The following is a 57,671-nucleotide window of genomic DNA, read 5'->3' on the forward strand; positions in this document are numbered from 1 at the left end:
CTGTGCTCGCCGTTGAACACGTTCCGGAACCAGGTCCGTTCGACGTCAGCCATGTGCCGGACGAGGCCGAGCAGCGACAAGCCCGAGGGCCGCACGGCCCTTTCCCTGAGCTGCTCGGCTGTGAGCCCCGCACATGCCATGGCCAGCGTGTCACGCTGGCGCTGCAGGAAGCCGGTCAGCGTGGCGAGCTCATCGGCCACCCTCGGAGGTTCGGTCCTCTCCCGGTTGTCCACCGGACCATCATGACAGCGAGGGGCGCACGGCAGTCGGATCTCTGTGGCCGGCCTGCGCCGCCGATGACCGGCTGCCGCTCAGCGGTTCGGCTGGAGCCTTCGGAGTGTGGGGGTCTGCCTTGGCATGCGTCCGGTGGTGGCGCCGTGACCGGCCCCTGTTCCCCGCAGCTTCCCCTCGGATCGGGCGCGGCTGGGGCGACGCCGTTCCTGCGGCACCTTCACTGACGGCGACGTTCAGCGAATCGGCGGTGGCCACGAGTTCGAGGGTGTATCGGTCGCCGCCGCGGCGCAGGGCGTTGGTGGTGAGCTCGGCGACCACGAGGGCAAGGGTCTGGGCCGCCCCCGCGGCCGGAGCCGGTTCGAGACCCTCGGCGAAGGCGCTGGCGACGTCACGAGCATGAGCGAATCCGGCGGGGCTGTCACCCTCACCAACCACAGGTGCCCGGGTGGCCTGCGTGCGCGCCGTCTGCGTGTCGGTCACGCGCTGCCACCGCGCCCTGGATCGGCTGTGTCGCCGGGTGCAGCGTGTGCCCGCCGAGCAGGGATTCACCCAGGTACATCACTCTTTCAGGTGTACTTACGGCAGAATTGCATGCATCACCTCTGAGTAAAATCTCTTGCGGTCACAGTAGACATTGCCTCGTCCCAGGGTTACTGTTTCTGTTGTACTCAAGAGGTCGACGAGGCACGGCAGACATGAACTGCCGGGCATGCAGGCCAAGCAGGACGCGGCCCTCAGCAGCCGCGAGCAGTACCCGCGGTATCCAGCAGTACAACCGAGTAACCGAAGGTAAGGAGCAGGACGCCATCAGGATCGCCCGGGCGAGGAAGAAGTCCGCCCGGGTACCGCAGGCCCCGGATTGGAAGGTGGTCCCCGGTCACGCATACGCGATCCCCGCAGCCCCGCCCCAGGCGGAAGCTGCGGACAAGGAGGGCCGGCACGGTGTGCCGGTAGATGGTGTTGAAAGCTCGGGGCCCGGGTGCCGGTACGGCACCCGGGCCCCCCGACGCGTCCCCTGGAAGAAGAGGTTTATGCCCCCTGCCAGTCCCCGTCCCGTCGACAATCTCGACGATGACGACTATCCCGCCTACACCATGGGCCGGGCCGCCGAGATGCTCGGCACCACCCCCGCCTTCCTGCGCGCCCTCGGCGAACACCGCCTGATCACCCCCCTGCGCTCCGAAGGCGGCCACCGCCGCTACTCCCGCTATCAGCTGCGCATCGCCGCCCGCGCCCGCGAACTCGTCGACCAGGGCACCCCCATCGAGTCCGCCTGCCGCATCGTCATCCTCGAAGACCAACTGGAAGAAGCCAAGCGGATCAACGAGCAACTGCGCACCCAGGGCAGCGAGTCACAGTCGAAGACCTCAGCCTGAAGCAGGCCGCCGGCCCCGGGCCGCCTGCTCAAGTCGCTGCCGGACATCGGCAACGTCCGCGCCGGCCAGCTGCTCAGCCCGAGGCTGGACCGTCACACCTTGAGACGGTCCGGCCCGAAGCCAGCCTCGCCCGGCGCCTGCCAGTGACGCCCAAGCAGCGAGCACCAAGAAGCCCGCCACCAAGCGCCACGGCCGGGGCGTGACCGTAGGCTGCGGCCATGACCGAGATCAAGACCCCCACTCCCACCGAAGTCTTCGACGTGCTGCTGGCCGGCAACCAGCGCTTCGTCACCGGCGCCCCCGCGATCACCCCAACCAGGACGCCACCCGCCGCGCCGAGATCGCACCGTCCCAGCAGCCCTTCGCCGTGATGTTCGGCTGCTCCGGCTCCCGGCTGGCCGCCGAGATCATCTTCGACCGCGGCCTGGGCGACCTGTTCGTGGTCCGCACCGCCGGACACGTCATGGGCCCGGGGGTGCTGGGCAGCATCGAGTACGGCGTGGACGTCCTGGGCTGCCCGCTGGTCGTGGTCCTCGGCCACGATTCCTGCGGCGCGGTCGGCGCAGACTGCACCGCCCTGGAGAACGGCATGACGCCGGCCGGATACGTCCGGGACGTCGTCGAACGGGTGACCCCCAGCGTGCTGGCAGCGTAGGCCGCCGGAAAAGTCGAGCCCGAGGAGATCCTCGCCGAGCACATAAGGCCCACCGGTCGACCTGCTGCTGGACCGCTCCCGGGTACTCGCCGAGAAGGTCGCCGCCGGCCAGGCCGCCGTGGTGGGCCTGTGCTACTGCCTGGCCGACGGCAGTGCGCGGCTCGTCGCCTCCCGCGGCCTCGACGCGGCCGTCCCCGCCGCATCCTGACCGGTCCGGCCGGGGCCGCTCAGGATGACGTGCCGCGGTCGGAGAAGCAAAAGGCGGGGCGCGTGCCGGAGGGCCCGGTGCTGGTGGCGGCCGCCTCCCACGGCCGCGGGAGGCGCTCGCGGCTGACGGCGGCGTGTCCCGCCCGGCGCGGTGACGTTGAAGGAAGCGGCACAGCACTCGCGTGTCAGCGGCCCCTGACTGTGCACCGGCGTCGGCTCGGGGGCCGCGAAATGGCGAAAGCCGCTGGTTCGAAGCAAAAGATGACACCCACCGTGACCCGCCATCGCGTCGCGGACACGAATCAACGTCACCAGCGGGCAGAATGCACTCGTGCAGCCGCTGCCGGTCCCCTGCCCCGCTCACCTCACCCCGGACACCACCGGCACCAACGCCTTCCACGACGCCTACCGCACGGCCATGGCGCACAACGCCGTGTTCATCGCCATCGAAACCGACGCACGCCAGCAGTGGACCGTGAAGGCGGACACCCTCACCGCCCGCTCCGACCACACGGTCACCGATGCCGTCAACGATGCCATTCGTGCGGCGATCCTTCGCCTGGTCGATGACCACGAGGCCGATTTCGGCGCCTACACCGGACCCGTCTATTTCATGATGCACGGCGTGCGCAGCGATGAACGAGCCCGCGAACTCGCCGCCGCACTCCACGCTGCCCTCTACGGAGACCTGGAACCCCTGGCCCGCGCCGTCCCTCCTGCGCCCTGACACTCACGCAGCTACCCAAGACCGGCCTCTCCGGAAGAACTCGGCCGGGCCGTGCGCACGATCTTCGAGTGCGGCTATCTCGCCAGCCCCGACCTGCGCGCCGGGAGGTCCACGGCGGGCTCCAGGTCGTGGAGAACTGCAGCAGTGCGAACACCGTCCTGCACTATGGCAAGGACGGCGCCCTCACCGGCCCGGACAAGGAGCACGCCGAGACCTCGATGCTCGCGCTGCACCTGCTCCAGTCCGCCCTGGTGCACGTCAACACGCTGCTGCTCCAGCAGGTCATGGCCGAGCCGAAGTGGGCCAAGAGGCTCACCGCTGAGGACCGGCGCGGGCTGACCGCGCTGTTCTGGTCCAACATCAAACCCTTAGGGCACGTTCCGCTTCGACATGGACAAGCGGCTCGATCTCCTGCCCGTCCATGTACCCGGCCCGGGTCGAGCAGTGATCAGCGCGTCGGACGGTAGGTCGCGATGATCACTCCGCTGCTGGTCGGCTGAGCGCTGACCAGCTCCAGCTTCTTCAGGGTGGCGTCGTCGGCGAACAGCTTCTTGCGGCCCTCGCCGGCCACCACCGGGTGGATCAGCAGTACCAGTTCGTCCAGCAGGTCCTGCTCCAGAAGCGAACGCACCAGCGTGGGGCTGCCCGCGACGGTGATGTCCTTGCCCTCTCCCGCCTTGAGCTCTTCGATCGCGGCCGTCAGATCGCCGTTGATGAGCGTGCTGTTCGCCCAGTCGTCCACGCTGTCGAGCGTGGAGGAGACGACGTACTTGGACGAGTCATTGATCCATTTGGCGAAGCCGGCGTCCTCGCCGTCGGTCACCGTCGGCCAGTACCCGGCCCACTCGGTGAAGGTCACGCGGCCCAGCAGAATCGTGTCGGCCGTCTCCAGCGTCTGTCCCAGCGCCGCGCCCATCTCCTCGTCGAAAGCGAACTGCCACTCGTTCGGCGACTGGGCGACACCGTCGAGCGAGACGAACAGACCCGAAACGACCTTGCGCATGATTCCTCCGTGATGAGTTCGGGGTCCTCTACCCAGTCCCGGCCGAATAGCGCCCCGGCCCAGGCGGGCCGACCCCGTCGGCTACGTCAGGAAGACTATGCGGGCACCGGGGAAGAGGGCTTGTACAGAAGCGACAGCGGCTCCGCCCTGTCCGGAGCACTCAGCTGAGTGGCGGTTCGGCCGATGAACCGTGTCAAGGACCGCGCCAGGTGCGGCTGGTCGAAATAGCCCAGCCGGTGCACGACGTCCTGCGCCGGCGCCCCTTCCTGGATCAGTACCGCCGCCTCGCGGACACGGTGGATCTGCCGGATGGCCCCCCGCGTGAGGCCCGTTGCCGCGACGAAACGCCGCTGGAGGGTTCGCTCGGAGACATCGGGGGCCGCGCCGCCAAGCACCGCGGGCACGATCGGGTCGCAGTCCACGATGCCCTCACGCACCATGCGCCGTACGAACGCCTCCGCATTGTCGTAATCGGGCACGTGCCAGGCGGAACCCTTCAGCCACACGGAGCGCCGAGTCACGTCGGGTATCTCCGCGCTACCACCCACAAGCCGGCTGATCGGCACGTGAGGCATCGAGGTGCCGAGAGCGAAGCTGATACCGAAGAACCTGGCGTCCTTGGGAACGGGAGCCAGACAGGCCTTGGGCTCCGGGCCCAGCACGACCGCCTGCACCTGGCCGTCGTGCTCCCAGAAGACAAGCTCCCAGTGCGACGCCGCGATCGACGTCATCCGGTCAACCTCGATACTGCGGCTGCGCCATACCCTCTCGATGTACGGCAACTCCGACGGCCGACTCTCGATCTCCAGACCCAACCGGATCGCCCCCGTTCACCGCCGCCTGAGCCGCCAGTGTGTCACGTCGCGCGGACGGCCGAAGCTTCGTGCGAGATGCGCGGGAAGATCCGCGCGGCCCAGCACGAACGCGCCCTGCGGCCTGATGCCCCAGGGCGCATGTGGAAGCCCAACTACATCGAGCCCAGCCTTGTTCACCACCAGATCCGAGTCGGCCCCGCGGCAAGCCGCAGCGCGGGCGACGCGGGCTCCGGACAGCGGGATGACGTCATACCAGTCGCCGCCCACGCCAGCCTGGGCCTCTGCGGGCAGGTAGCGGTAGGCGACCTCCACGGCCGACTGCTCTGCGGTGTGCTGCGGGAACAGGCTGCGTTGCAGCTCACCGGGCAGTACCCGGTCGCGGATCCTGTCCGACTGCCTCGTCTACGCAGCCGACGGCAGCCCGCTGGACCTCCTGCCCCTTCGGGACGGCAAGCCGCTGCCCGGCGGCTTCAAGCTCGGCATCAACCCCGGCCTGGTCAAGCGGTCAGCCGTTCCTCGACCATCGTCCAGAACTCCTGGCGGGAGCGGTCGCCGAGGAACTCCCCGTAGGCCTCGTCCACCGGCCGTCCGTCCGCGGCGCAGGTCTCCTCGAAGGAACGCTGGAGCAGCGCTGCAGGCCAGTAACGTGCTCCGTTCGCGGCGTAGTCCAGCATCTGGCCCACCACCTGGCGTCGGATACGCTCCGGTGGGCAACGGGATGCGCGACAGGGCCCGCAGCGCCGTGTGCGGGGGACAGGCCCACCGTGAGTGCTGTCAGCAACCGTGCTCCCGGCCCGGCCCGCCAACTCCTCGACCACAGCGTTGACTTGCCTGGACGGGTGGGGCATATGGCGCTGGTCCCGGCCCCAGAACCCCGGGTACCTGCTCGCGGAAGGTGTGCCGGCAACCGCGCGTGAGACACGCCAGATACCGCACCCGCACGCGGACCCCCTGGCGCCCGCCTACCGGCGCGTCGGCCACCGACCGCAGGTGGCTGCCGTGCATGCGGCCTGACGATGTGTCCGCACACCGGGCAGACCGCGGTGCCCTGCCCAGTCCGTGCCCGCACCGCGATCCGCTCACCCTCCTCGGCCACCTCCTCGATGGCCAGCGGGGACTGCCGTGAAAACGCCGTCTGCGCCAGCTAGTTGACATCCTTACACGCATGCAAACGAGTCCTCACGGCGCTGGTCTGCACCGACAGTGAGGCAGGGCCGTTCGTTTGACGGGCCCCCGAGGGCCGGCCGCCGCCGGCACCGATGTTCGGCAACGGCCGCCATCGCGGCAGCCGCCGCCTGGTGTCCCAAGCGGCCCGCTGCATGGATGGCGTGGCCGGCGATGCGGTGACGGCTGGCGCCGGGGTTGTTCTGGGGGTTCTTGCCGTCGTGGGGCAGGACGTCCCGGCGGGTGGTGCGGTCGTCGTCCCTGAGTGGGCCGGATGGCGAACGTGTCGCGGGCGTAGCCGTCCCTCGAGTGCGGCGGGCCGGAGCGGCCGGCTCGCTGCGGGCCGTCGCCGTCGACGGCGGGGTCGGCGGATCGCCGGGCGCGAGGGCGGTTGACCGGGCTTGATCCGCCGCACGCCGCCAGGGCCGCGGACGCCCTCGAACCTGCCGTGAGTGCCGGCTGCACGCACAGATCGGGTGCGAGCCGGTCCGGCCGTGGCGCAGGCGGCGTCGTGTGGGGCGGTGGTGGCGCCGGAAACGTCGTGGAAATGGGGGGTTGACGCGGTGGGATGCCCGTCCTAGCGTTCGTTCCGCCAGTTTCTTAAGTGACTAAAGAAAGAACGCGAATGAACAGGTTGGCGGGTGAGGACCTCTCCAGTACGGCTGTGCTGGCCCTGCTGGGCCGGGCCGGGCCTATGTCGCGGGCCGCGCTGGCCCGCGAGCTGGGGATGAGTCCGGCGACGCTGACCCAGGTGACCCGGCGTCTGCTGGCGCAAGGAGTGATCGAGGAGCTCGACCGTCAAGAGCCCTCCCGCGGGGGCCGGCGCGCTCGGCTGGTCGGCTTGGTCGGCGATGCCGGCCGGGCCCTGGGCGTCAAGGTGGCCGCCGACCACGTCGCGCTGGTCGACATGCGCTTGGACGGGCAGGTCACCGACACCGTGACGATCCCCTTCGACGCCACGGCGCTCGAGGCGGTGCCCGCGATCGTGGAGTTGCTGCGCCCGTTCACCAAGCCCCGCGAGGATCTGCCTGCCCTGCTGGGGATCGGGGTGGGGGTCCCCGGCAGCGTCGACCGTCCGGACAGCGGCGTCGTGGACGCCGCGATGCTGAACTGGCGGCATGTGCCGCTGGGCACCATGCTCGGCGCGGCTTTGGGGCTCGCCGTTTTGGTGGAGAACGATGTCAACGCGTTGGGCAGCGGGGAGCGCCTGTACGGGCGGGGCCGTACCCTGAATGACTTTTTGGTGGTCACCATCGGCCGTGGCGTCGGCTTGGCCATCGTCGCCGGTGGCCATGTCTACCGCGGCGCCCACGGAGGCGCCGGGGAGTTCGGTCACGTTCCGGTCGCCTCGGACGGTCCGCTGTGCACGTGCGGGAAACACGGGTGCCTGGAAGCCCTGATCGGTGATGCCGCCCTGGTGCGCACCGCCCGCACGGCCGGCCTGGTCGGCGAGGACGCCACACCGGATGATCTCGCCGACCTTGCGGACGCAGCCGGTGACCGAGCCGAGCGGGCACGCGCCATCCTGCGGGAGGCGGGGGAGATCCTGGGCCGCCAGCTGGCCGGCCTGACCACCGTGCTGGACCCGGAGGAGATCGTGGTCATGGGGGAGGGGACCCGCTCCTGGCGCTGGTGGGAGCCGGGCGTGAGAGCAGCCCTGCAACGCCACGGACGCCGCCGGGATCAGGAGCCGGCGATCACTGTCGAGCCGTATACGGACACCATCTGGGCGCAGGGAGCTGCTGCCCTGGTCCTCGCCGCGTCGTTGGACGGAGGGGTCGGCAGCGTCGCCCCCCGTCGCCGTATCCACGGGCTCGGCGACGGCGCGGGCAGCCGGAGTGCGACATGACGATCAACCCCCTGTCTGCGCGTGCCGGCCGCCCACCGGCCTTGGCCGCGATACGACGGCGCAAGTGGCGCAACCGCGCCGCGGTGGCGTTCTTCCTGGCGCCGAGCGCGATTCCGCTCCTGCTGTTCACCGCCGGCCCGATGCTCTCCTCGCTGTGGATCAGCCTGCATTCCTGGGACCTGATCTCCCCGATGCGCTGGGTGGGCCTGGCCAACTACACGCACTTGCTGGGCGATGGCGACACCCGCGCCGCGTTCCGGCACACCGTGTACTTCATCGTCGGCTATCTGCCGCTGGTGTACGTGGGCGGCCTGGCCCTGGCGCTCGCCCTCAACCGCCGCATGCGGGGGCGCAGCATCCTGCGGTCGATCTACTTCCTGCCGGTCGTCACCAGCTGGGTGATGGTCTCGCTGACGTGGAAGTGGATTCTCAGCCCCGACGGGGGACTGCTCAACCGTGCCCTGGCGACCGTGGGCCTGCCAACCCCCGACTGGTGGGCGTCCCCGACATGGGCGCTGCCGTCGGTGATCCTCGCCTCGGCGTGGAAGGACCTCGGGTTCGTCATGGTCATCATGCTGGCCGGACTGCAGGCCATCCCGCAGGAGCTGTACGAGGCGGCCACGATCGACGGAGCAGGCGCCTGGCAGCGGTTTTGGCGCATCACACGCCCGCTGCTGTCGCCGTCCACCTACTTCGTCGTCCTCATCTCGCTCATCAACGGCTTCCAAGTATTCGACCAGGTCTTCGTGATGACCGGCGGCGGCCCCGCCGGGTCCTCGCGGCCCGTCGTCGAGGAGGTCTACGACCTGTCCTTCCGGTACGGGCAGGTCGGTGCCGGCTCGGCCCTGTCCTGGCTGCTGTTCGCGGTGATCATGGTGGTCACCGTCGTCATGACCCGCATCCAGCGACGGTGGGTGACCCATGCCTGAACTGACCCGGACACCCGCCCGGCCCCCCGCGGCCAGCCCCGAGTCCTCTGCCGTTTCTCAGCTGCGCACCGCAGTCCGCGGTCGGCCCGCGGGCCGTCGGCGCCTGCGGGCAGCATCCCTGACCACCCTGGTGGTCCTGGGAGCGGCCGGGACGCTCTTCCCGTTCCTGTGGGTGCTGATCACCTCGCTGCAGCCCAACGGCAGCGGAATCACCGCCCCCTCCCTGCTGCCCACCACCGTCAGCGGGGACGGCTACCGCAGTCTCTTTCACGCGGTGCCCTTCACCCGGGTCGCCGTCAACAGCCTGTGGCTGGCTTTGACCTCGACCGCCATCCAGCTGATCACCAGCTCCATGGCCGCCTACGCGTTCTCCCGGCTGCGCTTTCGCGGCCGGGGCCTGGTATTCGGCTGCTACCTGGCCACCATGATGATCCCGCTGCAGGTCCTCATCGTCCCGCTGTTCGCGGAGATGAAGACACTGCACCTGGTCGACACCTACGCCGCCGTCCTCGCCCCGACCCTCGCTTCCGGCTTCGGAGTCTTCCTGCTGAGGCAGGCGATGGACGGCGTGCCCCGGGAACTGGACGAGGCGGCCCGCCTCGACGGCGCCGGCCACCTGCGGATCTTCGTCTCGGTAGTGCTGCCGCTGGTGCGGCCCGCGCTGGCGACCTTCTCCGTCTTCGCCTTCATGGCCAGCTGGAACAGCTTCCTATGGCCGCTGGTCATCATCCGATCACCGGAGTTCATGACCCTCCCACTGGCACTGGCCCACCTCCAAGGCCAGTTCAGCACCCAGTGGAACGTCACCATGGCCGGCTCCGCCCTCGGCACCCTCCCGATCATGATCCTCTACCTCTTCGCCCAGAAGCACGTGGTGCAGAGCGTCGCCCAGTCGGGCCTGAAGTAGCCCTGGCCCCACCCTGCCTCGTCGCCCCTTTCACTCCCTCCATGCCCTCGCATCCCCCGCCACCCCAGGAGACCGTCATGCACACTCCCCGGATCGCCCTCGCCGCCGGCATCGCGGCACTGGCCCTGACCACCGCCTGCGCCCAAGGCTCCGCGACCAGATCGGCCTCCTCCGACCGTGTGACCACCGTCCGCTACATGACCTTCTCCGCCGGCGCCGACCACGCCAAGGACCTCGATGCCATCGTCGCGGCGTTCGAGAAGGACAACCCGACCATCAAGGTCCAGGTGCAGTCCGTGCCCTACGCGAATTACGCCACCACGCTGCAGACCGCGATCTCCGGCGGCACCGCGCCGGACACCTTCGAACTGGACCAGCAGAGCCTGGCCACCTACGCCTCCTCCGGTGCCCTGTTGGACCTGGCCCAGCCCGCCGCCAAGGACCCGGCCTACCACTCCTCGGCCTACGCCCCGGCCAACCTGAAGGCCGCCCAGTACAAGGGCACCCAGTACGCGCTGCCGGAGTCCTTCTCCACCGTGGTCCTCATCTACAACAAGACACTCTTCGCCAAGGCCGGCGTCGCCACTCCCACCGCCGGCTGGACCTGGAAGGACGAGCAGGCCGCCGCACGCAAGCTGACCGACGCGGGCAAGGGGGTGTGGGGCGATTTCCAGCCCATCACCTTCAACGAGTTCTCCAAGGCCCTCGACCAGGCGGGCGGCTCCTTCCTGTCCGCCGACGGCACCAAGGCGACCTTCGATGGCCCCCAAGGCATCGCCGCCGCGAAATGGCTGATCAGCAAGAACAAGACGACCATGCCCGATGTGGCGAAGAGCGCGAACACCCCCGACTACGACACCAACCTGTTCAAGGCCGGCAAGCTCGCCATGTGGCACAACGGCAACTGGCAGTTCAGCGCCCTGCAGAACGTGCCCTTCGACTGGGACGTGGCCGTCGAACCCGGTGACACCCACAAGGCCAGCGCGGTCTTCCAGAACTCCGTCGGCATCTCCAAGACCACCGATCACGCCGACGCCGATTTCAAGTGGCTGGCCTACCTGACCGCCTCCGACACCACCGCCAAAACCCGCGTCGACTCCTCCTGGGAGCTCCCGCCGCTGGCCGACACAGCCAAGGTCGCCGGCTACCTCCACGCAGGCAAGCCCGCCAACCGCCAGGCCGTCTTCGACTCCCTCAAGCAGCAGGCCACGGCGCCGGTCATCGCCAAGCAGCAGCAGATGCAGGACATCGTCAACAACGCCCTCGCCGATGCCGCCGCCGACCGCACCGATGTCGCCAAGTCGTTGTCCCAGGCAGCCCGGCAGGTCACCGCACTGCTGAAGTGAGGCCTCGGGCGTCCGCGGGAGACCTGACCGCCCCGCGGGCGCCCGAACCCCCGGCCACACCGGGTACCGCTGCTCCTTCCCACCCCGCACCACCCACACAGGAGACACGCCTTGTCCACCCCCACGACGCAGTCGCCCGGCCACGCGCGCCTGGCCCGCCGCAGCCTGGAGGTGATCACCGCCAACCAGGCGCCCTCCGGGGCCTACCCGGCCTGCCCGAGCTACCCGGTCTACCGCTACTCCTGGTTCCGCGACGGTTCGTTCATCGCCGAGGCCGCCTCCCGCGCAGGCGCCGCCGACTCCGCCGACGCCTTCCACCACTGGTGCGCCAAGGTGGTCACCGATCGCGCCGACCGCATCGAGCGGATCGTCGCGGCGAAAGCCGCAGGCCGACAGCCCGCCGAGGCCGACCTACTGCCCACCCGCTACACCCTGGACGGCCAGGACACCGGCGACGTCGGCTGGTGGGACTTCCAGACCGACGGCTACGGCACCTGGCTGTGGGCACTGAGCGAGCATCTGCGCCGGCACGGCGGCGATGCGGCCCCCTACCACGAGGCGATCCGCCTCACCGTCGGCTATCTCGCCGCGACCTGGGACCTGCCCTGCTACGACTGGTGGGAGGAGTCCAAGGAACACCGGCACGGAGCCACCCTCGGCGCCCTGCGCGGCGGCCTTAAGGCCATCGAGGCGGCCGGCCTCGACGACACCGGACTGTGCGCACCCACGGTCGCGCAGATCGATGCCCTCGTACGCGAACGCGGCCTGCACGAGGGCCATCTCGCGAAATGGCTGGGCAGCTCGGCGGTGGACGCGAGCCTGCTGGCTTGCCTGACACCGTTCGCCTCCGTGGACCCGGCCGGGCCCATCGCCCAGGCAACCCTCGCCGCGATCGAGCACGACCTGCTCGAGCCGGAAGGCGGCGTCCACCGCTACCTGGGGGACGTCTTCTACGGCGGCGGGCAGTGGCCCGTCCTGGCCGGCCTCCTCGGCTGGCACTACGCCCGCATCGGCCGCACCGACGACGCCCGCCGCGAGCTGGAGTGGATCGCCTCCCACGCCACCGCCGACGACCTACTGCCCGAACAGGCCGCCGGCGCAACCCTCCTGGCACCCGAACACCTGCCCAGGTGGCAGCAGCGCTGGGGACCGAATGCCACCCCGCTGCTGTGGTCCCACGCCATGTACCTGATCCTCGCCCACGAACTGGAAGTCTCCGCATGATCCGCCACCGCCCCAACGGCTCGGGCCACGCCTACCAGCCCACCGACGACCAGCGTGTGCCCGTGACCCCCCTGGCCGACGAGCCCTTCGAGATCCGCGCCTCCACCGGCTACGCCATCCAGGCCGTGGTGTGCGAGTGGGACAGCGGCGACGGCATCACCGAACTGACCGCGGCCATCGAAGACGCCACCGAAGCCACCAGCGACAGCGGCGGCAACACCGACAGCCACCTCGCCGCCGCAGCCGCGGGCGGCCGCGACCGACGCCACCGCTGGGTGGTACGCCCCGCCCCGCTCGCCGAAGGCACAAGCGCCCGCTACCGCTTTGTCGCCCGCCACCAAGACGGCCGCATCCGCCGAACCTCTTGGCACACCGTCGCCCCGGCCGCATGGCACAAGGGGGCCGCACGACTGCAGGCCACCCAGCACGCCGGCCGCCTGGTCGAGGACTCCCTCTCCAGCCTGGTGGCCGCCGACGGCACGGTGCTGCGCATCCGCTTCGCACTACGGCTGGCACCCGGCGAGCACGTGGTCGGCTTCGGCGAACGCTACAACGCCGTCGACCAGCGCGGACGCACCCTGGACGCCCAGGTCTTCGAGCAGTACAAGGGACAGGGCTTCACCCCCCGCACCTACCTGCCGATGCCCTTCGCGATGGTGCTGGGCGGTGACAGCTGGGCCTTTCACCTGCGTACCTCCCGCCGCACCTGGTACGACATCGGCGCAAGCGATCCGGACCTGCTGTGGATCGAGGCACAGACCCCGCCCGACGGCTCACTCGAGACGGTCTGCTTCCACGGCGCCCCCCATGAACTGCTGTCCGCCTTCCTCGACGAAGCCGGCCGCCCCGAAGAACTGCCCGATTGGGTCTTCCGCCTGTGGGCCAGCGGCAACGAATGGAACACACAGCAGCGCGTGCTGGCCGAGATGGACCGCCACCGCGACGAAGACATCCCCGTCGGCGTGCTGGTCATCGAAGCATGGAGCGACGAGGCGACCTTCACCGTCTTCCGCGACGCCCAGTACACCGTCAACGAGGACGGCGCCCCCCACCGCCTGACCGACTTCACCTTCCCCCCCGACGGCGCCTGGCCCGACCCCAAGGGCCTGGTCGACGAACTGCACCAGCGCGACATCAAGGTACTGCTCTGGCAGATCCCGCTGATGAAGATGCGTCCCGCCCCCCGCGGCCAGGCCGCCGCAGACGCCCGCGCGATGATCGACCACGGGTACACCGTCATGGAGGAGGACGGCAAGCGCCCCTACCGCAACCGCGGCTGGTGGTTCCCCCAAGCCCTCCTGCCCGACCTCACCAACCCCCAAGCACGCCAGTGGTGGACCTCCAAGCGCCGCTACCTGGTCGACGAGGTCGGCATCGACGGCTTCAAGACGGACGGCGGCGAACACGCCTGGGGCGAGGACCTGCGCTACGCCGACGGCACCACCGGCGCACAGACCAACAACCTGTTCACCGTCGAATACCCCTCCGCCTACCGCGAATTGCTCCGCGAGAGCGGCAAGGCCCCGGTCACCTTCAGCCGCGCCGGGTTCACCGGCTCGCAGAACGCAGGCGCCTTCTGGGCCGGCGACGAGGACTCCACCTGGGACGCCTACCGGCACTCCCTCACCGCCGGCATCACCGCCTCGGCCTGCGGCATCGTCTACTGGGGCTGGGACATCGCGGGCTTCTCCGGCGACGTCCCGGACGCCGAACTGTATCTGCGCGCCATGGCGGCATCCTGCTTCATGCCGATCATGCAATACCACTCGGAGTACAACCACCACCGGCTGCCGCTGCGCGACCGCACCCCGTGGAACATCGCCGACCGCTCCGGCGACCCCCGCGTCCTGGAGATCTCCCGCAGATACGCCCACCTGCGCGAGCGCCTGGTCCCCTACCTGGCACAGGAGACCCGCACCGGCCTTGCACAAGGCAAGCCGCTCATGCGCGCACTGTTCTTCGACGACGCCCAGGACGAACGCATCTGGGACTTCCCCGATCAGTTCCGGCTCGGCTCCGCGCTGCTGGTCGCCCCGGTCACCCAACCGGGCGCCGCCGACCGCACGGTGTATCTGCCCCACGGCGAGTGGGTCGACGTCTGGAGCGGTCACAAGCACACCGGCGCAAAGGTCGTTCAGCGCGCCACCCCCCTGGACATCATCCCCGTCTTCGCGACCGCCGACCGGTGGGCCGACCTCGAACCACTCTTCTCCACCGGCACCTGACCGTTCCTAGAAGGCTCATGAAGATCTTGGGGTTCTGGCCCCGCCGCGTGAGCGGCGGGGCCAGACTCGTTTCGTGGTGATGGGGGAATGGGCCGGGGAGACGGTCGGGCCGGATGTGTGGGAGACGTGCCGGGAGTTGATCCCGGCCGGGAGTGTGTTCGCGTTCCTGGCCGAGCACCGTGGCGCGCTGTTTCCGGCTGAGATGTTCGCGGACATGTACCCGTCGGCGAACGGGCGGCCGAGCATGCCGCCGCAGATCCTGGCCGCGGCGGTCACGCTGCAGGCCCTGCACGGGCTGTCGGACTTCGAGACGGTCCAGGAACTGCGGTGTGACCTGCGGTGGAAGGCCGCCTGCGGGCTGGGTCTGCACGACATGGCGTTCGATGCGTCGCTGCTGGCCTACTTCCGCCGCCGCCTTTCCCGCTCGGTTCGGCCGAACCGCGTGTTCGAAGCCGTGCGCGAGGTCGTGAAGGCCACCGGTGTCCTCAAGGGCAAGCAGCGGCGGGCGCTGGACTCCACCGTGCTGGACGACGCGGTCGCCACCCAGGACACCGTCACTCAGCTCATCGCCGCCGTCCGTGCGGTGATCCGCGAGGTCCCCGGGGCCGGCGAGGTGGCCGCGGTCCAGTGCACTGCGCATGACTACACCGATCCCGGCAAGCCCCGTATCGCCTGGAACGACGAACAGGCCCGCGCCGCCCTCGTCGACGCTCTGGTCACCGACGCACTCAGGCTGCTGGGCCACCTGCCCGAGCAGGAACTGGGCGAGAAAGCGGCCAACGCGGTCGGCCTGCTGGCCCTGGTCGCCGGGCAGGATGTCGAGCCCGCCGAGGACTCCGACGGCCGCGACGGACGCTGGCGCATCACCCAGGGGACCGCGCCGGACCGGATGGTCTCCACCGTCGACCCTGAGTCCCGGCACATCCACAAGACCCGAACCCACCAGCAGGACGGATACAAAGCCCACCTGGCCATCGAGCCCGAGACCGGCTTATACACCGCCGTGGCTCTGCGGCCCGGCGCCGGAGCCGAGCACCACGAGGCCACCGTCGGCCTGGACCTGCTGGCCGACGAGGAGAGCCCGGTGGACGCCTTCGGTGACACCGCCTACTCCGCCGGCGACACGCGCCAAGCCCTCCGCCAGGCGGGGCACCGGCTGTTCTTCAAGCCCGCCCCGCTACGGCCCGCCGTCCCCGGCGGCTTCACTCTGGACGACTTCGCCATCAACACCACCGCCGCCCTCGTGACCTGCCCCGCCGGGCACACGGTCCCCCTGTCGGACCCCGGCGGACAGCACCACCAGCGCAAGGCCGCCTTCAAGGACCTGTGCACCGGATGCCCGCTGCGTGAGCGGTGCACCAAGGCCAAGGCCGGCCGCATCCTGACCATCCGCCCCCACCACGACCTCCAGGCCGCAGCCCGCCACCAAGCCACCACCGATCCCGAATGGCAAGCCGACTACCGGCGCTGGCGACCACCGGTCGAACGAGCCGTCGCCTGGCTCGTCCAGCACGGCAACCGCCGCCTGCGCTACCGCGGAGCCATCGTCAACAACACCTGGCTCCACACCCGAGCCGCCGCCCTCAACCTCCGGCGACTGGTCAACCTCGGACTCACCCACACCGGCGGCAGCTGGCAACTCGCCCCGGCCACCGCATAGCGAACAGGGGCTGCCCGGCCTACGGCCGGACACCCCCCAACCAAGATCTTCATGAGCCTTCTAGTCAGTGAGCAGGAGTGAGTCTTGTACCCAAACCTGGTCAACTGGCGCATCCCGAACGGTGGTGGATGCACTGGTCTCCCGCGTTCGCGCCGCGTCCGGCGACACGGATCGTGTCCGTGGTCCGGGGATGCGGGGGCGGGTTCCCTCACGCCCTCGGGTGCCGTGTCCGGCCTGGGCGGTCCGATGCCCCGCACGATCGCTCTGGTCGTGTGGGGGCGGTGCCGTCCGTCGCCGGATGCGGTGCCCCAGGGCGCGCCTGCCGATCGCGATGCCCGCGGCATCGTGACGGCTGGTCTTCCTGGTCGTGTGGGTGAGGGGTTTCTGCCAGTACTGGGCGCCCCACCTGCTGGTGTAGGCCGGGTCCACCGCGATGACGGTGACGCCGAGCACGGCCGCCATGCTGACGAGCCGGGCCCGCAGCTTGGATAGCGGCATGCCGGAGATCAACCGCCTGAACCGCTTCCGGCGGCCGTGTTTCTCCCGGGTTTTCTCCGTGCCGAAGTCGAGGTCTTCGATCGCGATCGACAGACCGTGGCGTGTCGCCCAGTGCAGGAGCCGGATCAGCGCATGCCGTACCTGGGCATCCCGATGGTCCGCGGTGCCGGACAGGTCGTAGAAGAACCGGCGGGGCCCGCCGACCGGATTGCCGTGGGCGTCCAGCCGCCAGGCGGCCAGGTGGTCGGCGTTCGTGTCGACACCGATCAGACCGCCTGCGCGGGCCTGGGACAGCGGCACGGTGGTGACCGGCGGAATCATCCACGACGCGGTCAGGTACCAGCGCCCACGCTGCACGTCGTAGTGGATACGGTAGGCCACGGCCCGGTTCGTGGTGATGCGGTCGGCCCACTCGTCGCGCCGGTGGTGGAAGACCGCGGTTGAGGCGAGGACGTACCGGCCGTGCGGGGCGTTCGCCAGGTGCGCAAGCGGAGCAGGCAGCTTCAGTGACACTTCGCCGTCGGGCGTGACGCGGATCGTCTCATTGCCGAACCGCTTGCCCGATTCGCCGTCCGCCCGCAGGAACCAGCGCTCAGCCTCCCAGCGCTGTCGCCATGCGTGCCTGGTGAGCTGCGCCGCCTCGAGGTGGTGTCGGGTCTGGAGCAGGCGTTTACCGCCCCGCACCACCCGCACCCGCCCCACCTCGTGATCGGCCCGCTCCCGCTCCAGCCGATCCTCCAGCAGACGCAGCCGCCGCCTCTTGTGGAACCACTCCTGCCGGGTCCGGTATCCGCCAGGCGCCCGCTTCGTGCCCTTCTCGCCCACAGGCACCGACAACCGGTGGGCGATCGTCTTGATGCCGGCCTCAAGGCTGTGGATGTGCGCGAGCTGGGCACGCCGGGACAGCGCCCACTGATCGTGGGTGGCCTTCGTGATCGAACCGGCCCACCGCGAGGACGACGTGTCGGTCAGGGCCCGCTTGCGCCCCGCCCACGTATCCGCGGAGTGCTCCAGGCCGTCGGCGCACCGGCGTTTGAGATCCTTCGAGGCCAGCGACCCCAGATGCGCGCCGACCAGACGTAACACCGTGTCATCGACCGGCGTGAGGGCCTTGAGGCGGGTGCGGATCGCCACGCCGGACGGGCCGACGGCCACGAAGGGGGCAGCGATCGTACGCAGCGACTCACCACCCATCGATCTGCCCCCCTCCCCCCACGTGATCAGCAACAGGAAGAACGCTACCGGCCGGCACTGACAGTGCCCACCATGGGCCGTGCGCGCTGCACCACCACGAACCAGTACATGCTCGTGCACACTCACACACACTCCTTCACATCCGAAACCGAACAGCTCCCAATCCTCCGAGCAAAGAGCCGAGCCGCCTCACGCAGGTCGGCTCTTCTGGAACAGGACCTCCTGGGCATCCTCGAGGAGGCGACCCTGTGCCTTTGCGTATCCGGTCCCGACGAGCCGCCGACCGGGGTACGGCGGACGCCTTCAGGACGGACGAGTACCAGATCTCTGCAAATCAGCCTGAACGCCACACGGGAGTCCCGGCTCCTCGCTGGAGCCGCCATGGACCACATCCGGGCCAAGTTCGGCCCTCACACGGTCGGCCCCGCCGCTACCGCGCCCTTCCGCCGAGCCTCATGACCGCGCGGTGCTGGCTGAAACCAAGCAGGGCCGGAGCCCACACGCGCCCGCAGCGCCGAAGGGGAGATGCAGCGTGCCAGGGGCGGCGGCGATCAGCAGCCCACAGGCCGCCTCGATCGTGGCGAACAGAGCCCGGTAGGGCTGGTCGGCGGCAAACAGCTCGCTGACGTAGGAGTCGCGCTGAGCCAGCCCGGTGGGCAGGAAGAACTGCAAGAGCCAGTCGTTGTAGGCCAGTGCGGCCACGGCCAGCAGCACCGCGGCAACCGCCCGCGAGTCGAGCCCCGTGCACTCAAGCAGCACCCCGCCCGACTCCTTCTGGCTACTCGGTGGCCAATCACCTTCGGCCACCGGCCACCCGCCTATGTCGAATCCTCTGAAAACAGCTCGCAGGGAGAACAGCGCCCATCCGCCCTCGCCAGCAATGACACCGCTGTACTCCCGGATGCGGCGACGCGGCGTGCCTCCGACCGCCGGGGCGCCGGGCCGGGAACGCTCTTCATCGACGTCGCGGGCCGTGCCGTCGAAGCCCCGATGCACGCGGCCAGTGCGATCGGAACCCGACAACGTCAAAAGCCGATCACCGGCAGTCGTGACTGTCCTCCTTCATTGCACATGCCGAGTGTCGCCAAGCCGGTCCTGCCGACGCTCCGGGCCGAGGGGAACGGAAGAGTCGCGGATGGAAACCGCGGAGAGGAACATCGGAGTCACGGAGGCAAGGTGGTGGCTATGGGGACACCGTCGACGCATTTCACCGAGAGTCCTGAGGATCCGTTCGCCCTGGGGCGTGGGGCCTCAGCTGCACTCGACGATCAGGGCACCGTGGTCGGCTGGAGCGCACGTGCGGAGGGTTGCTGGGTTATACGGCCAAGGAGGTGATCGGAAGGGCGTGGCGGACCTTCCTGGTCGATGCCCGTGACTTGTCTGTCGCGCGGTCCGTCGTCGTAGAGGCCGTGAAGGCGGGGGGATGGTTCGGTGTCCTGCCCGTCCGGCACCGGGACGGGCGCCGTGTGGAGATGGGTTTCCGGGCCCGTGCGGTCACCCGGGAGGGGGGCGGTCAGGAGTGGCTTCTGGTCGGTGCCCCTGCCGCCGAGGTGATTGCCTGGCAGCGGGACCGTGCGCTGCTGTACGGCTTGTACCGCCGGTCCCCGATTGGCCTGGTCACTTACGGCCCGGACAGGAAGGTGATCCGGGTCAACCGTGCGGTCGAAAAGGCAAGCGGGGTTCCGGCCGAGGCGCCGGTGGGCCACCGGCCCCGAGAATTCCTGGTAGACGAGGACGCGGGTCCGGCAGACGAACGTGTCCGGCACGTCTTGGAGACCGGTGAGCCTTTGATCTTCACAGAACAGTCGGCTCGGGCACGCCACGATCCGGGTCGGGAGCGGATCGTGTCCGTCTCGGCGTTCCGGATGGAAGACCCGTCGGGCCAGGTTCTTGGCGTGGCCGAGACGATCGAGGACGTGACCGCGCGATACCGGGCACAACGCAGGCTCGCCCTGCTGAACGAGGCGAGTGCCCGTATCGGAACCACGCTGGACGTGACACAGACCGCCAGGGAACTGGCCGCCGTGGCCGTCCACGGGCTGGCCGACTACTGCTCGGTCGACCTCCTCCAATCCGTAACCGTGGGTGACGAACCTATGCCCGGTACGGCAGGCTCGCTGATCCGGGCTGCCCTCGGACCACCAGAACGCCGTGTCCCGTTTCAGGAGGGAGATGTGGTTCCGCTTCTTCCGGAATCTCCACAGGCGCGGTGCCTGGCCGAGCGCCGTCCGATTCTCGAGAAGCACTTGGCCCTCCGTCCCGAGTGGTACGCAATGGACCGCCGGCGCGTCGAGATCGCCATGGGACTCGGAGTTCATTCGTTGATCGCGGTACCCCTCGTCGCACGCGGCCGGGTCCTGGGTGTGGTGAGCCTGTGGCGATCGCGCGATTCTGAGCCTTTTGAAGGTGACGATGCTGCGGTGGCCGATGAGTTTTCCTCGCGTGCGGCCGTCTGCATCGACAACGCGCGCCGCTTCACCCAGCAACAGAGCGCCGCTCTTACTCTCCAGCGCAGCCTGCTGCCGAACACAGGGAGCGATCTGCCGGCCGTGGAGGTGGCTTGCCGATACCTTCCAGCCAGCGGTGAACCGGGCATCGGCGGTGACTGGTTCGACGTGATCCCGCTGTCAGGCGCCCGGGTCGCTCTCGTCGTGGGAGACGTGGTCGGTCACGGCATTCACGCAGCGGCCTCGATGGGCCGTCTGCGCGCTGCCGTGCGTACCCTGGCGAGCCTCGACCTGGAGCCGGACGAGGTGGTCGCGCGGCTGGACGATCTGGTGAGTCTGCTGGCCACCGAGATGGAGGCGAACGCTGACGGGAATCAGTCGTCGATCGATCAGATTCTGGGGGCCACCTGTCTGTACGCGGTCTATGATCCGGTCTCCCAGCACTGCTTCTTGGCGCGCGCCGGCCATCCGGCGCCGGTGATGTCCACCCCGGACGGCGAGGTGACTGTGCTCGATCTGCCCGCCGGTCCGCCGCTGGGTCTGGGCGGACTGCCGTTCGAAACATGCGATGTCGACCTCCCTGAGGGCAGCGTGCTGACGCTCTACAGCAACGGCCTGCTGGAGGCACGCAACGGCGACGTAGACACCGCGCTGGAGAACTTGCGCGCATGTCTCACCAGCGCCACAGATCCCGTGGACCAGACCTGCCACGCCGTGGTCGATGCGCTGCTCCCCAAGGACCGCCTCCCCACTGACGACATCGCGCTGCTCATCGCACGTACCCGGGTACTACGGCCACAGAATGTCGCCTCGTGGCGGCTTCCCCTGGAAGCGACCGCTGCCGCCCGTGCCAGAGAGCTGACCACGGCGAAGCTGACCGAATGGGGCCTGGACGATCTGTCCTTCACCACCGAGCTGGTCGCTAGCGAACTCGTCACCAACACCTACCGGTACGCAGCAGGCCCCATCACCTTGCGCCTCATCCGCACGGACTGTCTGATCTGCGAGGTGTCCGACACCAGCCACACTTCGCCACACCTGCGACGGGCCCTCAGTACGGACGAGGGCGGACGCGGGCTCTTCCTGGTCGCGCAGCTCACAGAACGCTGGGGCACCCGCTACAGCCATGACGGCAAGACAGTCTGGACGGAGCAGCCTCTTCCGTCTGCCTGACCTGCGGCTTCCGCAACATCAGCCGACTGGAAAGAGCGACCGGTGAAGTGCATCCGGGTGCCCGCGTCTGGTCGGGGGCGGCCATCTACTCGGGCTCACCGCCTACTTGGGCTCACCGCGAGCGCCGAGCGATCCGGCGGGAAAATGAATCCGCCCGGGCACGGGCCGGTGGGAGGAGTGGACATGGATGCGGAGCCGGCCCCGGGGAAGGCGCTGACCCCGCCCCAGAAGCGGCCGACAGAGATTCGCCATGGCCCACGGGGCACCGGTTCGCCGACCGTACCCGCGCCAAGCACGCCACCGTCCACGCGCTGCTGGCCGCGGGCCACAGCCGACGCCCGATCCAGCGCCAGCTCGGCATGACCTACCGAACCGTCCAGCGACTGGCGGACGCCGCGAGGCCCGAAGAGCTGTTCCAGGGACAACGGCAGAACCGCAGGACCAAGCTTGACGACTTCAAGCCCTACCTGCACGAGCGATGGACCGAGCGCTGCACAAACGCCTGGACCCTCTGGGAAGAGATCAAGACGCATGGCTACACCGGCGGCTACGGAGCCGTCCGCGCCTACCTCCAGCCGTTTCGCACAACCCCGACCGCACCGGCGGCTCGTCCTCCGTCCCCACGCACAATCGCCGGATGGATCCTGACTCACCCCGACACCCTGCCGGAGAGCGAGCGCCTGAAGCTCAAAGCCGTCCTCGCCCGCTGCCCTGAACTGAAGGCCCTCACCGGGCACGTCAGAGCGTTCGGGAAGATGCTCACCCAGCTCCAGGGTGACCACCTCTCGCAGTGGATCAAGGCGGTCCGCGCCGACGACCTGCCCAGCCTCCACGCCTTGGTCAACGGTCTCGAACGGGATCTCGCCGCCGTCACCGCCAGCCTGACGCTGCCGTGGAGTTCCGGCGTCGTCGAGGGTGACGTCAATCGAATCAAAATGATCAGGCGCGCGGAAGATCTGCCAGGACTTGAGCCGTGCCATACCGCGTTCGACGGGTGCCCTGGCCTGTGCGAGTGCGCGGTTGACGGTGCGCTGGGTGGGGGTGAGTTCGCCGCCGGGTGGCCGTTTGAGGCCGGTGGTAACCCAGGGGCCGGCGCCGCTGTAGGCGCGGTCGGCGAGGACCGGGACTCCCTGGCGTTCGCAGATCCGGATGATTCTGTGGGTGCGGGCGGCCGTCAGGTCGTGGGTCCGGCCCGGCAGAGCGGGCGAGATCCACAGTATTTCGCCGGCCGGATCGGAGATGACCTGCATGTTCACCCCGTGCCGGCGGTGTTTGGCCGAGTAGTCGGCCAGGCTGTCGCCGACGCGGTCGCACTCTGCGAGCGTGCCGTCCAGGAGGACAAAGTCCGGGTCGTGCTCGCGCAGCGTCTTCAGCAGGCCCGGCGCCTGCTCGGCGAGCAGGCCGGTTACCGCGGTGACGTAGGCGTGGGCGGTGCCGACGGATATCCCGAAGGCCGTGGCGATCCTCGCGAGGGTGTCATGGCGGCGCAGGTACACGAGTGCGACCAACGCACGGCGATGCCGCGGGAGATTGCACTGCCGGTCATCCTCACGGGTGACGATGAGCATCGTGACCCACCCGACCAGGGCGTGTGGGAGGTCGAGTGCGGCAGGATAGGAAATCAACAGGGCTCCCGCGCTGCTGAGTTGAGACTTCGAACACCTCCCTCAACGGCACGGGAGCCGTGTGCGTTGTGCACCCCGCCCTCACGCCGGCTCCGTCCCCCGATCGGCAGCCGATCCGAAAAGACTCCGTCAATCGTTTGCTCAGACGGGAAGTTCGGTGATGCTGAGGGCGAAGTCCAAGTTCCCCACGCCGTGGTTGGCGAGGCCCACCGTGACCATGCATCGAGACGGACGCGGCGCACCGGAGACGCGGTCTGGGTCGCGCCATGATGAGCGCTCTGGCGGAGGCCGCCGTGGCGCAGGGCGCCCGTACCGGTCTTCTCATCGCCAGTGAGGAAGGCCAGCGCCCATACTCCTGCCTCGGCTGGCGCCACAAAGCCGGCGTCCTGATCGCCCGGGGCCGGTGGTCCCCTCCGACCGGTAGGACTGCCGCACGCCGGCCGATCCCCCCTTACGCACGGCGCCCTCCGGGCGAGAAGACGAGCGCCGAGGCGACCTCAGTGAACGCCACGGCCTGCGTCGCTCGCTCGGCCGACCCGCACAGTTGTAGGGGAGACGTCGACGGGGTCTTCTGCTCGTGCCGCAGCGACGGCCTCATGACTGGTTCTCGTTGCCGTGCGACAGCCGGTCGATCGCGCGGACCGTGGCGTCGCGGGCTTTCGCCACCCGGTCCAGCTCCGCGCGGTGCTCTGCGATCGCGGCCTGTTCGTAGGCCGACTCGACCGCGAACCAGACTCCTACGAGGTTGGTGCGCGCCTTGCAGGCGACGTCCGCCCGCGCCTGGGCGATCTCGCTGCGGGACGGGGTCGCGCCGTTCGATGAAGGCACCTCGTCCATGGGGGTGGTCATTCTGAAGCCTCGGGCGTTCATGCACGCCGACCATGCCGAGAAGACCTTCGTGACCCGGGGGTCGGACATGGACCGTTCGAAGCCGTCGGCCTTGATGCTGGTGACGATTCCGTCCGTATCGGTGCCTGGCCCCTGCGAAGCCCCAGCGCCGAGCAGCCGCTCGGCCTCGCCCAGGCATCCGCCCCTGGGAACCGGCCGGCCACGGTACGAGGTGAGGGGCGTGCCCGAGCCGTCCACCCCCGTGAGGACACTTTGGGCCGCCGCTGAGAGGGAGGGAGGCTTCGCCGCCTTCGCCGCGGTGGCCCCGGAGGGCTCGGGGGCGGGGGTGTGGTAACCCCAGGTCCGGGCCTCCGCGGCGTCGGTGAGCCCGTACCGCCGGTACAGCACGGTGTACGCGTCCAGCGCCTCTCGCTCCGCCGCCGAACCTGCCGGCAGGCGGGCCGCCACAGGGTACGGCACGGACAACCTCCGCACGCACGCCCGTACGGCCGCGTCGTCCAACTCGTCGTATCCCAGTGCCTGCCGCGGGGTCAACATGTAGCGCTCCACGGGCAGATGAAGGTGCTCCACGCCGACGATCCGCGGAATCGCGCCCACCGCGGGTGGTGCAGCCTGATGGGACGGCTGGGCCGACCGGGACGAGCAGGCGCTCAGGGCCGCTAGCACCAGTGCGCCGCCGGCGAGTGCGACGCGTCGTGGTAGCCGTCGACGCGGTGTGCGTCGTACACGCTGTGCTGGTCGTGCGGGGGCGGGTGCGGAGATGTACGCCATGGCCATCGCTTTCTCGGCAATCGGGCACGCGGTGCCCCGTCCACCGGCGGGGCACCGCGTACTCACGGGTCTGCTCGGCTCAGTGACCGAGACCGGGGCAGCGGGTGTGGTCCGAGACGGCGATGGACGCCTCGTTGTTCCGCATCCAGCTCGTGAGGTTCCCGCCCTTGTGGGGCGACAGCCAGTTGGAGTCCCCGCGGTAGTTCGTCGAGTACCAGATGCCCACGTTGCACACCGTGCCGTTCTGGGCGGAAGCGGCGTTGTTGCGGACCTTCTGGCCGTAGCCGGCCCCGCTGCCGCCGAACCTCTTCGTTCCCAGGTCGCCGACCTTGAGCAACGTCGTCCGGTACGCGGCGTTCTTGGCGTTGGGGGAGTAGTACAGGCAGAGGTCGTAACGGCTCCTGACGTCGCAGTCGGACCTGCTGTTCCAGCTGGAGATGTTCGCGCTGCGGGCCTCCGCGTGTCCGGCCAAGGCGCCCAGTGCCAGCGCCGCCGTGGCCATGAGTACTCCGGCACGGGCCGGCGTCCGCTTGATGATCGTCATGTTCGTTCTCTCCCGGTGTCTGTGTGACCACAACAGGTGCGGTGCGGCCCCCGAAGCCCCCGGCCAGGCGCAAGACGGATTCCGTCAGCCGCGATCAGGAGACGTGGAGGCGTGGGGCCGCCAGGTGCTGCCGCCGTGCAGGTCGGCAGGCACCTGCAACCGGTCTAGTACGTCATCGTTGTCCGGTGCCGGTGAGCGGGCACCGGACAACAGCGGCCGGACAACGACGGCTCAGACACGCAGGTCAGGAGAGTGGCCCGGTGCGCTGCCACTGCAGGGCACGTCATGGGCAGGGCTGGTCCAGTGACGGTTCGGGCATGTACCGGTGCCACTGCCGTGCGGTGACGGCGCCGGTCGAGGCGCACAGGTGGCGGATCGCCTGGCTGACGTCGAGGTTCCACAGCCGCACGGTGTGGTCGTCGCTCGCGCTCGCCAGAGTGTGGCCGTCAGGGCTGAACGCCACGTCGTCGATCGGCCCGGCGTGGCCGACGAGGGCGGTGCCCAGCTGGGACGGGTGCTCCGGATCGGTGACGTTCCACAGGACGACGGTGTGGTCGTCGCTGCTGCTGGCCAGAGTGTGGCCGTCCGGGCTGTAGGCGACCCCGTACACGAAGCTTGTGTGAACGAGCAGGGGCTCGGCCAGGGCCAGCGGCCGTGCGGGGGCGGTGACGTTCCACAGCCGTACCGTGTGGTCGACGTTGGCGGTGGCCAGGGTCCGGCCGTCGGGGCTGAACGCCACGCCGTACACACCGCCGCTTCGGGCGGCGAGGGGCCGGCCCAGCTGGACGGGCTTGTACGGGCGGGTCACGTCCCACAGGCGGGTGGTGTCGTCCGCGGAGGCCGTGGCCAGCACGTGCCCCTGCGGGCGGAAGGCCAAGGCGGTGACCGCTCCGGTGTGCGCGGTGAGCGGCTCACCGATGCCCGTCGCGTGCGCCGGCCGGGAGACGTCCCACAGACGGACCTGGTGATCGCTCATGCCCCCGCTCGCCAGCGTCCGGCCGTCCGGGCTGAAGGCGACCGAGCTGATCTCGCCGTGGTGGCCGGTGAGCGGACTGGCCAGAAGCTTGGCGCGCGCGGGATCGCGCACGTCCCACAGCCGGATGGTGCCGTCCCGGCTGGCGCTGGCCAGGATTCCCCCGCTGGGGCTGAATGCCAGTTTCCGCACGGCGTTGCGGTGGCCGGTGAGAGGGCGGCCGAGCGGGGTGGGCCGTAGCGGGTCGGTGACGTCCCACAATCGGACGGTACTGTCGGTGCTGCCGCTGGCCATGATGTGCCGCGCCGGGCTGAACGCCACGGTGTTGACGTAACTCGGGTCCGGGATGACGGTGTCCGGGAGCTTCCAGAGCCTGACGGTGTGGTCGGCGCCGGCCGACGCGAGGCTGTGCCCGTCCGGGCTGAACGCCAGCCAGTAGACGTACTCGGTGTGACCGGTGAGGGGTTGCCCGAGCGGGACGGGTGCGGAGGGGTCCGTGACGTTCCACAGGCGGACGGTGTGGTCGGCGCCGGCGGTGGCCATGACCCGTCCGTCCGGGCTGAAGGCGACCGCGTAGACCGTGTCGTCGTGTGCGGCCAGGGGTTTTCCGAGCGGGACGGGTGCGGCCGGGTCGGCGACGTTCCACAGGTGGACGGTGCGGTCGTTGCCCGCGCCTGCCAGGAGGTGGCCGTCGGGGCTGAAGGCGACGGAGTACACGGTGTCCTGGAAGCCGGTGAGCCGCCCCAGACGCTGCGGCTTGGCCGGGTCGGTGACGTTCCACAGCCGAATGGTGTGATCGTGACCGGCGCTGGCGAGCGTGTGCCCGTCGGGGCTGAGCGCGGCCGAGGCGACGGCACCGTGGTCGTGTCCCCTGAGGGGGCGTCCGAGCCGCCGCGGGTGCGCCGGGTCCGCGACGTTCCACAGCCGGACCGTACCGTCGTCGCTCGCGCTGGCCAGGGTGTGTCCGTCCCGGCTGAAGGACACGGAGAAGACGTAGCTGCTGTGACCGGTCAGCGGCTGTCCCCAGACAGCGGGGTGTGCGGGGTGGGTGACGTTCCACAGCCGCACCGTGTGGTCGCGTCCCGCGGACGCCAGGGTGCGGCCGTCGGGGCTGAAGGCGAGCCAGTAGACCCACTTGCTGTGGCTGTCGACGGGTCGGCCGACCGGCACCGGGTCGGTCGGGTCCGCGACGTTCCACAGCCGGATCCGCCCGTCCGAGCCCCCGGCAGCGAGGGTGCGGTGGTCGGGGCTGAACGCGACCGCGAACACGGTGCCGCTTCCGGCGGTCAGGAGCCTGGACACCGGGGCGCCGGCGGCGCTGATCAGGTCGGTCTGCAGCTCGGGCCGCGGACGGATGCGGTAGGCGGCGATGTCCAGTTGGGCGGCGAGCGAGGGGTCGGTCTGCCGTAACTGGCTGGCCTCGGTCTGCACTTCCCCGGCGATGGCGTTGTTGCGTTCGGCCTGGGCGGTCGCGCTCTTCTTGAGCGCTACTCCGGCGGCCACGGACGCGACGAGGGCCAACACGCACACGGCGGTGATTCCGGCGCGGCGCAGACGTGCCGCGCGGCCCGCGTGCCGGACGGACGCGGCGAGGAACTCCTCCACCCGGGGGCCGGCGGCCGGACCGTCGCCACGGGTGGCGGCCCACTGACGCGCCGCGGCCAGCACGCCGCCCCGGTACAGGGCACCGGGGTCGCGGCCCTGCCGTTGCCAGACGGCGGCCGCCTCGGTGATCTGCTGGTGCATGAGCAGACCTGCCCGGTCCTCGTCGATCCACTGACGCAGCCTGGGCCATGCGTGCAGCAGTGCCTCGTGGGTGATCTCGGCGCTGTCCCTGTCCAAGGTGACCAGCCGCGCCTGGGCGAGGAGGTTCAGCACGGCGCCGGTGTCCGGGCCGAGGTCCTCGCGCGCCACGGGCCGTTTGGTGTCGTCGGTTCCGTCGCCGAGGGACACCATCCGCAGCAGCACGGAGCGGGTGAGCCGCCGCTGCTCGGCCGTCATCTGCTCGTACAGGGCGTCGGCGGTGTTGGCCAGGGCGTGCGGGATGCCGCCCGCGGCCTCGTAGCCGCTCAGGGTCAGCGTGTTGCCGCGACGGCGCAGCCAGGTCTCTCGCATGGCGTGGGAGACCAGCGGCAGGACGCCCGGCTGTCCGGTGGCCTCCGCTACGACCCGGGCCAGCAGCCCCGTCTCCACGGCGCACTCGGAGCGGACCGCCGGCCGGCTGACGGCGCGGCGCAGTTCCTCCGTCGACATGGGGCCGACCAGCAACTGGGCGTCCTGGAGAGCCGCGACGAGTTCGGGGTGCTGCGAGCAACTCGCGTAGAAGTCGGCCCGCACTCCGATGACCACGCGGGTACGGCTGTTGGCGGCTTGGGCCGCCGTGAGTAACGCGCTGACGAAACGGTCGCGTTCGTCCTTGCTCCGGCAGAGGGTGAAGATCTCTTCGAACTGGTCGACGACCAGCAGCAGATCCGTGTCGTCGGGGCAGTCCGCCTTGGCGAGTGCCTGGAGGACCGCTTGGTGCAGGGCCCGGGATTCGGTGCTGAGCTCTCTGTGCAGGGCAGAAGCCGTGCCCCCGGCGAAGGCCGCGAGACGGGCGGCACACTCCTCCAGCGGATGCGCTCCAGGGGTGAACAGCAGGACCGGCAGGTCCGGACCGCCGACTGCATCGCCCCCGCGCAGACGAGGGATCAGACCGGCGCGTAACAGCGAGGACTTGCCGGATCCCGACGCCCCGAACACGGCGACGAACCGGGCTGCGCGGACCCGGGCGACCAGGTCGTCCGTGAGCCTCTCACGTCCGAAGAACCGGTCCGCGTCCTCCGGCTGGAAAGCCGACAGCCCCACATAGGGGCACGGCCGATCCTGCTCCCGGCCCGCGGCGTCCCCTTCGTGCGGCGAGGCGGAGGCCAGATCCGCGGCGACCTTGTGCCAGCGCGCCTTCCATTCGTCCTCGTCGCCGCCGCACGCCCGGACGAAGGCGAGCGTGACCTCCAAGGTGGGCAGCCTTCTTCCCCCGGCCGCGTCCGCGAGCGTCGTCGACGAGTAGTGCGCCGCCGCCGCGAGCTGACGGTAGGTGGGCTTGCCGGCCTTGTCCCGTAACCGGCGCAGCTCCGCGGCGAAGCCGGTCAGTGCGCTGCCATCGTCCTCCAACGGCTTTTCTGTACGCGGCACTCGATACCCCCAAGGTCTGAGAAGCGTCACCGGGAGCCTACTTGTCCGGAGCCGGTTGTCCGGAGGCTCTTCACCGACACCGGACAACGCGTCTGCCGTAGAACCGAGTTGGCGACCGGCTGACGCGGGGGAGCGGCCGGCGCCGTCCAGGGACGAGAGCGATGGCCGTACAACTGCAACGAAACGCAGGCTGCCCTCTTCCCGACTCGACCTTCTCTTCTCCCTGAACCTGAGGAGTACCGGACATGCTGACGAACACTCCTGCGGCCGCCCGCCCTGTGCGGCGCGCCCGGCGGGCCGTTCTCGGTCTGCTGACCGCCGCGGTCGCGACCGGCGCCCTGGCGGCCGCCCCGGGCCCGGCTTCGGCGACCGTCTCGACGGCCGCCAGGCCGGCTGCCACCTCCAGCCAGATCAAGCTGGCCCAGCGGGACCTGAACGGCCTGGCCTACGGCGCCGGTCAGGTGGACGGTGTCGGCGGCCCCAGGACCAAGGCGGCGACGCAGTCCTTCCAGAGCGACCGGTGCCTCGCCGTCGACGGCGTCATCGGGACGCAGACGCTCGCCGGGCTCACCTCCGAGGTGAAGCAGGTGCAGACCAAGGCCGGGGTGCAGGCCGACGGTGACTACGGGAGCGGCACGACGAGCGCGGTGAAGAAGTACCAGTCGAAGCACCACCTGTCGGCCGACGGCATCGCCGGCGAGCAGACGATGAAGGCCATGGGCATCGAGCGGATCGTCAAGAGCTGCCACGCCACGTCGGCGCTCCGCACCAAGATCGTTAAGACCGCCCGGAGCCAGATCGGGGTCACGGCCGACTCCCACCAGTGCGTTCCCGGCAAGCCCTACAGCGTGTGCACCGAGTGGTGCGCGGCCTTCGCCACGTGGGTGTGGCGGCAGTCCGGGGTCAGCATCCCCTTCATGACGTACGTGCCCAACGTCTACGACTGGGCCGTCCAGCACCACAGGTGGGTCGGCACCAGCGGCCTCAAGTCCGCGAAGCCCGGGGACCTGATCATCTTCGGCAGCGCGCACAACCGGTACCACATCGGCGTCGTCGACCAGGTCAGCGGCGCGACCGTGCGCGTCATCTCGGGCAACACGACCGATCCCGCCGGTTCCGGCCGGCACGGCGTCTACGACAAGAGCTACTCGCTGTCCGGCTCCGTCTTCTACGGCCTGGTGCGCCCGTAGCGGCCCATGCCCGGCTGCCCCGCCTGCCCCTGCCGGCGCGTCCGGCGGGGGCAGGCCATGACCGACCACGGAACACGAACGGAGAGACAGCGATGACGCATCCCCACGGGCCCGGTGCCGCCCCGGTGAGAGCCAGGTGGCGGACCCGCGGTACGGCGGCGGTCGCCGCGCTGACGGCCCTGTGCGCCGGCGGCGCGGGCCTGGCCCACGCGGACACCACCGCGACGGCCGGAGCAAGCCGGTCCACCGCTTTGGTGCGAGGGCTCGACGTGAGCGGCCACAACCCGACGATCGACTGGAAGAAGACGGCCACCATGGGCGCCGCCTTCGCCTATGTGAAAGCGACCGAAGGGGTCACCTACACCAACAGCTACTTCCCGCAGCAGTATCAAGGGGCGGCCGACGCCGGACTCATCCGCGGTGCCTACCATTTCGCCCGCCCGGACGCCTCCGGCGGACGCGCACAGGCCGACTACTTCCTGGCCCACGGCGGCAGGTGGAAGCGCGACGGCAAGACCCTTCCCGGCGCTCTGGACATCGAGGCCAACGGGCACGGCGCCACCTGCTGGGGGCTCAGCCGCAGCGCCATGACCAACTGGATCGCGGCCTTCGTGAACGAGTACCACGCACGAACGGGCCGCCACCCGGTGATCTACACCTCCGCCGGCTGGTGGGCGTCCTGCACCGGCAACTACCGGGGGTTCGGCCGCACCGTCCCGCTGTGGATCGTCAACCAGTCCGGTACGCCCACCCCGCTGGCCGCCGGCTGGAACACCTACACCGTCTGGCAGACCGCCGATTCGGGCCCCTTCCCGGGGGACCAGGACGTCTTCAACGGCACACGCAAGGATCTGAAGACCTTCGCCCTGGGCGACTACACGCCCCCGCCGCCCGCGCCGAGCTGGCCCCTGGTGCAGCAGGGCGCGACGGGGCGCCAGGTGGTCACCGTGCAGTACCTGCTCGACGCGCACGGGGCTTCCCTCGCGGCGGACGGGCGGTTCGGGGCGGGGACCCGGGACGCCGTGGTCTCGTTCCAGAGGAGCCGGAACCTGGCCGCCGACGGCATCGTGGGGCCGAACACCTGGCAGCGCCTGGTCGTCACCGTGCGGCAGGGCGACAGCGGTGCGGCCGTGAAGGCGGTCCAGGAGGAGCTGAAGGCCCACGGCGTCTCCGTGGCCGTGGACGGCCGGTTCGGGACCGGCACCCGGAACGCCGTGATCACCTTCCAGAGGTCCAGGGGACTGACCCCGGACGGCGTCGTCGGCCCGAACACCTGGATGAACCTGGTGAGCTGACGCCGCGCGAGCAGTCCGTCCACCGCCCGATCCGCCGCATCCTCCCCGGCGGATCGGGCGTGCGCGCCAGTGAGCCTCCACCAACTTGAAGCCGCAGGTCAAAGGGCTGGTGTGACCGGTTCTCGGCATGCTCACGGTGGTCGTAAACGACTGTCTGCGGATTGACATCCTCGCCCACCTAAAGGACTCGGTTGGGAAATGCGGAAACCGGGTGTGGGCGGGGCCTCTATGCGGCCAGGTCAAGTCGGGCCAGATGCGAGGTCCTGGTCTGGCCTAGTGGGGTTTCGGTGAGCCAGGCGTCGAGTCGGATGATGTTGATGGCGGTGGCGGCGAAGACGTGGCCGAGGTGGGTCTTGGGCAGGTCGGTGAAGCGGGTCCGGCGGATGCGGGTGCGCCGGACCGCCTGGGAGATCGTGCCCTCCACGCCGGCGCGGATGTGGTAACGCTGCTGCCACTCGTCGGTCAGCTGCTCGCGGCGCCGCGCTTCCAGCGCCTCCTGCTGGTCTCGGGGGAGCAGGGTCAGGCTGCGGCCCCACGTGCCGTTCGCCGCCTTGGTGCACTTCTCGCGCACCGGGCAACTGCCGCAGTCCTGGGCGGTGAAGTGCACCCGCGCGACGAGAGTCCCGCTGCTCTTTCGCTGGTCGGACCAGCTGGCGCTGATCTTGCCCGCGGGGCAGGTGATCTTGCGGGCCTGCCAGTCGACGGTGAAGGCGCTCTGCGTGAAGTGCTCGGCCTTCGTGGTTCTCGTGACAGGTGTCCAGTCCGACCGGCTCCACCAGCTCGATCCCGTACTCGTTCCGGGCGGTGACGATGTGCGCGGCGGTGACATAGCCGTCGTCGACGTCGTGCTCGGCAGGCAGTAACTCCCGTGCGGCCAGGCCCTGATGGACGGTCTCGGTGACTTCGGTGTCGGCGACCGTCGCGTCCGTGGTGATCACCTGGGTGATCAGATGCGGGGCATCCGACTCGCAGGTCTCAGACAGGTGGGTCTTGTAGCCGCACCAGCCTGAGCCCCGCTTCACGCCGTAGCGGGCGTCGGGGTCATAGGGCGAGGCGAGCCGGCGTCTGCCCGGCGGGAGGTCCTTGCCCTCCCGCCAGTGCACCCCCTTGCCATCGCGGTGGTACTGCTCCACCCAGGCCCGGCGCAGGACCTGGACAGCGGGGATCTCCCGCAGCCAGCCCGGAGAGCCAGGGGTGAAGGCCGCCTCAAGAATCGTGAAGCCGTCACGGCCTACCTGCTCGGCCCACTCCTGGCGCGCGTTCTCCCCTTTGGGGAAGCGGTAGGAGTCGAGCCGGGCACCGTATCGTCTGACCCAGTCCGCGGTGACCAGCGCGGACAGCCACTGCGGGGCCGCCGCTGACAGGGCCTCCAGGGCAGCCCGCAGGGTCTCGCCCACGAACTCCATCCGGTTCAACGTCCGCACCGCCGCGAGCACGTGGGTGGAGTCGGTCCGCTGACGGCCCCCCGCACGCAGCAGCCCGATCCCGGAGATTCGCTCAAGGACCAGGTCCAGGACCTTCTCCTCCAGGCCGTGCTCGATCAACCGGGCACGGAAGTCGCAAAGAACGGAGAAGTCAAACCCCGCATCGTCCAGCTCAAGACCGAGGAGGAACTTCCAGTCCATCCGGGCCCGGACCTGGTCAGCGGCCTGCCGGTCGGTGAGCCCCTCGGCATACTGCAGCACCGACACCAGCGCCAACGCCCCGGGCGAGACCGCCGGCCGCCCCCGTCCGGGAAACGCCTCGGCAAAGGACTCGTCCTCGAACAGCGGACCGAGCGCCTCACGAACACGGACAGCAAGCGTCCCCTTCGGAAACGAAGCCCGCACCACCCGCGCAGTCAGCTCCGGCACTCCGCGATCAGCCCGCGGCTCCAGCGACATCCAGCCCCACCCTCGATCGGCCAACAGGCCGATCATGGCAGCCCGGCACACTCATCATCACCGGTTTACGGATTTCCCAACGGAGTCGTTCAGGACCGGGTCAAGTTGACTGTCCGCCGAACTCAATGCACGGCCCCGCGAAGTGCTGGGTTGGGCAACCCCGGCCGAACGGATGGCCGCCCTTCTGGCCACGAGCTGACACGCGGCGGCGCGATAACATGCCCCGCCGCCATGTCTTGATGAGAAACCAAGACTGACCGCCGAAGCCCGCCCTTGTTCGAATGGAAGAGCGGCATCGGCGACCATCTCGTGTTGCAACGTTCTATGGAATGCGCCTGAAGGGAGGGGATTGGTCACCCTCCAGGCTGAGCGGGGATTTACGGCTCAGGCCGCCACCGGAGCCGACGGCCCCGGCGGTCTTACGCCCTCGACACCGTCCGGGTTCCAACCTGCCCGGGCCAGCATCACGCGGGCGGAGTTCTTGTCTCTGGGGGACATGGCTGCGCACGCGGTGCAGGTATACGTTCTCATCGACAGAGGCAGTGCGTGGTTGGTTCTCGCTCCGCACTTGGCACAGTCCATCGTGGTGTGCGCCGGGTGCACGGGTTCAAGTAGCCCTCTCTCCCACACGCTGGCCGCCTGCTCCGCGCCCGGAGAAGGCGGCCAGCGCGCTGTCCAGGCGGCCATGAGCCGGTGCCACCCACCATCAGGGCAGTGACGGTGTCCGCTGCGGTGGTCGGGGGCGCCGCCAAAATGGTCACCGCGGTGGTCGCCACAGCCCCAGGAGACGGGCGTGGGCGAACCGGCCCCGGTTCGGTCTTCGCCCTCTGCGTCTTCTGCGGACGCCGGAGCTGCGGGCTGAGCATCAGCAGGTCCATGAACTGCTTCGGTGGTGGGTAGCCGCCTGACTTCGCGGTGAGGAACTTGCCGACCAGCAGCGTTCGTGGGGCCACCGTGGGAACGTCGGCGATGACGTTCTGCTGCGATGACCCACGGGGCCAGCCGCTCAACGTCCACGCGGGAGCGTCCGGGCCCATCTAGTGGAAGCCAGCCGCCTGCGGACAACGCACCGCCGGGTTCTGGCCGGGTAACCGTTCGCGCGGCTTGTGATTTACACCTGTCCGGAAGCACGGCCACGCGGTTCACGGCCGCCACCGCAGAGGAGGTCGCCCACCGCCTGGACGCCGGCGGTCAGGGCGTTCTGGCTCACGTTCCCGAATCCCAGGACGAGCCGGGCAGGCGTGGTCGCCCCCGACGTGCGGCACGTGCTCATGCCGTACAGGCCGACCGACCGCTCCCGTGCTGCGGTGACGACCGCCCGTTCGTCGGCGTCCGGGCCGAGGTGCGCGACCGCGTGGAAGCCCGCCGCCAGACCGGTCACCGCGACTCCCGGGGCGTGTGCCGCCAGCGCCTCCACCAGGGTGGTGCGCCGGGCCGCGTAGCGGGTACGCATCCGACGCAGGTGCCGGTCGTAGCGACCGGACTCGATGAGTGTCGCCAGGGCGAGCTGGTCCAGCGTCGGGGAGCCGCGGTCGCTGAGGCGCTTGTACTCTGCAGCCAACGCGTCGAGGCCCGGCGGGCACAGCAGCCAGCCGAGTCGCACCGCCGGCGCCAGCGACTTGCTGACCGTTCCACAGGAGATGACCCGGTCCGGGGCGAGGCCCTGCAGGCTGCCGACTGGATCCCGGTCGTAGCGGAACTCCGCGTCGTAGTCGTCCTCGATGATCACGGCGTCCCGGCGCAGCGCCCAGTCGACCAGCGCCAGCCGACGCTCGGGCGCCAGCACGACCCCCGTGGGCCACTGATGCGCCGGAGTGATCACCACCGCGCGGGCGTCGGTGGCGGCGAGCGCCTCGACGTCGATGCCCCGGTCGTCCACCGGAACCGGAACCGACGCCATCCCCGCCCATGCAGCGGCGGAGCGTGTCGTCGCGGGCGAACCCGGATCCTCGTACGCCACAGTACGCACCCCCGAGCGGGCCAGGGCGTGCAGCGCGAGACCGAGACCCTGGGCGTATCCGGAGCACACCACCAACCGCTCCGGATCAGCCACGCTGGCACGCACCCGCCGCAGATAGCCGGCCAGGACCTCGCGCAGCACCGCGCTGCCCCGCGCGTCCCCGTAGGCGAGCGCCGAGACGGAGGCGGACCGGGCGGACTCGCGCATGGCCCACAGCCAGTCGGCCAGGGGGAAGGACCGCAGGTCGGGAACGCCCCACTGGAAGTCCGCCACCAGGGCCGGCCGCATCGTAGCGCGCTTGACGGGCGGCTGCGGTACGGGCCTGTGCTCGGCGACCCGTGTGCCCGAGCCGGCACGGATCACGAGATAGCCCTCGGCCTGGAGTTGGGCGTAACACTCCTGCACCAGACCGCGGGAGACACCGAGACCGCGGGCGAGGGAGCGGGAGGACGGGAGCCGTTCGCCGCCGCGCAGTCGGCCGGCCCGGATCGCCTCCCGCAGGTGGCGCTCCACCTGGGCGCGGAGCGGCTCAGGGCTCTTCCGATCGATCATCAGCAACAGATCCGGCGATGAACCGGCCCACTCAACAGGCATGGAACTGGAGCTTACTGAGGGCCGGTCTGATTCCTAGGTTCGCCTCATGACCTCATCTGTCGATCCACAGCACCGCGACGCCGAGGCACGACCAGGCCTGCTGACCCGCGCGTTGTTGATGCGTTTCGTCACGGTCGTGGGAGCCTCGGCCGGCTTCTTCCTGTTGCTCTCCGTCGTCCCGATGTACGCCCAGAGCGTGCCGGGCCGGGGCAGCGACGAGGCGGGGCTGGTCACCGGCGCGCTGATGCTGGCGACGGTCACCGGCGAGCTGATGGCCCCGTGGCTGGCGGCACGCTGCGGCTACCGCGTGGCGTTGGGCGTTGGGCTGCTGTTGCTGGGTGCTCCGGCGCTGGTCCTGACGGTCTCGCAGAGCATGGTGTGGATCGTCGCGGTGTGTCTCGTTCGCGGTCTCGGCTTCGCGTTCACCGTGGTGGCGGGCGGGGCACTGACGGTGTCGCTGATCCCGCCCGAGCGCCGTGGCGAGGGTCTGGCCCTGACCGGCATCGTGGCCGGTGTGCCGTCGCTCGTGGGGCTGCCGCTCGGGACCTGGCTGGCCTCGCACACGGGATACGGGCCGGTCTGCGCGGTGGCGGCCCTGCTCGCGCTGGTCTCCATCGCCGCCGTACCGGGCCTGCCCGACCGGGAGGCGGCGCCGGGCACGCCCCTGGGTGTGTTCGCGGGGGCGCGTTGCGGGGCGATCGCCCGGCCCACGGCCGTCTTCGCGGTGACCGCGCTGGGCGCGGGCATCATCGTCACGTTCCTGCCGCTGGCCGTGGCGTCGCACTGTTCCGGCGTGGTCGCAGCGGCGCTGTTAGTGCAGCCGGCCGCCGCGACGGTCTCCCGGTGGTTCGCCGGCCGCCACGGCGACAGGCACGGACCCGCCGGGCTGGTTCTGCCGGGGCTGCTCGCCTCGGCCGTGGGCATCCTCGTCGTCGCCCTCACGGACGTCCCCGTCGCGGTGATCGTGGGCGTGGCCGTGTTCGGAATCGGCTTCGGCATCACCCAGAACGCGACCATCACGCTGATGTACTCCCGGGTCCCGGCCTCCGGGTACGGGACCGTGAGCGCTTTGTGGAATGTCGCCTACGACGCGGGCATGGGCATCGGCGCGGTCGGCTTCGGCGCGGTGGCAGGCCTCACTGGCTACCCCGGCGCATTCGTCCTGACCGGGGCCCTGATGCTGACCGCCCTCGTCCCGGCCTGGTGGGACCGGACGGCCGCGGGCAGGACGTGGGCCGCGGGCCGGTCGGCGCCGGGAGAGGAGGAGAAGCAGCGATGAGGCATCGAAAATCCACGCAGACGTTGAATCTCCAGGTCTCTCGATCCGCGGGGAAGAAAGAAAAGGAGACGGAAGTGAACGCGGTACTCGAACTGCGCCAAGCGCGCGTCTCAGATCACGATGTGATCGGCGGGTGCGTGCAGCAGTGGTGGAACGACTCCCGCACACCTGATCAGGCTCGCGAACTTTCTCTGCTGCTTCCGAGGCTTTTTCTGCAGTTCTTCTCCAGCACCAGTCTGGTGCTGGAGGACGATGAGGAGATCAGAGCGTTCCTCATCGGATTCCACGCCGCGGACAATGAGGAAGAAACGTATATCCACTTCGTGGGGGTCGATCCCACGCTGCGCGGGCAGGGAGCCTTTTCCAACCTGCGTCCGAGCTGCGGCAGTTGGGCTGACAACATGGTGAAGCCCCTGGTAGATGGGTTTTCGACCAAGAGAACCGTCTCCACCAGAGGCTTCACATGCTTGTCTACCCGTCGGGCGTCGACGTGTCCAGCTCCACCCTCCGCTTCCTCACGCAGCAGTTGCGGCGGCACCGCCGTGCGATCGGCTCCCGGTGGCGGCGCCTGAGCGCCGGCCGCCAGGCCCTGCTCACCCTCGCCCATCTGCGGGTGGGACACACGTATACCCAGCTCGGGGCCGGGTTCGGCGTCGGCACCACGACGGCCTACCGCTATGTCACCGAGGCTGTCGAGCTCCTGGGCACTCTCGCTCCCAGCCTGGCCGACGCGGTGCGGACCGCGTCGGTGAAGGCGTATCTGATCCTGGACGGCACGCTCCTGCCGATCGACCGCATTGCCGCGGACCGGCCGTTCTACTCGGGCTGTGAGGATGATGGCCGTGTCGTTCCGGCCGTGGCCTGACTCGTACTCTGGCTGGCTGCTTGTGCCTTGTGTTTGATCTGTCGGCCCGGCCGGAGCGACGTGTACCGGCACCGGGCCGGCGGAGTGTGTCCCGATAGGGGCCTTGGCCTAGAAGGCACCGTCACAGTCCTGACCGCTCCACCGACCGGCGCTGGCCATCAGTACCGCGCCGTCGAACAGGAGCACCGTGACCACCCTCAGCATGCCCGCTGTCGTCCGAGCCGTCCAAGCTGCTGAGGCTCCGGCTGCGCCGCGTTCGGTGGTACTCGGCGTCGACACCCACAAGGACGTGCACGTCGCCGCTGTCCTTGACCAACTTGGCGCGCTGCTGGGCACCGGAGAGTTCCCGGCCACCGCGGCCGGCTACCGCCAACTTCTGGACTGGGCAGGCCAATGCGGGACCGTTCTGCGGGCCGGGGTGGAGTGCACCGGCTCCTACGGTGCCGGTCTGGCCCGCGACCTCACGACCCAGCGGGTGGCGGTGGTTGAGGTCAACCAACCCGACCGATCCACCCGGCGCCGCCGCGGCAAGACCGACGCCATCGACGCCGAGGCTGCCGCCCGGGCCGCGCTCTCCGGCACCGCCCGGGCACTGCCGAAGAGCGGCGACGGCCAGGTGGAGGCGCTGCGCATCCTCCGGCTGGCGAAGAACTCCGCGGTCAAGGCGCGCACCCAGGCGCTCAACCAGCTCAAAGCAGTGCTGGTCAACGCTCCATCTGCGCTGCGCGAGGAGTTGGAGCCGCTCTCGACTTGGCTCCTGGTCAGCCGCTGCGCGGAGCTGGTCGACCCCCGCGGTGACGATCCGGCCGCCGACACGACGGTCTTCACGCTCCGGCTGCTCGCACAGCGCGTCTTGCGGCTTCGGCAGGAAGTCACCGAGCTCGGGCGGCGAATGACCACAGCGGTGAAGGCCGCCGCACCCAGCCTGCTGACACGGTTCGGGATCGGGCCGGACAGCGCGGCAGCCCTGTTGATCGCAGCTGGCGACAACCCTGAGCGGCTGGGCAGCGAGGCATCCTTCGCCGCGCTCTGCGGCGTCAGTCCCGTCGAGCAGTCCTCGGGCAAGAGCCGGCGTCGCCGGCTCAACCGGGGCGGGGACAGACAGGCCAACGCCGCCTTGCACCGCATCGTGGTCACCCGCATGCGACAGGACGAACGCACCCGCGTCTATTTGGAGCGGCGCACCGCCGAGGGAAAAGGGAAGCGCGAGGTAATGCGCTGCCTGAAGCGCTACGCAGCCCGCGAGGTTTATGCCCTGATACGCGCCGACATGGTCACCTACCATCAGCGGTCTGGTGATCCAGCGACCCTCACGACCGCAGCTTGACGAACATAGGGGCATCAAACACAAGAAACACGGGATGAACGTGCGCCACCCTCAAGTCCTGGAGGCTCCTCCGCAAACTGCGGTGCTCGACCACCCGGGTCACCAGCCTCGTCCAGGCCATCCTCACCCTTCATCTGACCAGCTCAGAGTGAGGGTGGAAAAGGCTCACTGGCTCCGCCCTGTGGAGCGGAGGTCCGGGCACATGGTCGTCCTCAGATTGCCCTGTTCATCGGGGGTCACCCACGTGGCCCGAGCCAACAAGGCACCCGTCCTTGCGGCCCGTGATGATGCGGGGAGTGACTTCCGTTCCTACCGAGGGAATCGACCATGCACGAGATGTGGTGCGGCGCGGACACTTCGGGAGAACCGGTGTGGCACGTGCTTGTGATGGATGAGGGCCTGACGTTGTGCGGGTTGGAGAAGCGTGAGGAGCCCGTCCAATGCGTGTCGACCGACAAGCACTGCTTTCCGTGCATGAAGCGATTGCAGATCGCTATGGCGTCGATCGGGTCCTGAAGACGGTGGCAGAGTGACGGTATGTGCGGCCGCTATGTCTCCATCCGCAGCCCCAAGGAGCTGGCCGGGCTCTTCCACGTCACCGACTGGAACCCGAAAGAGGCTCTCGCGCCGAGCTGGAACGTCGCCCCGACCGATGACGTGTGGGCCGTCCTGGAAGGCACCCGGCGCAACAGCGACACCGAGCGCGTAGTCCGCCGCCAGCTGCGGCCACTGCGGTGGGGGCTCGTGCCGTCGTGGGCGACGGACACGAAGATCGGGCAGAGAATGATCAACGCACGGGTAGAGAGTGTGCACGAGAAGCCCGCTTTCCGTCGAGCGTTCGTCAAACGCCGCTGCCTGCTGCCGGCCGACGGCTTCTACGAGTGGCAGGGGGTCAAGGACGAGAAGTCGGGAAGGCCCCGCAAACAGCCCTACTTCATCCATCCGGAGGATGGCCAGGTACTGGCCCTCGCCGGCCTGTACGAATACTGGCGCAATCCCGAGATCAAGCACGACGATGACCCTGCCGCATGGCTGATGACCTCCACGATCATCACCACTGACGCTACCGACGCCGCCGGCCGCATCCACCCCCGTATGCCCCTTGCGCTCAGCCCCGATCACTACGACGCCTGGCTCGATCCCCGCCTGCAGGACGCCGACCAACTACGCGCACTGCTCACCCCGCCCGCAGGCGGCCACCTGAAAGCCCGGCCCGTTACCACCGCCGTCAACGACGTCCGTAACAACGGCCCTGAGCTACTGGAAGAAATCAAGCCATAGCCGGAGAGCGGACAGCCTGTCCTGGCATCTGTCAGGAGCTCGTCAGCAGGAGTCCTCGCCGCGTCGCTCAACGGCTCGACGAGCCAACCGAGGTCGCCGGAACCTCGCGCGGGATGGTCATGATGGACGTACTGGATGCGCTGCGAGGAGAAGTGCCACATGGCCGGGTCGGGCACTGGCGGTGCTGCGCGTGAGAGCGGCGCCAAGTCGCGGTTCGACGACATCTACCAGCGGCCGGACCCTCGCGCATATTTCGGGCGGCTTGCTCCGCTGGAGTAGGAGATCCAGTACGGGCGCTAGAAGGCTCATGAAGATCTTGGTTGGGGGGTGTCCGGCCGTAGGCCGGGCAGCCCCTGTTCGCTATGCGGTGGCCGGGGCGAGTTGCCAGCTGCCGCCGGTGTGGGTGAGTCCGAGGTTGACCAGTCGCCGGAGGTTGAGGGCGGCGGCTCGGGTGTGGAGCCAGGTGTTGTTGACGATGGCTCCGCGGTAGCGCAGGCGGCGGTTGCCGTGCTGGACGAGCCAGGCGACGGCTCGTTCGACCGGTGGTCGCCAGCGCCGGTAGTCGGCTTGCCATTCGGGATCGGTGGTGGCTTGGTGGCGGGCTGCGGCCTGGAGGTCGTGGTGGGGGCGGATGGTCAGGATGCGGCCGGCCTTGGCCTTGGTGCACCGCTCACGCAGCGGGCATCCGGTGCACAGGTCCTTGAAGGCGGCCTTGCGCTGGTGGTGCTGTCCGCCGGGGTCCGACAGGGGGACCGTGTGCCCGGCGGGGCAGGTCACGAGGGCGGCGGTGGTGTTGATGGCGAAGTCGTCCAGAGTGAAGCCGCCGGGGACGGCGGGCCGTAGCGGGGCGGGCTTGAAGAACAGCCGGTGCCCCGCCTGGCGGAGGGCTTGGCGCGTGTCGCCGGCGGAGTAGGCGGTGTCACCGAAGGCGTCCACCGGGCTCTCCTCGTCGGCCAGCAGGTCCAGGCCGACGGTGGCCTCGTGGTGCTCGGCTCCGGCGCCGGGCCGCAGAGCCACGGCGGTGTATAAGCCGGTCTCGGGCTCGATGGCCAGGTGGGCTTTGTATCCGTCCTGCTGGTGGGTTCGGGTCTTGTGGATGTGCCGGGACTCAGGGTCGACGGTGGAGACCATCCGGTCCGGCGCGGTCCCCTGGGTGATGCGCCAGCGTCCGTCGCGGCCGTCGGAGTCCTCGGCGGGCTCGACATCCTGCCCGGCGACCAGGGCCAGCAGGCCGACCGCGTTGGCCGCTTTCTCGCCCAGTTCCTGCTCGGGCAGGTGGCCCAGCAGCCTGAGTGCGTCGGTGACCAGAGCGTCGACGAGGGCGGCGCGGGCCTGTTCGTCGTTCCAGGCGATACGGGGCTTGCCGGGATCGGTGTAGTCATGCGCAGTGCACTGGACCGCGGCCACCTCGCCGGCCCCGGGGACCTCGCGGATCACCGCACGGACGGCGGCGATGAGCTGAGTGACGGTGTCCTGGGTGGCGACCGCGTCGTCCAGCACGGTGGAGTCCAGCGCCCGCCGCTGCTTGCCCTTGAGGACACCGGTGGCCTTCACGACCTCGCGCACGGCTTCGAACACGCGGTTCGGCCGAACCGAGCGGGAAAGGCGGCGGCGGAAGTAGGCCAGCAGCGACGCATCGAACGCCATGTCGTGCAGACCCAGCCCGCAGGCGGCCTTCCACCGCAGGTCACACCGCAGTTCCTGGACCGTCTCGAAGTCCGACAGCCCGTGCAGGGCCTGCAGCGTGACCGCCGCGGCCAGGATCTGCGGCGGCATGCTCGGCCGCCCGTTCGCCGACGGGTACATGTCCGCGAACATCTCAGCCGGAAACAGCGCGCCACGGTGCTCGGCCAGGAACGCGAACACACTCCCGGCCGGGATCAACTCCCGGCACGTCTCCCACACATCCGGCCCGACCGTCTCCCCGGCCCATTCCCCCATCACCACGAAACGAGTCTGGCCCCGCCGCTCACGCGGCGGGGCCAGAACCCCAAGATCTTCATGAGCCTTCTAGGTCATGACCCTGCCGGGCGTGAGGAGGCCGGTCGTTTCCACAGCCTGCACTATGAGTCCCGCCCCGATGAGCCGTAACGGCGAGGATGTGACGGTCCTCTGGGGTGGACCACGGCTGAGCCGCGTACGGGCTTACCTTGCGTAGTCGACGTCCAGCACTTCGATCATGTCGCCGTGGACCGTGTACGAGCCAGCACCACTCGCCGAACGCTACGGCCAGGTCCGGGGCCTCGATCGCCGGAGTCTGGGCGGTGACCGCGTCGATGAGCGCGATGATCTACGCCTGCGCTTCGTCCGGGACAGCGAAGAGCACCTGGACGTCCGATGCATCCCCGGCAACACCCAGCCGTCCCCTGAACGCGGGCTCGCTGAGTGCCAGGAGACTCTGCAGCAGCTCCCGCAGTTCCGTGTACGGCACTCCTGTGCCAGGTCGCTGTGCTGGAGAACAACGAGAGGCGCCAGGCGGGCGATGTCCGCCGGATGGGTGGGGTTGGGAAGCCGCTGCCAAGGGGCATGGGCCGACTGGGACGGACGAGGCTGAGAGCAGGCGATGTGCGAGGTCAGATCTCCGGCTGGACACTTGAGTGAGATCGCTCGCTGTCTGCATGGAAACCGGGGTGCGATGGCCATGGAACATGGCACGACACGTTCTTCCGATGGAACGGACGTCGTGTACACGGGTTCCGTGTTCGGCGCACCGTGCTGGGTGAGCCTGACCAGCCGCGATCTCGACACAACGCAGCGTTTCTACAGTGCCGTACTGGGCTGGCAGTGGCGCACTGCCAGACTGGGTGACCGTTTCCTGACCGCGCTGGCGGACGGGATACCCGTCGCGGGGGTCGCGGGGATGGCCACTGTCTGGCATATGCCGGTGACCTGGACGCCATACTTCGCCGTCGCAGACGCGGACGAGACGGTCGCCCGCGTCCGGGAGCGTGGCGGGACCGTGGCCGTGGGGCCGATCTCCTTTGCGCCCGGCAGGGCGGCGCTGCTCGCCGACCGCGATGGGGCCATCTTCGGGATATGGCAGGGCCGGCTCGTCACCGAGTGGAAGGCGTGGCGGCAGGCTGCACCGGTGTTCGTCACCCTCCACACTCGCGACGCTTTCGATGCGGCGATCTTCTACGGCGAGATCCTCGGCTGGGCCTCTGGTCGCTCTGGCTGCTGCGAGGTGGAGTACGAAGGGGAAGAGGTGGTGCTGCGCAGCCAGGGTTCCATCGTGGCGCGCATCGAGTCTGGCGCCGTGGATACAGCGCCTGATCGTTCGGTCCGGCCTCACTGGCAGGTCCACTTCGTGGTGGCAGACGTGTCGGGGTGTGCCCGAGCCGCTCAAGAGCACGGCGGCGACGTCCTCGCGGAGTGCGAACACGAGGCGGTGCTGCGCGATCCTGACGGAGCACTCTTCGTGGTGAGCTCCAGTCGTAACCACTGACGCTCTGGCTGGACGGCCCGGAGCCGATACCGATGTCCCCTCGAACCAAGGATCGGAACGCAGGACGGACTTTGTCCGTCGAACGGCTCTTTGCCCTGAGGGAAGCAGACGCCGCCGCACCGGCACTCGGAACGGACGGTGGCCACACAGGACAGCATCGGGGACGATTAACGACAGAAGCCATCCCAAGGTGCACGGAGGGAGGAACACACAATGGCCGGCACCTCGACGTCCGACCGAGCGGGATGGCGGTCCATGCTCGACGAGGTCACCGATGCACACAGCGGTGAACTGGTCACCATTGAAGTGGTGGATCCCTCGATCGGAAGCCAGCGCGAAGCGGAGCGGCTGCCGTTCTCCTACCTCACCTATGATCCGAAGGACGACGTGGTGGTCGTCGCCGTCGGGGGTGAGTCACCGCGTTACCCGGTCGTCCTGCGCCACATGGTCCCGCACCCCAAGGAGGTCGACGTCTCTACGCCAGACGTCACTGAGGCAGCAGTCCGAGTGGTGGACCCCGAGGACACAGCAACCTTGATCACTTTCTTCCCTGCGGAGTCCAGGACTGCCTCATGAACCAGCCCTGACCGAACGGTCCGGCGCCCGGGGCTTCCCTGAGCGGAGCCGCGGGCGCCCACTCTGTGGCCGGATCAGCCAGCGAGGTCAGCCCTGCCGAAGAGGGTGGCGTAGCCAGACGGCAGCTGCCCCGTCGTGGCCGCGCATCACCCGCTTGGCCCACTTGCGGGCGGTGTCCTCCCGCTGCCTCGCGATCTTCTTGTGCAGCTTCGCTGCCTGTGCCTGGGCCTGCCGGTAGCCGGCGGATGCGGGCTGTCCCTTCGGAGGCCGGCGTCGGGCCATCATCCGCTGGTATCTCGCGAGCCGCTGCGCGGCCCGCTTGCCGTGCTCGGCATGGGGGAGGTTGTAGGCGTCGTCGGTGGTGGTGGGCATCTGGGCCCGGCGCTGCTGCGGCAACCGGTCCTTGATGTCCTTCAGCGCTTTGGCACGGGACTTGGCAAAGTCGCGTATCACCTGCTGCTGCGGCACGCTCGCGCCCTCAGCCAGCTATGGCGTCACCCCGCGTGCCTTGGTCAGCATCTTGTCCAACTGCCCCGGGCCACAGGTCACCTTCTCGCCCGTCGCCCGGCTCTGCGCGTGCACCTGCCTGGACTTCGTGACGCACTCATTCCAGATCCACCGGCAGCGCGCCCACTCCGCTTCGAGTGCGCGCCGCGCGGCAGCCGACAGGCACACACGGAAGGTGTACCGGGGCATGCCCGGTGTCCTTCGTTGTTGCCTCTGTCGTCATGCATCCGAACCTACCCGAGAGCACTGACAGTTGAGAGTTCTTGATCATGGTGGGCGACATCACCGCCGTGCGGGGTGGACGCCGGATCGTCCTGACGGCGATCCGGCTGTCCCTGCCCTGCTCCGCAGGAGTCCGATTCCTCCCCGGCCTGAAGGCCGGGGCATCCTCGGAGGAACCCGGTGAACACCGAGCCCAGCCACAGCATGGCCGTCTCCAGGTTGCGGGGAACGCCCGGGTCGAGGTCGGGAGACTGCCCGAAGCCCGGCAGGTCCATCGCGATGATCTCCCTGCTGTCGGTAGCGGGATGACCGGGTCCCAGGTCTGCCGGTGGCATCCCAGGCCGTGCACCAGCACGACCGAGATCATGGTCAACAGGGGGGACCAGTCATGCCGGGCCCGGAGGCCGGGAACCCCATTGCGGGGCCGATCAAGAAGGTAATTGTGATAGTCGACCTGCGGCCCGGGTTGGGCTGCTGCCAGGCTCGGCGCTGGCGTTCCGGCATGACCCACAAGGTAATTGGCGGCTCGTCAGAGCTTGCCGTGCCCCCGAGATGTCTGCCGGACGTCAGCGTCGGCCTGGCCCACCCCGTTGGCTTGATCAGCAGCTTGTCCGCCGTCTCGACGTGACTCATCACAGTTCTGCCACGCGGTGACTCCACCCAGGCCGACGCCGACCACGGCCGTCCAGCCCTGAAGGAGAACAACCGCGTGACCATGCTCGCAGAACAGGTCGACGGCGTCATCGGCGTCGACACCCACCGCGACACCCTCGCAGCCGCAGCCGTCAGCCCCATCGGAGCCGTCCTGGCCACCACCGACTCGCCGGCCAACGCCCGCGGCTACCGCCGCCTCCTCGACTTCGCCCGCAAGCACGTCCCCGGCCGTCGCTGCTGGGCCCTGGAAGGCATCGGTAGCTACGGCGCCGGACTGGCCACTTTCCTCGACCAGGCTGGTGAACGCGTCGTGGAGGTCTGCCGGCCCAAGAGGCCAGCCGTCCGCGGAGGACGCAAGACCGACATGATCGACGCCATCCGGGCGGCCAAGGAAGCCCTCGCCAGCGAGCACTTGATCCAGCCCCGCCTTCGCGGCGAACGTGAGGCCCTGCGTGTCCTGCTTGCCACCCGCCACGGCGCTGTCCTGGCCTCCACCGCTGCGATTAACCAGCTCAAGGCACTGATCGTGTCCGCACCCGACGACCTCCGCGCCGAGCTGCGAAGGCTCAAGCGCCCGGCCCAGATCACACGCTGTGCCCAACTGCGGGACCGCCCGGCCCACGGCATCGAGCACCGTATGACCGCACGGGCCCTGCGATCGACGGCACAGCGCATCCAGACACTTCAGGCCGAGGCCAAGGATCTGGAGAACGAGATTCTCAGCCTGGTCCGCCAGTTGGCACCTGAGCTTCTTGATCTCCTCGGCGTCGGGCCGATCACCGCAGCCCAGGTGCTGGTCAGCTGGTCGCACCCGGGCCGGTTCCGGTCCGAGGCGGCGTTCGCCTCCTTCGCCGGTGTCTCACCGATCCCGGCCTCCTCGGGGCTGACCAACCGGCACCGGATCAACCGCAGTGGCGACCGGCAGCTCAACCGGGCCCTGCACACGATCACGCTGATTCGGATGCGGCTGGACCCGGCCACGAAGACGTACGTCGTCCGCCGGGTCGCCGAGGGCAAGACCTCCCGTGACGCACAGCGGTGCCTCAAGCGTGCCATCTGCAGGCAACTCTTCAAGATCCTCGAGCGCTCTGATCGCGACAGTGGAACGAACCGCAAGGATCTTCCTCAAGTAGCTTGACGCGATATAGCAGCCTCGGGGGTGGGCCGGGGGCGCGGCTGTGCGGTCAGGGCCGGCTGGAGCTCAGCCGCTCGATGGCTTCCAGGACATGTTTGCGGCGCGCGTGCGTGCGCTCGTGTCCCTCGAGAACGCGCAGGTCTGACTCGGACAGGAAGGGCAGGCGCCGCTCGATCTCCTCAACGCTGATCTGGCTGAAGCCGACGATGGGCAGGCTTTCCTCGCTGCTGACCGCTCCTTGGACCTGCTCGGCCGCGGCGGTCACTTCCGGCTCCTCCGCCACCGGCCATTCGTCTTCGGGCCTCTGCCCGGGGCGTGCCGCCTGGCGCAGCCGGTCGGCGACAGCCCGCAGCGGGCGGGTGGCCGCATGGGGGAGGCCGCCGTTCGTCGTCTGTTCCACGCGGAAGCCGTCGCCGGCGGCGGCCACGGTTCGGGCCTGCCTGGCGAGGCTGTCCTCGAGCAGTGCCAGCAGGTCCTGGTCCTGGCTGCGGAGTTCCTGCAGCAGGTTCAGGGTGGTGTGGTCCTGGGCCTGGTCGGCGAGGACCTCGCCGGCCCGTGCGCTGGCCAGGGCCCGGGCGGCAGCGGCGTACTCGTCCTCGGTGTTCCTCAGCAGCTGCTGGTCGTCGGCCGGCCCTCGGCCGTGCATCACCCCGGTCACCGTCTTCTGCCCGATGGCCAGCGGCAGCATGGCTGTTCTGAGGGTCGTGCGGGCGGCGAACCGCGCCATGTCGGCCGCGCCGCCGAGCAGGCTGCGGGGCCGCAGTCCGCGGACATGGCCTTCGATGCGGTGCACCCGGCCCTGCATCTCATCGGCCTCGCGCTCGAGCATCTGCCGGTGGGCGCCGGGCGGCGCGAGTGCCGCATCCGCCCGCAGCCGGTCACGCGCTGCGGCATGAGCGTGGCGGGCATCCTCCAGCACCGGTATCAAGGTCTGCGTCATCGCCATGGGAGGTTGCTCCCTGCATGTGGTGTCGGGCGGGTGTTGAGCGGCTGCCCAGCCGGCCGTCCTCCTGCGGGTGAGCAGCAGGTATCATCCTGCGCGGACCACGCGAAGATCACCCGCCTGGGAGCGCGCTCGCCCTGCGGGCCCCTCGGCACAGGAGCCCGGCTTTACCGCTGCCGCAGGTGCTGAGACAGTCTGCCGGCGGTTCCGCCGTCCGGGTGAGGGTGCGTGTGACGGCCGAGTCGTCCTGGGCACCGCGCGGCCAGTCACGTACAGCCGTCATCGGCACGCCGTTGAAAGCCCCACTCGAATGTCCTGGACCGTCACAGGCTTCAGAGAGCGCGTACGCGCACCAGCCCCGAGGCTGAGCACAGTCGCGGTCCCGGTACCTCGGGCAGGTCCTCCGCCCCTACGATGGCCCGACCCGTGATCAACGGTAAGCGCCGGCGCCGCTGACACAGGCGCGAGTCAGGACGACCGGCCCGGGTACTCCGGCTCCCCGCCGTCAGCGTCGAACACCTTGGTGAAGATGGCACCGCACCGGCAACGCGAGTACTCGACCAGTTCCCCCTCTTCCGACACGCTCAGCCCCTGACTGAGTCGCACATGCACATGATTACCCATGAGGAGCTGCCTTCCTTGACGTCTGTCGTCCGCCTCATCGTGGGCGCCTGCCGCTCACGCTGACAATGCCGCAGCTCACACAGTTCACGAGTGCGACCACAACACTTCTCCATGTGGCCGCAATCCGGCCGTGCCGCGAAGTACCACCAGGAATAGCCTGAAAGTGACAGAAGGTACGTTTGTGCGGAGGTGAGGAGTAATGGCACTGCCTGTGCGACCCGGCGGGCCCCTGGCTGAACGGCGGTTCCCAGGCTGGGGCACGGATCCTCTCGCCGAGTTCAACGATCTCATCGGCAGGATGGGGACCCTGCTGGAGTCCACCATGGGCGGCGCCATGGGCTCCATGACGGAGGGCATGGCCTGGTCGCCGCTGGCTGACCTGTCGGAAACCGATGACGCCTACCTCGTCGAAGTCGAGGTTCCCGGCGTCAAGCGGGAGGACCTCGACATCGAGATGACCGAACGCGAACTGACCGTCACCGGCGAGTTCAAAAAACGCGAGCGCACCGGCATGCTGCGCCGCAGCACCCGCAGGACCGGCCGGTTCGAGTACCGCGCCGCGCTGCCCGGCGACATCAGCCCGGAGAACGTCGAGGCCACCCTCGAGGGCGGTGTGCTGACCGTCAAGGTACCGAAGGCGGAAGCCGCCAAATCGCGCCGCATCGAGATCACGTCCGGACAGTGACCCCAGCTCGGACAGTGAGCCCTGCCCCCGTGCGGTGCGCGCCGTACGAGGGCAGGTGCGGGTTGGATGTGGTGTCCGTCCCGGGCCGACTGGCCGGTCAGGACGTTTCCGTGGACGGATGCTCGGCTCGCGCGTGCGGCTGGGGGTGACCGGCGGCGCGCAGCATCGGCGCAGCGTGCCGCTCGGGACGATGACCGCCTTCGGCCGGAACGCGGCTGCGCGGCCCTTCCGCGTCGGGCAGGGGCACGGGGCGGCGGGCCGCGAGGCGCCCGACCCAGCGCCGGCCGCAGTGTTCGCAGGGTGGAGCGCCTTGCGGCGTGTAGGGGGAGGGAACCGCCGTGTTGTCGCGGTAGAAGACCTCCCACTCGGCATCGAGGGCGTCCCGGTAGCGCTGCACGTCGTAGTCGACGCTCCAGCGGTGCCAGCACGAGCCGCAGGTGAACTCGACTCGTTCGACGGCAAGTTCGGTGATCACTGCACTGCACCTCCCATCCGGTTGGCGACTGTGGTCCGGGGCGCTGTGAGCGCGGCCTCGAGGGAGGGGGTAGACGGGCAGGGCCTGGGTGGGCGAGTCCGCTGTCGCGCAGGAGTCCGCTCCACCCCCCCTTCGGGGCATGTCAGGCGCAGCTCTCCCTCGTCCTCCTCCAGCATGGCCCTAACGGACATCAGGGCAGCCAGGCCGCCGGTGTCGGCCCAGGTCAGCTCGGACAGGTCCACGATCAGGTTGAGCAAGGGCCGGTGCTCGGCGGTGACGGCGGCCTCGTAATCACACAGCTCACGGGCCGTGGTGGTGTCCAGGGCCCCTTTGATCTCCGTCACGGCCACAGCCGTTCTCCCAGTGGGAGGCGAGGAACACGGCCGTGGTCCTCACTCCTGCCGCTCAGCGCCCGCCATGGCCCGCCGTACGACGTTCAGGGTGGGGCGCCCACGGTCATGTCGTCGATGCTGCGGTCTGCTGTTGTCTACCTGTATTCCCTCCTCATGTGTCATTTCTTCCGCTTGCTTCCCCTGGCGCGGGATGTCAGCTCTCGATCTGCTGTGACTCCGTGTCCTTCCGGCCGATCTCGATGCGGCGGGGCTTGGCCTCTTCCGTCACCGGAATCTTTACGGTGAGCACGCCGGCGTCGTAGTGGGCGGTGATCTTCTCAGGGTCGAGCGAGTCGCCCAGCAGAAGCTGGCGGCTGAAGACGCCGTGGGGCCGCTCCGCGACGAGCAGGTCGGCCTCCTTGGCGTCCGGGCGGGGCCGCTCGGCTCGCACGGTCAGCACGTTGCGCTCCACGTTGACGTCGACGGTGTCGGGATCGACGCCGGGCAGGTCGAAGTGGACGACGAAGGCGTCGCCGCTCTGATAGGCGTCGATCGGCATGACGGCCGACGGTGCCAGGGAGCCGAACATCTGCTGGGTGAGCCGGTCGAGGTCCCGGAAGGGATCGGTGCGGATGAGCGCAGCCATCGTGCAGCTCCTTTCACCTGGCGGTCTGCCCATTCCGGGCTCCGGGAAGCCGGAATGCCTCTGAAACCCCTATACCTCCCCCATCAATCCTTGACAAGACGAGACTCAAGTTTTATCTCAGGAATTGAGGCAAGTAAGGGTGAAGTGCCAGCTCGCAGTGAGCGAGGAGGTGGCGGGATGCCGGCGCGGGACCAGGGTGGAGATCTGTATGCGGTGCTGGGGGTGGAGCCCTCGGCGACAGCCGAGGTGATCACCTCTGCCTTCCGCGCCCGGGTGCGGGAGCTGCGCCCCGACACCCGCGTGGATGGGGTCACCGCCGAACGGTTCGGCGAGGTGCGGTCGGCGTACGAGACGCTCCGCGATCCGGTCCTGCGCGCGGCGTACGACCAGGCGTACCAGCGGACGGCCGAGCGGTCGTACGACCCCGGCCCTGTCGTCGCGCGGCCGGTCCGGCAGGCGCCGCGTTACCTCGTGGTGCTCGGGGTCGTGCGTCCCGAGCCTGCGCTGCGGGCCGGTCCCGTCCGGTGGGAGCCGGCATCCCGATGAGGCCCCGATCGCAGACGTGAAGCAGAGCATGGTGAGGAGGGAGAAGCAGATGGCGCGCTCGGTCGGTATCGACCTGGGAACGACGAACTCGGTCGTCTCGGTCCTCGAGGGTGGCGAGCCCACAGTCATCACGAATACGGAAGGCGCGCGGACGACCCCGTCGGTGGTGGCGTTCTCCAAGAACGGTGAGGTGCTGGTCGGCGAGGTGGCCAAGCGGCAGGCCGTGACGAACGTGGAGCGCACCGCCCGCTCGGTGAAGCGGCACATGGGCGATCACGGCTGGCGGTTCCCCGAGCACGGGGACGTCGACGGCAAGCGGTACACCGCGCAGGAGATCTCCGCTCGCGTGCTGCAGAAGTTGAAGCGGGACGCGGAGGCGTACTTGGGCGAGGACGTCACGGACGCGGTGATCACCGTGCCGGCGTACTTCGACGACGCCCAGCGGCAGGCGACGAAGGAGGCCGGTGAGATCGCGGGCCTGAACGTGCTGCGGATCATCAACGAGCCGACGGCGGCGGCCCTGGCCTATGGGCTGGACAAGGAGAACGACCAGACGGTCCTCGTCTTCGATCTGGGCGGTGGCACCTTCGACGTGTCCCTGCTGGAGATGGGTGAGGGCGTCATCGAGGTGAAGGCCACCAACGGCGACACGCACCTGGGCGGTGACGACTGGGACCAGCGGATCGTCGACCACCTGGTCAAGCAGTTCAAGAACAACTACGGCGTCGACCTGTCCAAGGACAAGATGGCCGTGCAGCGGCTGCGGGAGGCCGCGGAGAAGGCCAAGATCGAGCTGTCCTCCTCGTCGGAGACCACGATCAACCTGCCCTACATCACCGCCTCGGCCGAGGGTCCGCTGCATCTGGACGAGAAGATGACCCGGGCCCAGTTCGAGCAGCTGACGTCCGATCTGCTGGAGCGGTGCAAGGCGCCGTTCCACAATGCGATCAAGGACGCCGGGATCAAGGTGTCCGACATCGACCACGTCGTTCTGGTGGGCGGCTCGACCCGCATGCCGGCGGTGACCGAGCTGGTGAAGGAGCTGACCGGAAAGGACCCGCACAAGGGCGTCAACCCCGACGAGGTCGTCGCCGTCGGCGCGAGCCTGCAGGCGGGTGTCCTCAAGGGCGAGGTCAAGGACGTCCTGCTGCTCGACGTCACTCCGCTGTCCCTCGGCATCGAGACCAAGGGCGGCATCATGACCAAGCTCATCGAGCGCAACACCACCATCCCGACCCGCCGTTCGGAGATCTTCACCACCGCCGAGGACAACCAGCCCTCGGTGACCATCCAGGTCTACCAGGGCGAGCGGGAGATCGCCGCGTACAACAAGAAGCTCGGCATGTTCGAGCTGACCGGCATCGCCCCGGCGCCGCGCGGGGTGCCGCAGATCGAGGTCGCCTTCGACATCGACGCCAACGGCATCATGCACGTCTCCGCCAAGGACCTGGGCACCGGCAAGGAGCAGAAGATGACCGTCACCGGCGGCTCCGCGCTGCCCAAGGACGACATCGACCGCATGGTCCGGGAAGCCGAGCAGCACGCCGAGGAGGACCGCAAGCGGCGTGAGGCGGCCGAGACCCGCAACCAGGGCGAGCAGCTCGTCTACTCCACCGAGAAGCTCCTCAAGGACAACGCGGAGAACATTCCGGCGGACGCCAAGTCCGAGACGGAGACGGCGCTGACCGAACTGAAGGAGAAGCTGAAGGAGGAGGGTGCGGACACGGCGGCAATCCGGCAGGCGATCGACCGTACCGCGCAGGCCGCGCAGAAGATCGGAACGGCCCTGTACGAGAAGTCTCGGGCCGAGCAACCGGCGGGTGCGGCCGGAGCGTCACCGGGCGGTGCGGCCGGTGAGCCCGAGGATGAAGTGGTGGACGCAGAGATCGTCGACGACGACAAGCCGGAGGCTGGCTGACGATGACCGGGAGCGGTCCGCAGAGCACCGAACTTGAGCAGCTGCGGCGCCTGCTTCAGGAGCGGACCGCCGACCTGCAGCGGATCAAGGCCGAGTACGACAACTACCGCAAGCGGGTGCGGCGGGACCGCTTGGCCGTGCGCGAGATCGCGGTAGCCAACGTGCTCAAGGCGCTGCTGCCCGTGCTGGACGCCGTCGACCGGGCGTGTGCCAACGAACCGCTCACGCCCGGTCTGAGGGGCATCGCCGACAGCCTCACGGAGCAGCTCGGCTCGCTGGGCGTCACGTCGTTCGGTGAGGTGGGCGATCGGTTCGACCCCGCCTGTCACGACGCTCTGACGCACCATGTTGTCCCCGATGCGGAACGGCTGGTGTGCTCGGCGGTCCTGCGTCCCGGCTACCGTCTTGGCGAGAGCCTGCTGCGCCCGGCCACCGTGGAGGTCACCGGGCCGGCCCCGCCCGCGAGGAGCGCACCGGGGCGGGAGTGCGGCGTACGGGATGCATCCGCCCCGGCAGGCAAGCCGCCGTTGCCCGTCTCGCGGAGCTGACAGGCTTGCCCCTACCTGGGTACCGGGGAAGAGGGCATCGCATTGGATGCCCTGAGATTGCCGGCAAGCGGAGGTGACGAAACGATGCAGCACCACGAGTTCCTCGCTCGCGTACGCGAACTCGGCGAATACGAAAGCCAGGACGAAGCCGCGAAGATCACCGACGCGGTGCTGAGCGTGCTGGCCCAGCGCATCAGCCCCGGCGAGGTCGACGACCTTGCCTCCCAGCTGCCCGGACCGCTCGGGCAGGCACTGGCCGAGGCCAAGCAGGCGCAGGCCGAGAGTTTCGGGATCGAGGAGTTCTACCGCCGGGTCGCCGAGCGCACCGGCGCCCGGCCCCGCACGGCAGAGTGGGACGCCAGCGCGGTCCTGACCACCCTGGCCGGCGCCGTCTCCGGCGGTGAGCTGAACCAGATCATCAGCCAGCTCCCCTCCGGCTACGCCGTCCTGTTCGGCAAAGCAGACCTGGCCAGCTGACACCAGGATCCGGGGCACCCCCGGATACGGCCACACCGTCGGCGTGGAGACCACCACCGCCGCTCGGCCAGGGAGTGGCCAACACAGCCTGCGCATCCCGATCGCCGAGCGCGCCAAGCCTCGCAAGATCGCCGTCAGCGGGTCCAGGCGAGCGATCTCGGGCTGGCCGACCGGCCGCCGGGGACGAGCAGCGGCGGAGGACGGGCACCAGATCTCCCTCGCGCCCGCTCTCCGCGCCCCACCGGAGCACAGAGGCCGAAGAAGAAGGGTGGCGGCCGACGTGACCTGGCGACACGAAGCGTTCCTCGAGCAGTCGGCGGGGCAGCCGGGCGGGCGGCGTGCTGCTCGTCAGGGCTGATGTCCGCTGATATTGCCGGTGCGGTCGTCAGCCCAGCGGCCACGTACGCATCCCCAACATGCTCTCGCACGGCGGCGATCCGGGCGGCACGCCAGGCTGGTCTGCAGGTTCTGTTCTCCGAGGCGTGCCGCACGCTCGCCAGTGCGGGGTTCGACGTTGCGGCGGCGAGTGCCGCGGGGAAGGTACGGGATTGAGGGTCCGCCAGGAGCAGGACGCGGTGGTCGTCGGCTGGCCGCCGGCACAAGAGCTGGACCCGGTGGGCAGGCAGGTCGCGGAGTACGGGGGATTCGGGCCGCGCTGCACCAGGCGTTACGGGAGATCCTCACGCAGGCCGGCTACGCGGTCCAGGCCGACCGGCACAGTGGAAGGGTACGGATCAAGCCGGTTTAGACGCCATTTCAGTTGGCGTGATCTTGCGTCAGGAGGGCCGCCGTCGCCGATTCGCTATTCAGCCTGGTTCCTGGCCCGCTGGATGTGAGGCAGGCTGCGTATCAGCGGAAGGGAGATGCCGACCTGAGGCTTCTCGGCGGATGATGCGTCGCGTCCGGCGTCTTCGGCCACGGTGCCGGCGATACTCCGTTGCCGCCTGGCCAGGAGTGGCCTACGGTCCCGGACATGCTGCCTGTGGTGGACACGGATGATGAGCGGGACGCTGTCGTCCCCGATGAGAGCGTGATGCGTCCTGGGGCGGAAGACCTCTGTGCACGTCTCGGGCTCTCCGGCGCCTCACTGGTTCGCTTCCCTGACGGGTCCCAGCCGGTCTACGCGGTGGGGGACGACCACGTGCTCAAGCTTTTCCCCGGAGCTGCTGCTCAGCACGGAATGGCCGAGGGCCGTGTCCTTGCCCATGTTCAGGGGCGACTGCCGGTGCCGACACCCGTGGTGCGGGCCTCCGGCTCATACGAGAACGGCTGGCAGTACGTTCTGATGTCCAGGCTCCGCGGCGAGAACCTCGCCCACTCCTGGGGGCACGTGCCCCGGAATCATCGTGACCGGCTCGTCGCCGAGATCGGTGAGACCCTTGCGTCGTTGCACTCCCTCAGCCCCGATCCACTGCGGGACGTCCTCGGCCCCGAGGACTGGGGCAACTTTCTTGACCGCCAGAGAGCCGGCGCAGTGGAACAGCAGCGCGCCCATGGACTGTCGGCGGCCTGGCTGGAGCAGATCCCGGACTTCCTCGCTTCGGTTCCATTGCCACGAGCCCCACAGCCTTCCCTGTTGCACACCGAGGTCATGCAGCAGCACTTCCTGGTCGACCCCGACGGATGGCGTCTGACCGGTCTGTTCGACTTCGAACCAGCGATGATCGGTGACCGCGCCTACGACTTCGTTGGTGTCGGCCTGTTCGTCACCTGCGGCGATCCAGCCCTGTTGTCTCGGCTCACCGAGACATACGGCCGCAGCTTCGAGCCGCATGAACTCATGGCCTTCACGTTGCTACACGTGTACAGCCACCTTCCCTGGTACCTGAGAGAACTGCCCTCACCTGCCGAAGGATCTCTGACTTCACTCGCAGACGCATGGTTCGGCACAATGTGAGAGGCGAGGCGGGCCCACTCGTTCTTGGGGGTCCGCTCGGCGTGTGGGGCGACGACCTCGGTGATGAAGTTGGTCATCCGGCACAGTTCGGCCTTGAGGCACTTCACTTGGCCAGTCTGCGGTGACATATGAGTATCGCGGCGATGGCTGTGAAGGCGAGGAAGTGTTCCGGCTTGCGCTCGTAGCCGCGGTGCAGGCCTCGGCAGCCTGACAGCCAGGACACGGTCCGCTCTACGACCCATCGGTGCCGTCCCAGGTGTCGCGATGACTCGACGCCCTTGCGGGCCAGGCGGTGCCGGATACCGCGGGAAGCGAGCCATCGGCGCAGGTGGCGGTAGTCGTAGCCTTTGTCCCCGTGCAGCTTGCCGGGCCGTCGGCGTCGGGGACCGCGTCGGGAGCGGATGGGTGGGATGCCGCGGACCAGCGGGATGAGGGCCTGGCTGTCATGAAGATTGGCGGCGGAGATGCCGATAGGCAAGGGCAGGCCCTGGCGGTCGACGATGAGGTGGATTTTCGATCCTTTCTTGCCTCGGTCGGTCGGATTCGATCCCGTCAGCTGCCCCCTTTGAGGGCCCGTACGCTGACGGAGTCGATCGCGCACCGCGACCAGTCCAGCTCGCCCCGGGCTCCGAGTTCGTCCAGGACCAGGCGGTGGAGCTTGGCCCATACCCGGGCCTCGGTCCACTCGGCGAACCGCCGGAACGCGGTCACTCCCGACAGGCCGATGCCCGGCGGCAGCTGGTTCCAGGTCCAGCCCGACGTGGCCACGAAGATGATCGCGGCCAGCACCTCGCGGTC

Annotated in this window: 44 protein-coding genes and 8 pseudogenes (2 of these 52 running past the window's edge); 30 read left to right on the forward strand and 22 right to left on the reverse strand. The window is 69.4% G+C overall.

The features are described from left to right. Window positions 1-200: the 5' portion of a DinB family protein gene (locus tag ACQPXS_RS44735; RefSeq protein ID WP_433455187.1), read on the reverse strand. The gene continues 265 nt to the left of window position 1, outside the view; the window shows 200 of its 465 coding nt (coding positions 1-200); it begins with the start codon at window positions 198-200; its stop codon lies off the left edge, out of view. A gap of 1,065 nt (window positions 201-1,265) precedes the next feature. On the opposite strand from ACQPXS_RS44735, the gene ACQPXS_RS44740 reads away from it, so the two are divergent. From ACQPXS_RS44740 to ACQPXS_RS44755, 4 genes and pseudogenes are all read left to right on the forward strand, one after another. Continuing rightward, a complete protein-coding gene (locus ACQPXS_RS44740; protein ID WP_365335114.1) occupies window positions 1,266-1,610 on the forward strand; it encodes a MerR family transcriptional regulator in 345 nt (114 codons plus the stop codon). A gap of 218 nt (window positions 1,611-1,828) precedes the next feature. Then, window positions 1,829-2,473, forward strand: a pseudogene (locus ACQPXS_RS44745) (carbonic anhydrase). A 330-nt stretch (window positions 2,474-2,803) separates the two neighbouring features. Next, a complete protein-coding gene (locus tag ACQPXS_RS44750) occupies window positions 2,804-3,199 on the forward strand; it encodes a hypothetical protein (RefSeq protein WP_433455188.1) in 396 nt (131 codons plus the stop codon). Between the two features lie 68 nt (window positions 3,200-3,267). Beyond that, the gene (locus tag ACQPXS_RS44755) at window positions 3,268-3,666 is read left to right on the forward strand and encodes a Tn3 family transposase (protein ID WP_433455189.1); all 399 of its coding nucleotides are present in this window, start codon (window positions 3,268-3,270) and stop codon (window positions 3,664-3,666) included. Here ACQPXS_RS44755 and ACQPXS_RS44760 read toward each other — a convergent pair. From ACQPXS_RS44760 to ACQPXS_RS44775, 4 genes are all read right to left on the reverse strand, one after another. After that, complete coding sequence (locus tag ACQPXS_RS44760) at window positions 3,648-4,202, reverse strand: dihydrofolate reductase family protein (RefSeq protein ID WP_433455190.1); 555 nt, start codon at window positions 4,200-4,202, stop codon at window positions 3,648-3,650. The genes ACQPXS_RS44755 and ACQPXS_RS44760 overlap by 19 nt on opposite strands. Before the next feature lie 95 nt (window positions 4,203-4,297). Continuing rightward, window positions 4,298-5,017, reverse strand: coding sequence for a helix-turn-helix domain-containing protein (locus ACQPXS_RS44765; RefSeq protein ID WP_433455191.1), 720 nt, complete (start codon window positions 5,015-5,017; stop codon window positions 4,298-4,300). 15 nt (window positions 5,018-5,032) lie between these two features. Continuing rightward, window positions 5,033-5,329 (reverse strand): hypothetical protein, encoded by a 297-nt coding sequence (locus ACQPXS_RS44770; RefSeq protein ID WP_433456289.1) that lies wholly within the window; start codon window positions 5,327-5,329, stop codon window positions 5,033-5,035. Window positions 5,330-5,514: 185 nt separating this feature from the next. Next, window positions 5,515-5,691 carry a hypothetical protein gene (locus ACQPXS_RS44775; protein ID WP_433456291.1) on the reverse strand — a complete coding sequence of 59 codons (177 nt, stop codon included), beginning with the start codon at window positions 5,689-5,691 and terminating at the stop codon, window positions 5,515-5,517. A 1,115-nt stretch (window positions 5,692-6,806) separates the two neighbouring features. Between ACQPXS_RS44775 and ACQPXS_RS44780 the strand changes: the two genes are divergently transcribed. The 7 genes from ACQPXS_RS44780 to ACQPXS_RS44810 all read left to right on the forward strand — a co-directional run bounded on the left by ACQPXS_RS44780 (window position 6,807) and on the right by ACQPXS_RS44810 (window position 16,321). Next, window positions 6,807-8,030 (forward strand): ROK family transcriptional regulator, encoded by a 1,224-nt coding sequence (locus tag ACQPXS_RS44780; RefSeq protein ID WP_433455192.1) that lies wholly within the window; start codon window positions 6,807-6,809, stop codon window positions 8,028-8,030. Then, window positions 8,027-8,959, forward strand: a complete 933-nt coding sequence (locus ACQPXS_RS44785; protein ID WP_433455193.1) for a carbohydrate ABC transporter permease — start codon at window positions 8,027-8,029, stop codon at window positions 8,957-8,959. The genes ACQPXS_RS44780 and ACQPXS_RS44785 overlap by 4 nt, the downstream gene beginning before the upstream one ends. Continuing rightward, the gene (locus tag ACQPXS_RS44790; RefSeq protein ID WP_433455194.1) at window positions 8,952-9,866 is read left to right on the forward strand and encodes a carbohydrate ABC transporter permease; all 915 of its coding nucleotides are present in this window, start codon (window positions 8,952-8,954) and stop codon (window positions 9,864-9,866) included. The genes ACQPXS_RS44785 and ACQPXS_RS44790 overlap by 8 nt, the downstream gene beginning before the upstream one ends. A gap of 77 nt (window positions 9,867-9,943) precedes the next feature. After that, a complete protein-coding gene (locus tag ACQPXS_RS44795; RefSeq protein WP_433455195.1) occupies window positions 9,944-11,212 on the forward strand; it encodes an ABC transporter substrate-binding protein in 1,269 nt (422 codons plus the stop codon). A 111-nt stretch (window positions 11,213-11,323) separates the two neighbouring features. Further along, entirely contained in the window at window positions 11,324-12,436 is a 1,113-nt protein-coding gene (locus ACQPXS_RS44800; RefSeq protein WP_433455196.1) for a glycoside hydrolase family 15 protein, read from the forward strand. Next, complete coding sequence (locus tag ACQPXS_RS44805; RefSeq protein WP_433455197.1) at window positions 12,433-14,661, forward strand: TIM-barrel domain-containing protein; 2,229 nt, start codon at window positions 12,433-12,435, stop codon at window positions 14,659-14,661. Before ACQPXS_RS44800 ends, ACQPXS_RS44805 begins: the two co-directional genes overlap by 4 nt. A 79-nt stretch (window positions 14,662-14,740) precedes the next feature. Next, window positions 14,741-16,321: an IS1182 family transposase gene (locus ACQPXS_RS44810; RefSeq protein WP_433455642.1), complete on the forward strand. Its 1,581-nt coding sequence runs from the start codon at window positions 14,741-14,743 to the stop codon at window positions 16,319-16,321. Between the two features lie 60 nt (window positions 16,322-16,381). Here the strand turns inward: ACQPXS_RS44810 and ACQPXS_RS44815 are convergent, their stop codons facing one another. Further along, window positions 16,382-18,013, reverse strand: coding sequence for an IS200/IS605 family accessory protein TnpB-related protein (locus tag ACQPXS_RS44815; RefSeq protein WP_433455198.1), 1,632 nt, complete (start codon window positions 18,011-18,013; stop codon window positions 16,382-16,384). 453 nt (window positions 18,014-18,466) lie between these two features. Continuing rightward, window positions 18,467-19,009: a hypothetical protein gene (locus ACQPXS_RS44820; protein WP_433455199.1), complete on the reverse strand. Its 543-nt coding sequence runs from the start codon at window positions 19,007-19,009 to the stop codon at window positions 18,467-18,469. 311 nt (window positions 19,010-19,320) lie between these two features. On the opposite strand from ACQPXS_RS44820, the gene ACQPXS_RS44825 reads away from it, so the two are divergent. Both ACQPXS_RS44825 and ACQPXS_RS44830 read left to right on the forward strand, forming a co-directional pair. After that, a complete protein-coding gene (locus ACQPXS_RS44825; protein ID WP_433455200.1) occupies window positions 19,321-21,633 on the forward strand; it encodes a SpoIIE family protein phosphatase in 2,313 nt (770 codons plus the stop codon). 359 nt (window positions 21,634-21,992) lie between these two features. Beyond that, window positions 21,993-22,520, forward strand: a pseudogene (locus tag ACQPXS_RS44830) (ISL3 family transposase); the annotation flags it as partial. 60 nt (window positions 22,521-22,580) lie between these two features. Here the strand turns inward: ACQPXS_RS44830 and ACQPXS_RS44835 are convergent. The 4 genes and pseudogenes from ACQPXS_RS44835 to ACQPXS_RS44850 form a co-directional block, all read right to left on the reverse strand. Further along, window positions 22,581-23,258 (reverse strand): annotated as a pseudogene (locus tag ACQPXS_RS44835) (transposase); the annotation flags it as partial. A gap of 594 nt (window positions 23,259-23,852) precedes the next feature. Continuing rightward, window positions 23,853-24,704, reverse strand: coding sequence for a hypothetical protein (locus ACQPXS_RS44840; protein WP_433455201.1), 852 nt, complete (start codon window positions 24,702-24,704; stop codon window positions 23,853-23,855). Window positions 24,705-24,957: 253 nt separating this feature from the next. Further along, window positions 24,958-25,422 (reverse strand): hypothetical protein, encoded by a 465-nt coding sequence (locus ACQPXS_RS44845; protein WP_060898410.1) that lies wholly within the window; start codon window positions 25,420-25,422, stop codon window positions 24,958-24,960. Between the two features lie 283 nt (window positions 25,423-25,705). Continuing rightward, window positions 25,706-29,548 (reverse strand): helix-turn-helix domain-containing protein, encoded by a 3,843-nt coding sequence (locus ACQPXS_RS44850; RefSeq protein WP_433455202.1) that lies wholly within the window; start codon window positions 29,546-29,548, stop codon window positions 25,706-25,708. Between the two features lie 266 nt (window positions 29,549-29,814). On the opposite strand from ACQPXS_RS44850, the gene ACQPXS_RS44855 reads away from it, so the two are divergent. Continuing rightward, on the forward strand, window positions 29,815-30,759 hold the full coding sequence (locus ACQPXS_RS44855) for a peptidoglycan-binding protein (protein WP_433455203.1): 945 nt from the start codon (window positions 29,815-29,817) through the stop codon (window positions 30,757-30,759). Window positions 30,760-30,851: 92 nt separating this feature from the next. Then, window positions 30,852-32,054: a GH25 family lysozyme gene (locus tag ACQPXS_RS44860; RefSeq protein ID WP_433455204.1), complete on the forward strand. Its 1,203-nt coding sequence runs from the start codon at window positions 30,852-30,854 to the stop codon at window positions 32,052-32,054. Window positions 32,055-32,280: 226 nt separating this feature from the next. On the opposite strand, the gene ACQPXS_RS44865 is transcribed toward ACQPXS_RS44860, so the two are convergent. The 4 genes and pseudogenes from ACQPXS_RS44865 to ACQPXS_RS44880 form a co-directional block, all read right to left on the reverse strand. After that, the gene (locus ACQPXS_RS44865; protein WP_433455205.1) at window positions 32,281-32,883 is read right to left on the reverse strand and encodes a transposase; all 603 of its coding nucleotides are present in this window, start codon (window positions 32,881-32,883) and stop codon (window positions 32,281-32,283) included. 739 nt (window positions 32,884-33,622) lie between these two features. Continuing rightward, window positions 33,623-33,973: pseudogene (locus ACQPXS_RS44870) on the reverse strand (transposase); the annotation flags it as partial. Window positions 33,974-34,321: 348 nt separating this feature from the next. Next, window positions 34,322-34,540, reverse strand: a pseudogene (locus ACQPXS_RS44875) (zinc ribbon domain-containing protein); the annotation flags it as partial. 508 nt (window positions 34,541-35,048) lie between these two features. Continuing rightward, complete coding sequence (locus ACQPXS_RS44880) at window positions 35,049-36,449, reverse strand: PLP-dependent aminotransferase family protein (RefSeq protein ID WP_433455206.1); 1,401 nt, start codon at window positions 36,447-36,449, stop codon at window positions 35,049-35,051. Window positions 36,450-36,537: 88 nt separating this feature from the next. On the opposite strand from ACQPXS_RS44880, the gene ACQPXS_RS44885 reads away from it, so the two are divergent. The 6 genes and pseudogenes from ACQPXS_RS44885 to ACQPXS_RS44910 all read left to right on the forward strand — a co-directional run bounded on the left by ACQPXS_RS44885 (window position 36,538) and on the right by ACQPXS_RS44910 (window position 41,243). After that, window positions 36,538-37,770 (forward strand): MFS transporter, encoded by a 1,233-nt coding sequence (locus ACQPXS_RS44885; protein WP_433455207.1) that lies wholly within the window; start codon window positions 36,538-36,540, stop codon window positions 37,768-37,770. Further along, window positions 37,767-38,342: a GNAT family N-acetyltransferase gene (locus ACQPXS_RS44890; protein ID WP_433455208.1), complete on the forward strand. Its 576-nt coding sequence runs from the start codon at window positions 37,767-37,769 to the stop codon at window positions 38,340-38,342. Before ACQPXS_RS44885 ends, ACQPXS_RS44890 begins: the two co-directional genes overlap by 4 nt. Beyond that, window positions 38,234-38,596, forward strand: a pseudogene (locus tag ACQPXS_RS44895) (helix-turn-helix domain-containing protein); the annotation flags it as partial. The gene ACQPXS_RS44890 and the pseudogene ACQPXS_RS44895, both read left to right, overlap by 109 nt. 241 nt (window positions 38,597-38,837) lie before the next feature. After that, on the forward strand, window positions 38,838-39,962 hold the full coding sequence (locus ACQPXS_RS44900; protein ID WP_433456233.1) for an IS110 family transposase: 1,125 nt from the start codon (window positions 38,838-38,840) through the stop codon (window positions 39,960-39,962). A gap of 44 nt (window positions 39,963-40,006) precedes the next feature. Continuing rightward, a pseudogene (locus ACQPXS_RS44905) lies at window positions 40,007-40,114 on the forward strand (IS5/IS1182 family transposase); the annotation flags it as partial. 385 nt (window positions 40,115-40,499) lie between these two features. Beyond that, on the forward strand, window positions 40,500-41,243 hold the full coding sequence (locus tag ACQPXS_RS44910) for an SOS response-associated peptidase (RefSeq protein ID WP_433455209.1): 744 nt from the start codon (window positions 40,500-40,502) through the stop codon (window positions 41,241-41,243). Window positions 41,244-41,603: 360 nt separating this feature from the next. Here the strand turns inward: ACQPXS_RS44910 and ACQPXS_RS44915 are convergent, their stop codons facing one another. Beyond that, entirely contained in the window at window positions 41,604-43,184 is a 1,581-nt protein-coding gene (locus ACQPXS_RS44915; protein WP_433455642.1) for an IS1182 family transposase, read from the reverse strand. A 700-nt stretch (window positions 43,185-43,884) separates the two neighbouring features. Here ACQPXS_RS44915 and ACQPXS_RS44920 point away from each other — a divergent pair. Further along, window positions 43,885-44,688, forward strand: coding sequence for a VOC family protein (locus tag ACQPXS_RS44920; RefSeq protein ID WP_433455210.1), 804 nt, complete (start codon window positions 43,885-43,887; stop codon window positions 44,686-44,688). 213 nt (window positions 44,689-44,901) lie between these two features. Then, window positions 44,902-45,264 (forward strand): DUF5335 family protein, encoded by a 363-nt coding sequence (locus ACQPXS_RS44925; protein WP_433455211.1) that lies wholly within the window; start codon window positions 44,902-44,904, stop codon window positions 45,262-45,264. A 123-nt stretch (window positions 45,265-45,387) separates the two neighbouring features. Here the strand turns inward: ACQPXS_RS44925 and ACQPXS_RS44930 are convergent. Continuing rightward, window positions 45,388-45,960, reverse strand: a pseudogene (locus ACQPXS_RS44930) (transposase); the annotation flags it as partial. Window positions 45,961-46,702: 742 nt separating this feature from the next. On the opposite strand from ACQPXS_RS44930, the gene ACQPXS_RS44935 reads away from it, so the two are divergent. Beyond that, window positions 46,703-47,785, forward strand: coding sequence for an IS110 family transposase (locus tag ACQPXS_RS44935; RefSeq protein WP_433455212.1), 1,083 nt, complete (start codon window positions 46,703-46,705; stop codon window positions 47,783-47,785). A gap of 46 nt (window positions 47,786-47,831) precedes the next feature. On the opposite strand, the gene ACQPXS_RS44940 is transcribed toward ACQPXS_RS44935, so the two are convergent. Then, the gene (locus ACQPXS_RS44940) at window positions 47,832-48,728 is read right to left on the reverse strand and encodes a hypothetical protein (protein ID WP_433455213.1); all 897 of its coding nucleotides are present in this window, start codon (window positions 48,726-48,728) and stop codon (window positions 47,832-47,834) included. A gap of 919 nt (window positions 48,729-49,647) precedes the next feature. Between ACQPXS_RS44940 and ACQPXS_RS44945 the strand changes: the two genes are divergently transcribed. Next, window positions 49,648-50,034, forward strand: coding sequence for an Hsp20/alpha crystallin family protein (locus tag ACQPXS_RS44945; RefSeq protein WP_433455214.1), 387 nt, complete (start codon window positions 49,648-49,650; stop codon window positions 50,032-50,034). A gap of 97 nt (window positions 50,035-50,131) precedes the next feature. Here the strand turns inward: ACQPXS_RS44945 and ACQPXS_RS44950 are convergent, their stop codons facing one another. The 3 genes from ACQPXS_RS44950 to ACQPXS_RS44960 all read right to left on the reverse strand — a co-directional run bounded on the left by ACQPXS_RS44950 (window position 50,132) and on the right by ACQPXS_RS44960 (window position 51,487). Further along, a complete protein-coding gene (locus ACQPXS_RS44950) occupies window positions 50,132-50,509 on the reverse strand; it encodes a hypothetical protein (protein ID WP_433455215.1) in 378 nt (125 codons plus the stop codon). Then, window positions 50,506-50,853, reverse strand: coding sequence for an STAS domain-containing protein (locus ACQPXS_RS44955; RefSeq protein ID WP_433455216.1), 348 nt, complete (start codon window positions 50,851-50,853; stop codon window positions 50,506-50,508). Before ACQPXS_RS44955 ends, ACQPXS_RS44950 begins: the two co-directional genes overlap by 4 nt. A gap of 202 nt (window positions 50,854-51,055) precedes the next feature. After that, window positions 51,056-51,487, reverse strand: a complete 432-nt coding sequence (locus tag ACQPXS_RS44960; protein ID WP_433455217.1) for an Hsp20/alpha crystallin family protein — start codon at window positions 51,485-51,487, stop codon at window positions 51,056-51,058. A gap of 177 nt (window positions 51,488-51,664) precedes the next feature. Here ACQPXS_RS44960 and ACQPXS_RS44965 point away from each other — a divergent pair, with 177 nt between their 5' ends. The 5 genes from ACQPXS_RS44965 to ACQPXS_RS44985 all read left to right on the forward strand — a co-directional run bounded on the left by ACQPXS_RS44965 (window position 51,665) and on the right by ACQPXS_RS44985 (window position 56,873). Then, window positions 51,665-52,033, forward strand: a complete 369-nt coding sequence (locus ACQPXS_RS44965) for a J domain-containing protein (protein WP_433455218.1) — start codon at window positions 51,665-51,667, stop codon at window positions 52,031-52,033. Window positions 52,034-52,082: 49 nt separating this feature from the next. Continuing rightward, entirely contained in the window at window positions 52,083-53,951 is a 1,869-nt protein-coding gene (dnaK, locus tag ACQPXS_RS44970) for a molecular chaperone DnaK (protein ID WP_433455219.1), read from the forward strand. A gap of 2 nt (window positions 53,952-53,953) precedes the next feature. After that, on the forward strand, window positions 53,954-54,499 hold the full coding sequence (gene grpE / locus ACQPXS_RS44975; protein ID WP_433455220.1) for a nucleotide exchange factor GrpE: 546 nt from the start codon (window positions 53,954-53,956) through the stop codon (window positions 54,497-54,499). Between the two features lie 84 nt (window positions 54,500-54,583). Beyond that, window positions 54,584-54,976, forward strand: a complete 393-nt coding sequence (locus ACQPXS_RS44980; RefSeq protein ID WP_433455221.1) for a DUF2267 domain-containing protein — start codon at window positions 54,584-54,586, stop codon at window positions 54,974-54,976. A 973-nt stretch (window positions 54,977-55,949) separates the two neighbouring features. Beyond that, entirely contained in the window at window positions 55,950-56,873 is a 924-nt protein-coding gene (locus ACQPXS_RS44985) for a phosphotransferase family protein (protein ID WP_433455222.1), read from the forward strand. A 103-nt stretch (window positions 56,874-56,976) separates the two neighbouring features. On the opposite strand, the gene ACQPXS_RS44990 is transcribed toward ACQPXS_RS44985, so the two are convergent. Next, window positions 56,977-57,671 (reverse strand): IS5 family transposase gene (locus ACQPXS_RS44990; RefSeq protein WP_433455223.1). Its coding sequence is split into 2 segments (ribosomal slippage): window positions 56,977-57,435 and window positions 57,438-57,671, totalling 807 coding nucleotides (it continues 114 nt past the right edge of the window); the frame shifts between segments, so codons are not numbered across the junction.

Origin of the sequence: Streptomyces sp. CA-142005, assembly GCF_050942335.1 — a bacterium.
Classification (GTDB): domain Bacteria; phylum Actinomycetota; class Actinomycetes; order Streptomycetales; family Streptomycetaceae; genus Streptomyces.

What these genes read in the sequence shown, in the direction of transcription:
- ACQPXS_RS44760 (WP_433455190.1), bottom strand. Translation starts at nt 4,202, where the DNA reads ATGCGCAAGGTCGTTTCGGGTCTGTTCGTCTCGCTCGACGGTGTCGCC.
- ACQPXS_RS44790 (WP_433455194.1), top strand. Translation starts at nt 8,952, where the DNA reads ATGCCTGAACTGACCCGGACACCCGCCCGGCCCCCCGCGGCCAGCCCC.
- ACQPXS_RS44985 (WP_433455222.1), top strand. Translation starts at nt 55,950, where the DNA reads ATGCTGCCTGTGGTGGACACGGATGATGAGCGGGACGCTGTCGTCCCC.
- ACQPXS_RS44960 (WP_433455217.1), bottom strand. Translation starts at nt 51,487, where the DNA reads ATGGCTGCGCTCATCCGCACCGATCCCTTCCGGGACCTCGACCGGCTC.
- ACQPXS_RS44915 (WP_433455642.1), bottom strand. Translation starts at nt 43,184, where the DNA reads ATGGGGGAATGGGCCGGGGAGACGGTCGGGCCGGATGTGTGGGAGACG.
- ACQPXS_RS44885 (WP_433455207.1), top strand. Translation starts at nt 36,538, where the DNA reads ATGACCTCATCTGTCGATCCACAGCACCGCGACGCCGAGGCACGACCA.
- ACQPXS_RS44940 (WP_433455213.1), bottom strand. Translation starts at nt 48,728, where the DNA reads ATGGCGATGACGCAGACCTTGATACCGGTGCTGGAGGATGCCCGCCAC.
- ACQPXS_RS44910 (WP_433455209.1), top strand. Translation starts at nt 40,500, where the DNA reads ATGTGCGGCCGCTATGTCTCCATCCGCAGCCCCAAGGAGCTGGCCGGG.
- ACQPXS_RS44805 (WP_433455197.1), top strand. Translation starts at nt 12,433, where the DNA reads ATGATCCGCCACCGCCCCAACGGCTCGGGCCACGCCTACCAGCCCACC.
- ACQPXS_RS44925 (WP_433455211.1), top strand. Translation starts at nt 44,902, where the DNA reads ATGGCCGGCACCTCGACGTCCGACCGAGCGGGATGGCGGTCCATGCTC.
- ACQPXS_RS44890 (WP_433455208.1), top strand. Translation starts at nt 37,767, where the DNA reads ATGAGGCATCGAAAATCCACGCAGACGTTGAATCTCCAGGTCTCTCGA.
- grpE (WP_433455220.1), top strand. Translation starts at nt 53,954, where the DNA reads ATGACCGGGAGCGGTCCGCAGAGCACCGAACTTGAGCAGCTGCGGCGC.
- ACQPXS_RS44900 (WP_433456233.1), top strand. Translation starts at nt 38,838, where the DNA reads ATGCCCGCTGTCGTCCGAGCCGTCCAAGCTGCTGAGGCTCCGGCTGCG.
- ACQPXS_RS44860 (WP_433455204.1), top strand. Translation starts at nt 30,852, where the DNA reads ATGACGCATCCCCACGGGCCCGGTGCCGCCCCGGTGAGAGCCAGGTGG.
- ACQPXS_RS44815 (WP_433455198.1), bottom strand. Translation starts at nt 18,013, where the DNA reads ATGGGTGGTGAGTCGCTGCGTACGATCGCTGCCCCCTTCGTGGCCGTC.
- ACQPXS_RS44785 (WP_433455193.1), top strand. Translation starts at nt 8,027, where the DNA reads ATGACGATCAACCCCCTGTCTGCGCGTGCCGGCCGCCCACCGGCCTTG.
- ACQPXS_RS44880 (WP_433455206.1), bottom strand. Translation starts at nt 36,449, where the DNA reads ATGATCGATCGGAAGAGCCCTGAGCCGCTCCGCGCCCAGGTGGAGCGC.
- ACQPXS_RS44920 (WP_433455210.1), top strand. Translation starts at nt 43,885, where the DNA reads ATGGAACATGGCACGACACGTTCTTCCGATGGAACGGACGTCGTGTAC.
- ACQPXS_RS44865 (WP_433455205.1), bottom strand. Translation starts at nt 32,883, where the DNA reads ATGTCACCGCCGCGCACATCGTCACCGCCCGGAACGAGTACGGGATCG.
- dnaK (WP_433455219.1), top strand. Translation starts at nt 52,083, where the DNA reads ATGGCGCGCTCGGTCGGTATCGACCTGGGAACGACGAACTCGGTCGTC.
- ACQPXS_RS44945 (WP_433455214.1), top strand. Translation starts at nt 49,648, where the DNA reads ATGGGGACCCTGCTGGAGTCCACCATGGGCGGCGCCATGGGCTCCATG.
- ACQPXS_RS44780 (WP_433455192.1), top strand. Translation starts at nt 6,807, where the DNA reads ATGAACAGGTTGGCGGGTGAGGACCTCTCCAGTACGGCTGTGCTGGCC.
- ACQPXS_RS44965 (WP_433455218.1), top strand. Translation starts at nt 51,665, where the DNA reads ATGCCGGCGCGGGACCAGGGTGGAGATCTGTATGCGGTGCTGGGGGTG.
- ACQPXS_RS44980 (WP_433455221.1), top strand. Translation starts at nt 54,584, where the DNA reads ATGCAGCACCACGAGTTCCTCGCTCGCGTACGCGAACTCGGCGAATAC.
- ACQPXS_RS44810 (WP_433455642.1), top strand. Translation starts at nt 14,741, where the DNA reads ATGGGGGAATGGGCCGGGGAGACGGTCGGGCCGGATGTGTGGGAGACG.
- ACQPXS_RS44795 (WP_433455195.1), top strand. Translation starts at nt 9,944, where the DNA reads ATGCACACTCCCCGGATCGCCCTCGCCGCCGGCATCGCGGCACTGGCC.
- ACQPXS_RS44845 (WP_060898410.1), bottom strand. Translation starts at nt 25,422, where the DNA reads ATGACGATCATCAAGCGGACGCCGGCCCGTGCCGGAGTACTCATGGCC.
- ACQPXS_RS44740 (WP_365335114.1), top strand. Translation starts at nt 1,266, where the DNA reads ATGCCCCCTGCCAGTCCCCGTCCCGTCGACAATCTCGACGATGACGAC.
- ACQPXS_RS44855 (WP_433455203.1), top strand. Translation starts at nt 29,815, where the DNA reads ATGCTGACGAACACTCCTGCGGCCGCCCGCCCTGTGCGGCGCGCCCGG.
- ACQPXS_RS44775 (WP_433456291.1), bottom strand. Translation starts at nt 5,691, where the DNA reads ATGCTGGACTACGCCGCGAACGGAGCACGTTACTGGCCTGCAGCGCTG.